Source organism: Collinsella sp. AM17-1 (genome assembly GCF_003470665.1).
GTDB lineage: Bacteria > Actinomycetota > Coriobacteriia > Coriobacteriales > Coriobacteriaceae > Collinsella.
Genome location: NZ_QRJZ01000001.1, coordinates 128,744 through 185,913, shown reverse-complemented (window position 1 = coordinate 185,913; position 57,170 = coordinate 128,744). Strand labels below are relative to the sequence as shown.

Sequence of the window (57,170 nt, the reverse complement as noted above, 5' to 3'; positions counted from 1 at the left end):
ATTTGTATTTAGTAAAATGCAGACAACACCACGGATCGGCTTTTGGTTGGACAATTCCAACCAAACACCACAGCAGACAGCAGAAAACATTCTGAACGCTAGGAAGCCGGTATGATTGTTACATATAAGGGGAAGAAAAATTTCTTTTAGGTACTTGCTTTCCTAAAACTGATGTGATACAATGATTTAATCCAGAAAAGGAGTAAAAAATATGCGGCAAGGTATTCTTAAATAAAACTATAATCAAATAGTGGGAACAAAGGATTATGATAGGTCCTTTTGTAGGGGCTTAGTTTTTTGTACCCAATTTAAGAATACTTTTGCCTTATCAATTTTGACATATCCCCAAAAACAGCACTCACAAACAGGTGTACGCTGTATATGTGTATGTCCGCAAATTATCATCCCCAGTGGTAAAAGTATTTTACTGCTGGGGATTTTTATGCCCTTCGGGGCAGTAAAGGGAGGACAATCACATGAAAATAATCAATATTGGAATTCTTGCCCATGTAGACGCTGGAAAGACGACCTTGACGGAGAGCCTGCTATATGCCAGCGGAGCCATTTCAGAACCGGGGAGCGTCGAAAAAGGGACAACGAGGACGGACACCATGTTTTTGGAGCGGCAGCGTGGGATTACCATTCAAGCGGCAGTCACTTCCTTCCAGTGGCACAGATGTAAAGTCAACATTGTGGATACGCCCGGCCACATGGATTTTTTGGCGGAGGTGTACCGCTCTTTGGCTGTTTTAGATGGGGCCATCTTGGTGATCTCCGCTAAAGATGGCGTGCAGGCCCAGACCCGTATTCTGTTCCATGCCCTGCGGAAAATGAACATTCCCACCGTTATCTTTATCAACAAGATCGACCAGGCTGGCGTTGATTTGCAGAGCGTGGTTCAGTCTGTTCGGGATAAGCTCTCCGCCGATATTATCATCAAGCAGACGGTGTCGCTGTCCCCGGAAATAGTCCTGGAGGAAAATACCGACATAGAAGCATGGGATGCGGTCATCGAAAATAACGATGAATTATTGGAAAAGTATATCGCAGGAGAACCAATCAGCCGGGAAAAACTTGCGCGGGAGGAACAGCAGCGGGTTCAAGACGCCTCCCTGTTCCCAGTCTATCATGGCAGCGCCAAAAATGGCCTTGGCATTCAACCGTTGATGGATGCGGTGACAGGGCTGTTCCAACCGATTGGGGAACAGGGGGGCGCCGCCCTATGCGGCAGCGTTTTCAAGGTTGAGTACACCGATTGCGGCCAGCGGCGTGTCTATCTACGGCTATACAGCGGAACGCTGCGCCTGCGGGATACGGTGGCCCTGGCCGGGAGAGAAAAGCTGAAAATCACAGAGATGCGTATTCCATCCAAAGGGGAAATTGTTCGGACAGACACCGCTTATCCGGGTGAAATTGTTATCCTTCCCAGCGACAGCGTGAGGTTAAACGATGTATTAGGGGACCAAACCCGGCTCCCTCGTAAAAGGTGGCGCGAGGACCCCCTCCCCATGCTGCGGACGGCGATTGCGCCGAAAACGGCAGCGCAAAGAGAACGGCTGCTGGACGCTCTTACGCAACTTGCGGATACTGACCCGCTTTTGCGCTGCGAGGTGGATTCCATCACCCATGAGATCATTCTTTCTTTTTTGGGCCGGGTGCAGTTGGAGGTTGTTTCCGCTTTGCTGTCGGAAAAATACAAGCTTGAAACAGTGGTAAAGGAACCCTCCGTCATTTATATGGAGCGGCCGCTCAAAGCAGCCAGCCACACCATCCATATCGAGGTGCCGCCCAACCCGTTTTGGGCATCCATAGGACTGTCTGTTACACCACTCTCGCTTGGCTCCGGTGTACAATACGAGAGCCGGGTTTCGCTGGGATACTTGAACCAGAGTTTTCAAAACGCTGTCAGGGATGGTATCCGTTACGGGCTGGAGCAGGGCTTGTTCGGCTGGAACGTAACGGACTGTAAGATTTGCTTTGAATACGGGCTTTATTACAGTCCGGTCAGCACGCCGGCGGACTTCCGCTCATTGGCCCCGATTGTATTGGAACAGGCATTGAAGGAATCGGGGACGCAGCTGCTGGAACCTTATCTCTCCTTCATCCTCTATGCGCCCCAGGAATACCTTTCCAGGGCTTATCATGATGCACCGAAATACTGTGCCACCATCGAAACGGCCCAGGTAAAAAAGGATGAAGTTGTCTTTACTGGCGAGATTCCCGCCCGCTGTATACAGGCATACCGTACTGATCTGGCCTTTTACACCAACGGGCGGAGCGTATGCCTTACAGAGCTGAAAGGATATCAGGCCGCTGTCGGTCAGCCGGTCATCCAGCCCCGCCGTCCAAACAGCCGCCTGGACAAGGTGCGCCATATGTTTCAGAAGGTAATGTAAAGATACATAATCGTCAAGACGGCAACAATCAGAAGTTATGGAGGGTAACAATGGAATATAGTAAGGAAGATTTAATGGAAGCAAAAAAGCAAATCCATCATCAGGAGAGATGGAGGTTGCAATGGAAGACGTGCTCACCCAGCTGACGAGGCAGCTCCTCCCGCAGATGACGGCTGCCGAGAAGAGCAGGGCCCTGAGATCGCTCAAGGCGCTGATAGACGCGGAGCTTTTCGAACTCGCGGCAAGCGAGGGGGCGGAAGACGATCCCGACAGAGCCTGCCCCTGGTGCGGCTCCCCGCATTACGTGAAGAGGGGGCGAGACGGGCGCGGCCGTCAGCGGTTCCTCTGCCGAGGGTGCGCCAGGACCTTCACCGACGCCACCATGCGCATCTTCTCCACCACCAAGCTCGACAGGTCGGCCTGGATGAGGTTCGCGGAGTGCCACGTGGACATGCTCCCGCTGCGCGAGTCGGCGGAAAAGTGCGGCGTGTGCCTCAAGACGGCGTTCTTCATGCGCCACAGGCTGCTCGAGGCCATGGCCAAGCGCATGCCCGCCTTCCGCGTGGAGGCCGGCGGCGGGGCCGAGCTCGACGAGTGCTTCTTCAGGGAAAGCTTCAAGGGAAACCGCTCCAGGTCGGAGTCCGGCGTGCCCAGGAAGCCCCGCGCAAGGTCGCAGGGAACCGACGGGCACGAGAAGATATGCGTGCTCACCGGCATCAACGACGCCGGCGACATCTTCTACGAGATCGCGGGGAGGGGCGGCCTCGACGAGGCGGCGGCCAGGGAGCTGCTCGCCGACAAGCTCGCGGTCGGCGCGATAATCTCGACGGACCGTGCGCACGTGTACCGCCGCGTCCTGCCCGCCCTCGGCGTCGGCGCGCACATCGCCAGCAAGAGGGAGGAGCACGCCATCAACAGGGTGAACAGCCTCCACTCCCAGATGAGGCACTTCATCGGCAGGTTCCGGGGCGTCTCCACGAGACGCCTCGAGAACTACCTCGCCTGGTTCAAGTGGACATGGTGCTTCAAGGTCCGCAGGAGCGCGGACGAGCTCGCCGAGCTCATAGTGAGGCAGGCGGCCCGCGGCACGTACGAGAAGACCTGGCGCCAGTACAAGGCGACCCCCTATCCGTTCTACGAGTACTGGATCAAGCAGGCGAAATGGGACTCGCGTGCGCGGAGGGCCATATACGGCGTGGCGTGATGTCCAGGGCGGTCTGGCGCAGCGCATCTGCGGCAAGCGCTGAAGTCGTGCCCCGATGCAAATAGCAACAGCTAGCGATATTCTTCGGGAACGTCGAAGCCGTACTCACGGCATAGGAGCATGACATCGTGGACGTCGTGCTCGTCATGCTGATAGCCCAAGTGAAACAACAGCTGGCTTTCGGGGTCGATGCACGACACCTCCACCTCGCCGATGCGCCCCCTCCCCGAAAAGACCTCCCCGGGAAAACGATCTCCCTGATACAGAATATCGCCATTCTCGGCGAAATCGAAGCAATGCAGGTCGACGATGCGCCCCGCCTCGTCTTGCCACACCGTGTGATCTTCGGTGGTGAAAGATGCAGCCACCTCGGAAAACCCCTCATCAGCAATTAGATCCACGAACCTTTGGTAATCCCCGCGCTGAACGAACAGGTCGATGTCGTTATGGGCCCTGGTCTCACGCCCGACAAGCGCATCGACGCCCCAGCCGCCATCAAGGTATACGTCGATGCCCGCACCTGCGGAAAGGCCGATTATCCAACACGCATCATCCTTGGTGACCATAGGAGCTCCTTCGCTTTCGCCTGCTATCTAAGCAAGAAAGATTATAGGAAAAGTCCCAGTATCCAAAGCGGTCTAACACAACGCCGATAATACTCTCAAGATTCTGCCGGCACTCGAGTAATACCTGTAATGTTGATGGCTCCTACCTTTTTCTGAAAGATACTGGCATACATCCTGATGGCAGCTGAGATTTTCTAGCGACATTGAGTGCGTCAATTCATCGCTTTCATAAACCTGCTTTTCAAGATCTTTCAATAAATCGTAAAGCTTCTTTTTATTTTTTGAGCCTCTGTCTGCCATGCTCTTTCCTTTGGCTTGTCTTTATCGAACCAATTATTTACACGATTGAATAAACATTACTATTGAAGTTTACTAGCTGTATATGAATTCATGTTGATTAACGTCGGCAATGTGGTTGGACGAAGGCTTTCGGAACCTGTCCTCGAACCGGATTGCGATTTTATGCATTCGTGGATTGCGCGATCGCCCATTAGGCTCATTGCGTTGAAGAAAGTACCGTCTTGCCATTTTCCATTATCCACTCGACCTCCTGCATGTAAGCGCGAAACGCGCAAGGAACGTTCGGATCGGCTTTCTTCTCGGCGAGAATAGCGACGAATTGGGACTTCGGCTGCGCGTTCGTCGTGGGCGTGATGAGAAGCGAGTCGTCAAAGCGGTAAATGGATTTCGCCGGGAATCCGAGGTACTTGCACAAGGAGAACCTTGCGGTTTCGCCGAGTTCCGCTGCCTCTTTGAGCATGCGCTCCCAAATCGAGACGACTTCCACGTACTTGGATTCGAGGACTTCCGGGTCGATTCCGATAAACTCGGCATATGGGGCGAAGAACGGGGACTCGGGATCGAGGAGCGCCACCCTGATGCGAAGATCGGGGTTTTCCAGCTGCTTGACGAGGAATTCGCGATTGGTGTTCGTCCAGGAGAGCCCATGGAAGTGGATGATGTCGATCCGCTTCTTGGCATCGGAGATCTTCTTCCAGTACTGCGCCTCGGTAGGATTCCAATAGGCGTCAACGAATCCGATCCTCGAAGCATCGCCCTGGCTGTTCTCTGCATCCGCTGCGCTACGAGCCCGCTCGAGCGCAGACCTTCCGCCGACAGACATCTCGACTATGTAGTCGAGGATCGCATGGAGTTCAGGTGGCAGCTCGTCTTCTCCCGGCAAGTCTTCCACTCCTTCGGCGTTGCCGACGAGCTCCTTGAACCGCTCGGTAGCCGCGTCGGCAAGCCTGCCGTCTTCTATCCCGCTCTCGATCGCGGCAACCGTCGAGGCGCAGCCTCTGGTTCTGGCATATTTCTCGAAGCACTCCCGGTAGCGCGCGACCCAGTCATAGGGCTCGCCTTTGACGATATCCGGCCAGTAGCCGTTTCGCTTGCTTATGTTCTTAACGGCGCTGCTGTCGGGCGGAAACCCCAAGTCGGCAGTGAGCTCGGGCCAATTGAGATCATGGCTGCGGAACTTGTCGGTGGAAATCTCCTTGAGAATCCTGACTGCAGCGGAATTCGTCATTTGCGTCATGCCTGTTCCTCTCCAATAGTTTCTACTTGTAAGTATGAACCAAAAGTGAACCATTGGAGGACAAAGGCGGAATCTGGTGTGGATTAATCCGGGAACGTAAGATTTAAATACAGGGTTTGGCAAGAAAAACGCCAGGTAAAACACTGTATTTTGTTCTTGCGCGATTGTAGGCGGCTCATGCCCCGTCGGTTCCGCTCCGGTTCATCGACGATGGGCGCGACATCTGCTTGCAAGAGGGAAGACGATTCTTCCACCCCGACCCGACCAAGGATTCCAACGATGTTGAGGAGGTGCCATATGCCGCCATAAAGCGAATTCGACAGAAGCTGTGGATTGCGCGAGTCCGCATGCCTCCCTTTTTAAAAAAAGGCGAGCATGCGGGGGTTCGCGCTGCCCTGATGATCGCCGGAAGGGAACACCATGGGCAGCGTTTTGAAGGGCACGATCGAGACGGCAGGCGGCGGCAACGCGAAGGGATCCTCGCCGCAGGCGTATTTTCTGATGAAGCTCGTGCGGGAGCCCGTCATTCCGGAGGACGTCTACTCGGTGGAGGAAGTCGCCAGGCTGCTGCACATCAGCCCCGACCGAGTCAGAAGCTTCGCGGCGCGCGACAACAACCCGCTTCCCATCCGCCATTTCAAGGGCGGAGCGCGCGGCTCGCTCGTGCTCAGGGACGAGCTCATCGACTGGCTGAAGACGAACACGGTGAGCGCGGTCGAAGAGGCGCGGAACCGCCGTCGCGAGAAATACGACAGCGAATAGCCACATCCGCTTCATCTGGCAGCGATTCGCTCGATGGCATTGAAAGGAGCGCCGAATCCGGCGCTCCTTTCTCGTATTCCTCTGCTGCAGGGCTTTAGCGGGCTTCGGGGCACGGCTCGCAGGCGGCGCATGTTCTTCCAGATGCTACAAAAGGCGTCGACACCGACGATTGCACAACGGTGACAAACGATATTCACGAAAAGGAAACGATGCGGAAGGAGACGAAGATGCAGCGCTCGGGCAAAGGGGACGGCGGGGCGAACGGGCTCGAGGAGCTCACACCCCTCTACACGGTCAGCCAGGTGGCGGACTATCTCGGGGTCCATCCTCACACCATCTACCGCTACCTGCAGGAAGGGCGCATAAAGGCGGTGCGCATCGGGTCGACGTACCGCTTCACGGCGCATGACATCAACGAGTACGTCGCGGAGTGCTCAATCGACAATTCGTAGGAGACACCGATGGGGCAAGAGGACAGAGGGGCAGGCGGCGACTCGCGCCCTGGACACGCATCGCGCGGCTACGTGAAGGTCTACTCCTTCATGGGATCGGCACTTCGCCTTTCCGGCCTCGAGCTGCTCGTCTTCGCCCGCATCTTCGGGTTCACCGTCAACGGGCTTCCTTTCTTCGAGAGCCGCGCCAAGACCGCCGAGTTCTTCGGTAGCTCCCGTCGCGCGGTCATAACGGCGGTGGGCAAGCTGGCGGACAAGGGCCTCATCAAGGAGATCCGCCATGAAGACGGGGCCTTCTCCGGGAAGAGCAAGGCATACGCGGCAGACCTCAAGAGGGTGTCCGAGGCAGCCGGGATCGACATCGACGCCTTCCTTCCTACCGCGGATGAGGCGCATGGTGAAGAACGTTCACCATGCGACATGCCAGATGGTGAAGCTCCTTCACCATCGACTGGTGAAGGAGCTTCACGCGACTGGGTGAAGAAGCTGCACCCGATACCAAAGGGAAAAGACTACTGGCGATAGGAAACGCGCAATGGGAAGAGAAGTTCACTTCTACACGCTGGAGGAGGCCATCGAGGAGGGCGTCCCGTACCGGGAGCAGGGCGAACTCACCTGCGAGTACTGCGGAAAGTCGCTCGAACAGCTCGGCATCGTCGGGTATGACGGCGTGATCAGATGGGTGATCCGCAAGGAGTGCGACTGCGAGGAGGCTCGGGCGAGCCGCGAGAACCAGGAAAGACAGCAGGAGAACATCAAGCGCAAGGAACAGGAATCGAAGCTCCTTCGAGCCGGCATCCCGAAGCGCTACCTGCGGGCATCGGTCACCAACGCCAAATCCATCCGCTACATCGAGTCATACCGGCCCGGCATCGGGACGGGACTCTACTTTCTCGGGGGCGTCGGCGCCGGCAAGACCTACGAGGCAAGCGCGCTCGCGAAGTCCTTCGTGTGGGCCGGCTACTCGGTCGTCTTCACGACGACCCTCTCGATGCTCGATTCCATCAGGAGAAGCTACGACGGCAAGTCGGGAGCGGGCATAGCGAGATTCTCCAGGGCAGACCTGCTCGTCCTCGACGACCTCGGCAAGGAAAACGCGAACAGCTGGGCTCTCACGACGCTCTTCCAGATCCTGAACGAGCGCTACGAGAGGCTGCTGCCGACGGTTTTCACCTCCCAGTACGCGATCTGCGACCTGGAGCGAAGGATGTCGCGCAACGGCGAGCGCGAAAGCGCACAGGCGATAGCGTCGCGGATAGGCCAGGTGAGCACGGTCGTCGACCTCGGAAGGGCGGACCGTCGGCGCCGCGGGTGACAGAATCCTCTCCAGCAAGGGCTTAGCGGGTTCGAACGGGCCCGCCTCGGCTCCTCCGAGCGCGATCGCGGAGAAAATCGAAGAAAGGATTTTCGACGGACGCGAGCGCGAAGGCGCAGGACGCATGGGAGGAACCAGCCGTGATGCAGAGCCCAAGATTCATGAGAGCCGACGACGAGACCGCGGCAGAGCTCGTCGCCAAGTGCCAGGAGAACGGCTGGCTCATGCGCGGCGGGTATCCCTGGCAAGACGACCCCTATCTCGAGGAATACCCCTACGAGTTCGCGAAGGCGGGCAGCGTGGAAGAGCTGCGCGTCTTCTTCGCGCATGGAAACTGGGCCATCCGCCAGGGCATCGTGTACGAGGACCTGGCGTTCGTACAGCAGGTCGACGGCGGCGACGAGTGGTGGACGCTGAAGCGCACCGACGAAGGTTGGATCGCGTTCGAGAGCTGGTCGTTCGGCGGCATCGTGCGGGAACCGGCGAGATTCGAGCATGCCATCGACTGCATGCACTACGCGACTCCCGAGCAATGCTCGTCCCTCGACTACATGAAGGCCCAGCTCCCACTGGACGGTGCGGCGAGGCGCGCACGGGAGTCCATCCAACAACTGAACAAGACGGCGGACCCGCCTGCGCGAAGCGCGCGGACGGAGGTTCGCTGACCATCCGAGAAGGCGGGACTATCCCGCCTTCTTCGTTTACCGGGAGGCGCTGGGACAGTTTGTCCCAGCCGAGGAAAGGACAAGGAAATGACAGACGACTTCGGCGACGACTCCGGCGAGAAGCTCGTCGACTGGATGATCCGCATCGGGCAGGACGCCGGCGAGTCCGCGATGACGGCGAGCGGCGAGAGGCTCGCCTCGGCGTTCAGGCGCGCCCGCGGCGATGACGCGATCGAAGGAGGCGCAGAGGCCGATCTTGGCGTGGCTGAATGGGCGAAGCTCGACCTCTCCGAGTTCACGAGCCTGCCCGAGTACGAGACCATCCGCCAGGTCATCGACGAGAAGCTCTACCGCGAGGGAATCCGCCACGAGTTCGCGTCCATGCCGGAAGGCGAGCACCTCATCTTCATGGTCGAGGACGCGCCCGAGGTGAACGAGGCGTTCAGGGAGCTCGAGGATGCCACGCACGCGTCTGCGCAGCGCGCCGAAAAGGAGCTCTCCAGGATGCGGGCGCAAGCCAAGGACGAGCCCATCGCGGAGAAGGCGGCACGGGCCAAGGAGGCGTCCTCGCGGCTCGAGGCGGCGAAGGGCAAATCGCGCGATGTGTCGCGCGGCGTGGAGACGAGGGCGAAATGAGGCCGGCTCTCCAGGCGCTCGCCACATGCGCCGCCAGCATCGCCTGCTTTCTTGCGGGAGACGCAGCCGCCTCGGCGGCTGCCGCATCGGGGTTTCCCTCGCGCGGCGCTGCCACCCTTTTGTCGGCAGTTCCCGCGACGGGCGTCACGGCAGATCCCATGGCGCTCGCGGTGGGCCTCATGGCGGCGTGCATCCCCTGGGCCGTCTGGGCGCGCAGCCTCGTGCGGGCCGGCACGCACCGCCAGGGCGAGGAGCACGGCTCCGCCCGCTGGGGGACCCTCAAGGAAGGGCGCGCGTTCATGGATTCCAAAGACCCCTCGAACAACATCCTGCTCTCGAGGGACTTCGCGCTGGCGCTCAAACCGAGGCGCTTCGACCTCAAGCACGACCGCAACCGCAACGTATGCGTGCTCGGCGGCCCGGGGTCGGGCAAGACACGATACTACGTCAAGCCCAACCTCATGCAGAAGAACGCCGACTTCCTCGTGACCGACCCCAAGGGCACGCTCCTGGGCGAGGTCGGCTGGATGCTAGAGGGCGCCGGCTACGACATACGCACCTTCGACACGACCGACTTCTCCCGCTCGATGCACTACAACCCGCTCGCATACGTGGAAGACCAGGCGGACATCCTCGTCTTCGTCGAGTGCCTCATCAAGAACACGACGCCGGACGACCGCAAGGGCTCGGACCCGTTCTGGGAGAATTCGGAGAGGCTCCTCTACACCGCGCTGGTGGCCTATCTCGTCTACCACGCGCGCCCCGAGGAGCGGAACCTCAACTCGCTCATGCTCCTCTTGAGCCTCGCCGAGGCGCGCGAGGAGGACGAGTCGTACATGAGCCCGCTCGACCTCATCTTCGAGGAGCTCGAGACCGGCATGCGGTATATGGAGCGCATGCGTCCCTGCGCCGCCACGGGCGAGCGCCCCTTCGACGACGGGGGCGACTGGGGATGGGTGCGCGTGGGCGAGCCCCACGACGCCGGCGAGGACTTCGCCCTGTCGAACTACCGCGCCTTCAAGGTGGCGGCGGGAAAGACCCTGAAATCGATCATCATCAGCTGCAACGTGCGCCTGAAGCCATTGTCCGTGGATGCGGTGTCCCAGCTGGTCTCGCGCGACGAGATGGCGCTCGACGAGCTGGGGTCGGGAGAGGGCAGGCACGCGATCTTCGCGAGCATGTCGGATTCCGACTCGACCTTCGACTTCCTGTTCGCGCTGCTCATGTGGCAGGCGACGAGCGTGCTCTACAAGACGGCGCTCGGGCGCTTCGGCGGAGCCCTCAGGCGTCCCGTGCACTTCCTGCTCGACGAGTTCGGCAACATCGGCACGGTGCCCGACTTCGAGCGCGTCATCGCCACCGCACGCTCCCGCAACGTGAGTTTCAGCATCATCCTGCAGTCGGCCAGCCAGCTCGAGCGCTCCTACGAGAAGGAGGGCGCCAAGACCATCCTCGACTGCTGCGACACCGTGGTCTTCCTGGGCGGCAAGTCGACCGAGACCAACGAGATGGTCTCGAAGATGATCGGCAAGCAGACCGTGAAGGTGCTCACGGAAAGCGACTCGAGGGGCGCCAACCGCTCCACCACCCAGAACTACAACGTCATCGAGCGCGACCTCATGACTCCCGACGAGGTGGGCAGGCTCCCGCGCGACGAATCGATCGTGCTCATCAGCGGGACCTACCCCCTGAAGGGGGCGAAGTACCGCATCGAGGAGCATCCCTCCTACCCCGAGGTAGACCCCGGGCATGCGGGCGCGAGGCACGAGGAGCGCTTCGATTTTCTCGAGTACCTGGAGAGGAAAGGCGGTGGTGGTCCCATGAGATGAGAGTTGGGACGGCGGGAGCCGAAGCTCCCTGGAAATGCACGGCGAGGCCAGCTTCCACACGAGCCCGCCGCGCGCCGTCCCGGATGCAAAGGGGCGCGAGATGCGCTCCGAGACCAATTGTACCAACCGGGGCGGCCGTCTCGGGCCACACGGAGGCGGCCGTCCCCAGGACCGAAGAAAGGAGACACGAAGTGCTCTCGAACATAATCGGGCTCGTATCGGGCTGCGTGACCTTCCTCGGAGGGTTCTTGATCGTCTGGGGCGCCGTCTCGCTCGGATTGGCGATCCGAGAACAGCAAGGCGGCGCGCAGATCGCGAGCGCGATCTCGACCATCGCCGGCGGGGCGATCATCATCGCCGCCGCCATCTACTTCGGGCAGCTCGACACCTCGTGGCTCCCCGCCTAGGAAAGGAGCCGAGGAGATGCTGTCCGTAAGAGTCCAGAAGGACATCGGCGAATACACCGAGAAGATAGTCGGTAAGCTGTCCGCGCGCACGCTCCTGTGCCTGGCGGGAGGCCTCGCCGCGGCTGTCGGGGCCGCGGCGCTGTGCCGGCTCGCGTTCGGGATAGAGGTGCGCGACGCGGCCCTTCCCGTCATGTGCGCGTCCCTGCCGTTCTGGCTCGCGGGGTTCTGGCGACCCCACCACATGAAATTCGAGAAATTCATCCCGCTCTGGCTCGACTTCCAGCTCGAGGACCAGAGGATCCTCTACCGCTCGACCCCCGCGCTCGAAGGCGCCGAAGCCTCGCCTGCGCCGGGGCACCCGACGCGCAGGGCGAGGAGGAAGGCGAAAAGGAAGGGGGCGGAGGCGAATGCTTCGCCGCGATAGGAACAAGAAGAAGGCCGGCGCCCGCAGTAGCGCCTGGCACGTCCGCGGGGCCCATGCCCGCGCATCCGAGCTCGAGGAGGAGGAGAAGCGCCTCGAGCAGGCGGCGCGCCGCAAGAGGCGCGCCCGCGCCGAGGCGAAAGACGTTCTCTCGGCGATCGGCTACGACGCGATGTACGAGGATGGGACGGCGCAGGTCGAGGAGGGCCTGTTCAGCCAGACCATCGAGTTCGGGGACATCAGCTACCAGTCCGCCCGGGAGGAGAGCCAGCAGTCGGTGTTCGCGGCGATGAGCGAGCTCTACGACTACTTCGGGTCGGAGACCTCGGTGCAGCTCACCATCACGAACACGCCCATCCCCAAAAGCGAGATCGGGCGCAAGCGCTTCTTCGAGAAGAGCGACCCGCGCGTGGACGAGTACGTCGAGGAATATAACCGCATCCTCAACGACAAGATGCGCGAGGGGGTCTCGAACCTCGTCCGCCACCGCTACCTCACCTTCCTCGTGGGGGCAGACGACGTGGACGCCGCCGCTCCCAAGCTCGCCCGAGCACGGGGCGACTGCGTGCAGACGCTCGCGCGCATCCGCTGCGAGGCGCGCATGCTCGACGGAGCCGAGAGGCTCTCGCTCGTGCAGTCCCAACTGCGCCCGGGGTCCGAGTCCACGTTCTCGTGGGACAAACTGTCCCAGTCGAGCGGGCTGCGCACGAAGGACCTCATCGCGCCGCAGGTCCTCGACTTCAAGCCCGGGGGCAGCCCCGACTGCTACCGCGCGGACGGCACGTGGTGCCGCGTGCTGGTCTTCCGCGGCTTCGGCAGCGACCTCGAGGACGACTGCATCGCCAACATCGTCGACCTTCCCATGCCCCTGAACGTCACGCTGCACGTCCATCCCATGGGAAAGGCGCAGGCCGTCTCATACGTGAAGAAGCGCATCGCCTGGATGGACAAGGAGGTCATCGACGAGCAGATGAGCGCGGTGAAGAAGGGCTACGACTTCTCGATCCTCCCGCCTGAGCTCTCCCACTCCAAGGAGGAGGCGGAAGAGCTCCTCGACCAGCTCCAGAACAAGAACCAGCGCCTGTTCACCTACACGGGGCTCGTGTTCACCTACGCGGACACGGCAGAGGCCCTCGACCACCAGACCCGCCAGATCATGGCGGCGGCCCGCCAGCGCTCCATAGAGGTGGAGCCGCTTTCGTACCGCCAGCGCCAGGGCATGAACTCCATCCTGCCCCTGGGGCTCAACCACGTCGAGGTGTCGCGGTACATGACCACCGCACAGATCGCCATACAGATGCCCTTCGCCTCCCAGGAGCTCAACCAGCCCGGCGGCGGATACTACGGGCAGTCGAAGCAGTCCGGCAACCTCGTCATCGTGAACCGCAAGCGGCTCGCGAGCCCCATGGGGTTCGTCTGCGGCAAACCCGGGTCGGGCAAGAGCTTCAGCGTCAAACGCGAGATCATGAACACGATACTCGCGTACCCCGACGACGAGGTGATAGTCTTCGACCCCGCAGGCGAGTACGCGCCGGTGGTGGAGCCCGCGGGCGGCACCTGTATACGCTTCTCGCCGGACACCGACACGTTCATGAACCCCTTCGACCTCTCGGACGTCGCCGACAAGGCGAACCAGGCGCAGCTTGCCTTCAAGATCGACGCGATACTGGCGCTCTCGAGCGCGACCATGGCAGAGGGGCGCGAGGGACTGCCCGAAGCGGACAAGTCCATCATCAGCCGCTGCGTGGAGCTGGCGTACCTGCGCTGCGAGGAGAAGGGCAGGCTTCCCGTGCTCGGCGACTTCTACGAGCTGCTCCTCGAGCAGGAGGAGCCCGAGGCTCGCGACATCGCGCTGCGCTACGAGCGCTACGTGAAGGGCGCCCTGTCGTTCTTCAACCACCAGAGCAACGTGGGCTTCGAGAACCGCATCACCAACGTCGACTTCAAGGACCTCTCGCAGAACATGAGGGTCTTCGGCATGCTCACCGCGCTCGAGGCGGTGCGCAACCGCATGTACGCGAACTTCGAGCGCGGCGTGACCACATGGCTCTACATAGACGAAGTGCAGAGCCTCTTCGGGCACCCTGCGATCATCAGCTACTTCTCGAAGTTCTGGGCGGAGGGCCGCAAGTTCAACCTCATCTGCACGGGCATCACGCAGAACTCCACCTACATGCTCGAGCACGAGGACGCCCGCAACATGGTGCTCAACTCGGACTTCGTGCTCCTGCACAAGCAAAGCCACCTCGACCGCAAGAGCTGGGTCGACCTGCTCGCCCTCTCGGCCCAGGAAGAGGGCTACATCGACGACTCGATCAAGGCCGGCGAGGGACTGCTCGTCGCGGGAGGCGCGCGCGTCCCGATCAAGGACGATTTCCCGAAGGGAGCGCTCTACGACCTGTTCAACACAAAGCCCGAGGAGATCGCGCAGATAAAGCGCGCCCAGGCCTTCGCGCGCGCCCGGGAGGACGGCGATGCCTGAGAGCACGGCGACATACAGCGACGGCTCGGCACGCGTCGAGGCGACGGGGCACGCCCGCATGCAGGCGCTCGGCGAAAAGGACAGGCAGGACGCCGTCTCGGCGGGAATCGTCAAGGGCGCAGGCGACCGCGCGGCCGAGGCGCTCGCCCCCAGGCAAGACGCCCCCAAGCGGGGCAGGGCGGGGCGCTCTAAACCCTCCCCCGCCGACGAGGGGAAGCGCATGCCGCAGGCAGGGCGCCCTTCCCAGGCGAAGGCGTACCTCAAGCGCGCCGTATTCGACGTCGCGGTGTCGGAAGCCGACGACTCCGAGGAGCTCTCCGGGGTGGAGCGCGTGAGCGGCGCCGCAAGGACGGCACGCTCCGTGCTCGCGCGGCGGACGGCGTCCAAGAAGGCATCCGCAGCCTCGGGAAAGAAGACCGTCCCGAAGGGCGTCGCGAAGCGCCTCAAGACGGCACTCGCGAACCGCGCGGCAGCGGCGGGGGCGCAGCGCGCCGCCGCGGGACAGGTATCTGCGGCTGCCGCCAAGACCGCGGCGTCCGCGGGCGGCAAGGGAGCGGTCGTCGGCGCGGCGTCGTCGGTCGCCGTGCCGGTCGCGGGGGTGCTCGCCGCCATCATGGCGTTCCTGCTCGCCGTGCTCGCCGTCTCCCAGATCGTGAGCGCGCTGTTCGGCTTCTGGACCAATGAGGCCTCGAAGGCTTCCCTCGAAGGGCTGCCGCCCTACATCACCTACGAGATGGTCGAGGAGGCGCTCGAGTGCCAGGAGGAGTACGGGCATCCCGCGGGATGCACGATAGCCCAGATCATCGTCGAGTCCGGGCAGGGCGACCACCTGTCCGGGCTCGCCACGAAAGACCACAACTTGTTCGGCATGAAATGGTCGAGCTCGTACGCCCTGTGCGAGGAGGTCGCCGGGAAGAGCTCGTGGAGGACCGGCGAGGAGTACGGAGGGCAGCACGTCACCGTGACCGCCGACTTCATCAGCTTCGTCGGCGATGCCGAGTGCATCCGCTTTCGCAGCCGCGTCTTCCTGCAGGCGAGCCGCTACGCGGACAACCCGCTCATACGCGAGGCCGTGGCGAACCACGACTCGAACAAGATGGCCGAGGGGCTCAAGGACGCGGGGTGGGCCACGAGCTCGGACTACGTGGAGAGCCTCAAATCCGCCATGAGGACCTACGGGCTCTACCGCTTCGATGGCATGAGCGTGGAGGACCTCCGCGCCGGGGCGCTCTCGGCGGATGTGGTCGTCTCGGCCGCCTACAGCCAACTCGGCGTCCCCTACGTGTGGGGAGGGACCACGCCGGGAGTCGGCCTGGACTGCAGCGGGCTCACCCAGTACTGCTACAAGCAGGCCGGCATCTCGATACCGCGCAACACCGAGGAGCAGTACGCGCAGGGCGAGAAGGTCCCGCTGTCCGAGGCGCAGCCCGGCGACATCCTCTACCGCCCCGGTCACGTCGGCATCTACATAGGGGGCGACCGCTACATACACGCGCCCCACCGGGGCGAGGTGGTGAAGGTCGCGAGCGGGATCTCGGGCTTCACCTGCGCCCTCTCGTATCGATAGCTTAGGAGGACAACGATGGACAAGAAGACGAAACTGATGGCCATATGCGCCGCCGGCGCCGCGGCGATCCTGATAGGCGCGGGGCTCGCGCGCTGCGCGATCGCGCCGGCGGAACCCGAGCCCGAGCCGGTGGTCGCGGTTGAAGAGGAGAGCGGGCAGGGCGCCCAGGCGGACGATCCGCTCTCCGGATACCTCGGCACCGTCTGGACGAGCGAGGACGGCTCCGCGACGCTCTCACTTTCCGACTCGACGATCGTCGAGCAGGGAGACGCGGGCACGCAGGTGATGTACTACGAGGTCCTCTCCGAAGAGGCCGACGGCGACGGGCTGTCCGCGCAGATCTCCTTCACCCGCGCGGCGGGAGAGGCGAGCTCCCAGACGCTGCTCACGGTAGCCTCCTCCGGCGGCAAGAAGAGGCTGTCCTGCGACGCGTTCGCGCTGTCCAAGACCTACCTGCTCGCAGACGGCGCCGAAGCCGCCCTCGAGCTTTCCGCCCACGCGCCCGAGCTCAACGAGCTCCTGGAAGCCGAGGACGCCGAGATCGCCTCCGCCATCTCGCAGAGGGCTCAGACGGCGTGCCCGACGGCGACGCTCGCCACGTGGGACGGCGAGGTCTACCTGGACTGCAACGAGGGCGTCCTCACCACGTCCTTCCACCTGAACGACGCGGCGTCCACCATCGTCCAGGTCTCGCTCGACCGCGCCTCCGGGGAGCTGAGCGCGCTATGAGCCGGGTCGCCTCGATCGCGGCGAACCGGAGGTTCCGCCTCGCGTTCGCGCTCACGTTCCTGCTCGCGTCCCTCTTGTTCGTCCCCGCCGCCCCCGCCTACGCCGACATCGCCGACGACGTGAACTCGTGGCTCGCCGGGCTTCTGAGGGACGCCTGCAACTGGATGTTCACCAACCAGGTGGCGGTGCTCTCGAGCATCGGCTACGACGGCATCATCGGGGCGGACTTCTCGCAGATGCTCACCACGGCGGGCGACGTGTCCATGTACGACATCGCCCGCGGGGTCTGGGACGCCGCCGTCCTTCCCATCGGCTGCGGGCTGCTCGGCCTCGTGTTCACGGTGAAGCTCATCCAGATAAGCCAGCGCATGGACGGCAACGCCTCCTTCCCCGGCGTGAAGGAGGTCGTGTTCCTGCTGGTGTTCTTCGCGGTGTTCCTGTTCCTCATCCAGAACAGCTTCGACCTCATGGAGGCCGTCTACGAGGTGGTCGGGCTCGCCATCGGCCGCACGATGGCGCTCTTCGGCTCGGGAGGCGCGCTGGACCTCACCGCGGTGAGCGTGGTCACCTCCGACGACGACGTGCCGGCGCTCATAGCGCTCCTCCTGGTCTCGGTCATCAGCTGGGTCGTCGTGCTCGGCGCCTACATAGTGGCGCTCGTGGTCTGCTGGGCCCGCGCGATCCAGCTCTACATCATGGCGGCCTTCAGCCCTATACCGCTGTCCCTCATGGCGCTCGACGACACGCGCCAGATCGGCATCGGGTACCTGAAGAACTTCACGGCGGTGTGCCTGGCGGGGCTGATCATCCTGATCCTGCTCATCGCCTTCCCCCTGATATTGGGAGGGCTCACCGGGGCGAGCACCTCGACGGGGACCCCCATCGACGGGATCGCGACGGGGCTCACCTACGCGCTGCAGTACCTGGCGATGTGCGTGCTGCTCATACTCTCGCTCGTCAAGAGCGGCGCCTGGGCGCGCGACATCGTCTCGGGAATCTGACCTTGAAGGATCCGAACTTGAAAAGGGGTGGTCGCCTTGGATGGCTAGAGGTTTCAAGGCAAAGGCAATCAGGCGGGACTTCCACAGCACAGCCCGCCTCAAAGGATGCAGAGAAAGGGGCATGAAATGCCTGAGAAGAAGAACACATATCTCACGCTCCACAAGAACTTCGTGCGCACCGACATCGAGTACACGGACCGCGTGACGGGAGAGAAGCGCACCTTCAACTCGGTGACGCTGCCCAAGGGCACCGTGATCGACGGGGTGGACGTGAGCTACTACCAGTTCAGCCCGATGTTCGTGAACGACTCCCGCTACCGCGGCGAGGACTACCGCGACATCCCGCTCCTGTCGGATCGCGAGGTGTGGCTGAAGAAGAGCGTCCTCGACGAGAACGGCCAGCCCGTGCTCGACGAGCATGGAAAACCCGCAAAGGATGTCGTGCGCGTCATGCCGGCGCAGATCAAGGAGGCGCTCGACCGCAGCCGCAGCGAGTACCTGCAAAGTCTCGCCGAGAAGGCCCATGGCGCACGCGAGAGCTCCGAGCGCCTGGGAAACGGCGAGCCGCGCTCTGCCAAGGGCCGCGAGAACATCGCGATGTAGAGGAGGCGGAGAAGATGAAAGAGAAGACGATGGCGAGGATAACCTCCTCGAAGATCGTGCGCGTGGCGATGGCGATGGCGCTCGCGCTTTCCGTCGCGATCGTGCCGGCGACGGCGCACGCCGCGGGAAACGCCGACGTCTCGATCGGACGCGACATCCCCTATGCGGGATACGTCACCACCGACATGAGCTCGAACGGCCAGATCGCCTACTGCATCGAGCCGATGCGCGGAACTCCCGCTCCGGGATTGTATCCCACGAGCGCCGCCGACGACCTGGCGGCTGCGATGTGGTTCTCATACGGCGCCCCGGGCTTCGACGCGTCCATGTGGCCGTCGTCCTGGTACGACGGGAGCGGCATGGACGGAGACAAGTACCAGGTCGCGAGCCACATCCTGCTCTCGTACGCCAACCTCGGCTCCGCCTCGCAGGCCACCTACGGCACGAGCCGCGGCTTCGCCTCCTGGGCGGAGCGCGAGATCTGCGGCGGGGTCTGGGGAGAGGTCCAGTCTAAGGCGTCCGAGGTGTCGACCGGCTTCCACGCCTACCGCATCGACACCGGGTCGGCCTCCCAGTCGCTCGCCAGCTTCACCTGGGAGCGCGGCGGCGTGAAGGTCTCCAAGGCCGACTCCGAGGCAGGCGCGTCCGAGCAGGGCGACGCCTCGCTCGAAGGGGCGCAGTTCTCCATCGTCAACGCCTCGGGGATGAGCTCGTTCGTCGACGGGCGCAGCTACGCCGACGGGGAGACGGTAATGACCATATCTACCTCCTGGGATGGATCCGCCTACACCGCGCAGACCGCCCCCGACGCACTGCCGTGCGGCACGTACCGCGTCGTCGAGGCGTCCGCGCCCGAGGGGTACCTCCCCTGGGACGGCTCGGTCGAGTTCACGGTCGAGAGCGGCGGGCAGGTGGTCGACCTCTCCGGCGACCCCGTCGAGGACGACGCGATCCGCGGCGGCGTGCAGGTGGTGAAGTCCGACGCCGAGCTCGGCCAGTCCGAGGCGATCGGCGGGAACGGGCATACGGCAGAGGGCTCGGGCACCACGCTCGCCGGCATCGAGTTCACCATAGCGAACGCCTCGGAGGAGAAGGTCCTGGTGGACGGCGCCTGGCACGAGCCGGGCGATGCCGTCATGACCATCGAGACAGCCTGGAACGAGGAGGCTGGCGCCTACACCGCGCAGACCGCCCCCGACGCGCTGCCGTACGGCACCTACACCATCCAGGAGACAGCGACCAACGAGACGTACCTGCTCACCGACGGCGAGCCCAAGACCTTCGAGGTCCGCGAGGACGGGATCATCGTCATGGCGGACGCCGAGGGCGCTGGGCTCGAGTTCCGCGACCAGGTCGTGCGCAACGACCTCAAGCTCTCCAAGAAGGCAGACGACACCAACGAGAGCCTGCAGGTCCCCTTCGCCATCACCAACGCTGCGACCGGCGAGACCCACGTGCTCGTGACCGACCGCAACGGTCAGGCCTCGACCGAGGCGGACTGGAACAAGCACACCGAGAACACCAACGGCAACGACCACCTGCTCGAGGCGGAGTCCATCACGTCCGACATGATGGACCCCGAAGCGGGAATCTGGTTCGGGCTCGGCGAGGACGGATCGGCCGCCCCCGCCGACGACGCGCTCGGCGCGCTGCCCTTCGGCGAGTACACGCTCGAGGAGCTCCCCTGCGAGGCGAACGAGGGATACGAGCTCGTCGCCAAGACCTTCTGGGTTGAGCGCGACTCAGGCGTCGCCGAGGCGGTCTGGATGACGCTCGACGACCAGGAGGGCCCGAAGATCGGCACCACGGCCACCGACGCCTCCGACGGCGACCAGGTCGCCCAGGCGAACGAGCAGGCGACGATCGTCGACACCGTCCACTACGAGAACCTCAAGTTCGGCGGCGCCTACACCCTCACGGGCACCCTCATGGTGAAGTCCACCGGCGAGCCGCTGCTCGACGCCGAGGGCAACCCCGTGACCGCCACCAAGGAGTTCACGGCCGAGAACACCAACGGCTCGGTGGATGTCGAGTTCACCTTCGACGCGAGCCTGCTCGCGGGCGAGGACGTCGTGGCGTTCGAGAGCCTTTCCAAGGACGGCGTCGAGGTGGCCGTCCATGCGGACATCGAGGACTCCGGCCAGACCGTGCGCTTCGTCGACATCGGCACCACCGCGAGCGACGCGGCCGACGGCGACAAGCTCGTGACGGGCTCCGAGGTGGTCATCGCCGACGAGGTCTCCTTCGAGGGGCTGACGCCCGGCGAGAGCTACGCGCTCGAGGCGACCCTCATGGACGCCGAGACCGGCGAGCCGCTGCTTGACGCCGAGGGCAAACCCGTGACCGCAACGGCCGAGTTCGCACCCGAGGCCTCCGAGGGCACCCAGACGGTCGAGCTCTCCTTCGACTCCGCCGGCCTCGGCGGACACCGCCTCGTCGTGTTCGAGAGGCTTCTCGACGCTCAAGGCGCAGTCCTCGCCGTGCACGAGGACATCGAAGACGAGGGACAGTCCGTCACCGTCGTCGAGATAGGGACCACGCTCATTGATTCCGCCGACGGCGACCACATGGTCGAAAACGGGACGGTGAAGCTCGTCGACACGGTCGAGTACAAGGGGCTCGTCGCGGGCGAGGCATACACCGCGCACGGAACAATCATGGACAAGGCGACCGGCATGCCTCTCGAGGACGCGGAGGGCAACCCCGTGACGGCGACGGCGGAGTTCACGCCCGAGGCATCGGAGGGCACCGTCGAGGTGGCCTTCGAGTTCGACGCCTCCAAGATCGAGGAGGGCGCCGCGCTCGTGGCTTTCGAGGAGGTGCTCGACGTGAACGGCAACGTGATCGCCGTGCATCAGGACATCGATGACGAGGGCCAGACGGTCGTCGTGGATAACCCCGAGACTCCCGGCACCCCCTATGACAAGACGGGTGGCAACCTGCTTCCTGTATGGGTGCTGATCGGCGCATTGGTCCTCTGCGGCGTCGGAGCCGGCGCATATGCGATTCACGGCCGCTGCCGCGAGGGTGCGGACGAGGCCGGGACCGACCAGGAGAAGGGATCTGACGCTTAGTCGGGATCTCTCTCGGCTGAACAGGGCGGGGCGGAGCAGAGCCGTCCCGCCCGCATTTTGAGGAGGTGACGGAAGATGAACGTCAAACAGAGGCTCGCCGTCATGGCAGCGGCGGCTGCGCTCGTCGCCGCCGCGGTCCTGGGTCTGTGGTTGTCTGGCATCCACGAAAGGGCGGCGGACGTGGAACCCTCCCCTTTCTCGGGGAATGAGGCGGAAAGCGAATCTCCGGACGGGTTTCCCACGGTCGACTGGGAATACTGGCTGTCCGTGAACCCCGACATCGTGGCGTGGGTGAGCGTTGCCGGCACGGAAATCGACTATCCGGTGGTGCAGGCGAGATCTGACGGCCCGACCTTCTACCTCGACCACGACGTCTACCGCGAGTGGAACCCCTACGGATGCCCCTATCTCGACGCCGCCTGCGCGGGGCAGGGGATCGACAGCCCGCTCGCGCTCATGTTCGCCCACCACATGAACGACGGCAGCATGTTCTCCGCATTTGCAAGCTATTCAGATGCCGGATTCGCTGTCGAGCACGACGAGATCCTCCTGCAGACGCCCGAAGGAAACGAGCGCCTGCGCGTCGTCGCGGCAGACGTCGTCGACTCAAACGCCGAGTACAAGCGGCTCGACTTCGCCACAGGCGAAGAGCTCTCGTCTTGGCTCGACGAGCTGCTCGGCGGGGCGGACGTAGCCCTCGTCGACGATGCCCGGACAGACAGCATCAAGGCGTTCTGCACCTGCAGCTACGGCAGGTGGAACGGGCACGAGAGGACGATAGTGTACGCGCAAGAGGAGGTGGGATGATGCAGTCAATCGCATGCTTCTTCATCGGCTTCATAATGGCGGCTTGCTCGATCGCGGGATACGCCTGCATCCGGGTTGGAGCCATGAGCGAACAAGAAGAGATGCAAGCCAACGACAACAGAAATGCTATCGATGGCCAACGTGCTCGACGAAAGTGACCAGAGTACCTTTCGTACGTGCGACTTCAGCTTCTCGACTAGACCGACATCGCAGCTTATGCCGCCGGCTAATGAATCCTCTGCTGTTGCAGACTAGAATCGTCTCCAGGCGGGGCAGGGTGTGCGACCAGCTGGACTACCTGCCCCGTTTTTCGTCTACCGCCCCGTCTTCATTCCCGTGCGTATCGACGAAGGTGATCTTCCCGTCTTCGAGAAGCATCGCGTTTGCGCGGTTGTACATGAAATCCATGTCCTCGAGGGATTCGATCTGCCTTTCGGAGACGGCTTTGACGGGGTCTTCGGCGGTGATCCCGTCGATCAGACCGTTGCGCTTCTCCTCGAGGACGCCCTTTGCTGCCCTTCTCATTCGGACGGGGTTGATCCTCTGGATGTTCGCGCCCGCCTCGAAGGCGGCGTTCACGAGGGGGTTGCTTCCCAGGTAGCTGTTCTCCGCGGCGTCGGCGGGCATCAGGGGAGCGCCCTTGACCTTCGACGCCTTCTTCACGAGGGCCCTGTATGCAGATCCTCTCGCGTCCCTGTAATCGCCGAGCATCCTCTCGAGGTCGGATCTCTCTCGGCCGATGCGCACCTCTGAGAAGTCGTCGTCGTAGCGCATACTCAGCTGGGCGACCGCCGAGCAGAGCTGGAACGCGGCGGCGGAGCGTCCCTCCGCCTCGTGCATCTTGTCCGACCAGCCCAGAATCTCTTCGGGCTTCGCCTTCTTCGAAGAGGAGACCTCGCTTTCGAGGCTTCTCATCGCGTCGATCTGGAAATGCCACATGGTCTTCGCGTCCCGCAGGGACTGCTCTATGCCGATGAGCGCCGCCTGTCGCTTGTCCGAGTCGGCGTTGTACTCCTCGAAGCGCACGGAGTAGCGCTGGAGCATGTCGAAGCTGCTCAGGATCTTCGCGTCCCGTTCGGCTTGGAGCTCCCTCCTTATCGCCTCGATCCCGCTTTCTATGCCCTTCAGCTGGTTGGATATCTGGGCCATGTAGGCGGCTCCCACGGCTACCGCGGCGCCTTGGAGGGCGAGGTTCGCTACCGCCGGGGAGCTGAGCCCGGCTTGCTTGATCGCCGCCATCTTGTTGAAGTCGCCGTTCTTCTTGAAGCTCGAAAGCAGCTTCCATCCGTCGCTGCGGCGCGTGCAGAGGTCGTTCCATCCAACGCCCTTCGGGAATTTCACTACCGCCATCCCGTACTGGTTCGCCGCATCGCCGCCGGCGAGGGCGAGCGGGATGAGCGCGTCTACGAAGCCCGACAGCTGCCCGGTCATCCGGACGCTGCGCTTCTCGATCGCCCCGGACTCCAGCTTCGCCAGAGACGCCTCATCCGCAGGGACGATCTCGGCCTTCTTTACCGCGTCGTCTTCTTTCCTGCCTTCGTCTCCCTTCCGAGGATCATCGGCGTTCTTTCTGAAGAAATCCAGCAGCCCCATGCTCTTCTCCTGTTTCGGCATTTCGGACAAAAAAATAGGGCAGAAACGCTTTCGCGATCCCGCCCCGCAAACCCGAAGGTTTTTGTCTGATCTCATTATCGAGGAATCAGAGGATTTGTCAAATATGCACTCTGGACGATTGCCCGTCACGCCCGACTTCCCGTAGACAGACACTTCCTACCTGAGCCATCCGTCGAAGACTTTTGTCAGGAATCCGAAGGAGGATCCGAGGAGAGGGATACCCGAATACCACTCGCTGTTTCGGCTTGCTCTTGTCTCGAGAGCATTGAGGCGCGCGGAGGTTCCGTTTCTCTTCTCTTGCGATACAAACTTGTCGAAGGCGTAGGCAAGGGTTGTGATTTGCAGGATTCGAGGATTACGAAGCTTCGAACGCCTGGCTCTTTTGTTGAATCCGAGGGCGCCAAGGGAAAGAGCGACGTCTCGAGGCGTCCTGATGGGAGGAATCTGTCCGCTCGGCGCAAACCCGTTGATGATGGCGCTCGAATGAGCGGCGGCGTTTCGGATGGAATTCGCGCACCTCAGAAGGTAGTGCTCGCTTCTCATGGATGAATCATTCCATCTGTCTGCGCAGAAAAGGTAGAAGTTGGTGAATGCGCCGAATGACGACAGCTCCAGGAACACCCATGCGGGCATCTCGTCTATCGGGTAGCGTGCGACGAGGGGCCCGAGGTAGGCGTCGTTCTCGAGTCGGGATATCTCGCCTTTGCGCCTGTTGCGGTCGGCGTGGTTGAGGTGCGCGAGGTAGTCGGCGAAGATTGAGTAGCCGTCCTCGCCGGGGTCCTCGGTTATCCTCTCGACGAGCTTTGTCTTGGCAGCGCTCTCCACGTCGAGCGTGAGCGGCAGCAGGAACCCGCGCAGCTCCTGGTCTATACCGGCGAGATCCACCAGATGCCCGAAGTCGAGCCCGGCGTACTCGCCGTCGTGAGCGCCTCCGATGCGCTTGGGAAAGAGCACGCGGTATGCGGCGAGTCTGAAGTAGTGGTCCTGCTCGGAGAGGATGCGCGTGGCTTCTTCCTCGTCGCACAGCTCGAAGGTCACGCCCTTGGATTTCAGGTGCTCTATCTGCTCCTCGATGGTGAGCTTGGGCTTCCTGCTGTCTATTTCTTTTGCTTCTTCCATGACATCGGTCTTTCGTGTTTGATGGGGAAACCGCCCCAAGGGGCGGAGTGGGCATCGCTTCTCGACATCTCTTATTCTACTTGAGGAACTGCGTCTGAAATGCGAGGCTTGCCTGCGCCGCCTTCTTACATGAAGCGGAACACGGCTTTGAACAGCCAGCGCACGAACGACCCGATTCCCCTGAATATTGCTCTAATCATCTCCGTATCCTTCCATCCAATCGCTCTCTTCGTCGTCCGCGGGCTCCATCTGGGCGGCCTCGGCTGCTATGGCGCGCTCGAGCACGTCGGGCGCGACGCCTATCGACTCCGCCATGAGGGCGGAGCTCGCCGCGAGCCTCTCGTCCGCGTTCGAGAGGTAATCGTTCAGCCGCGCCATACGGCTTGCGACTGAGCCGCCGGGCCCGGCGAAGAGGGCAGAGGCGCGGTCGAGCTTCATCACGTCTACTAATTCGCCGAACATTCTCGCGAGCACCGTCTCGCCGTCCATCGCGACGCTCTCGAGCTCGCTGGCCTCTTTGGGGCTTGCCAGCTGGAACCTCCAGCCCTTCTCGCGCCGTGCCTCGGGAACTTCCTCGCCATCGGTTCGGTAGCCTTCGTTCGCGGCGTAGCAGTGGGCCGTGAGCCAGAGGCCGTTTTTCTCGGCGTCCTCGTATTCGAGCGTGAAGTCGGCGAGCATGCTCCTTCCCGAGAACGGCTGCGCCTCGGTGAAGCGGTCGGTGTCGAACACCTCGATGCGCCCCTCGTAGGCGACCTCCACCCTCATCGTTCCTCCTTCCTGTCTCGCTGCCGGGTCCGCCGCGCCGGAGTTTCCCGGTTCCGACGCTCCTGGTCTTTGCGCTTCACGGGCGTCTCGTCAGACGTCGCCTCCTTCGGGCGCTTCGTTTGGGTCGTTTTGGGCAGGAGCCTGTTCTGCGCCACGTACTCGCGCACCTCGCGCAAGGAGCTCGCGCGCTCGCGGGAATCGCCCTCGCCATGGCTCTCGAGCCTCGCGATCCTCCTGTCCAAATCCGCGATGCTGCGGGCGTTCACCGCCATGCACGTCTCGATGGCATCGGACAGCCGCTCTAGCTCCGCGAGGTCGTTGAGGCCGATCGCCTCGGCTGCATGGGAGAGGACCTCGCGCGAGGCGGCCGGGGTGGGGTGCCATGCGGCGATCCTCCCGAAACGCCGCCTGAGTGCCTCCTGCCCGAACGAGAGGCCGAGCTTCTCGCCGCCTATGCGCCAGGTGGGGTGGTCGGCGAGCGAGTAGATCCAGTCTCGCCTCCATGACTTCTCGGAGTTCTGCGAGACGTCCACCTCGAGCGTCGCGAGCACAGCCATGAGCTCGTCCTCGTTGCGGGCGAGAGCCTTGGCCACCGTCACGCGGTTGCGTATATCGGCGACCCAGGAGTACCCTCCCTCTTTCGCGATCTCCCTCTCGGCGCGGCGCACGTACACGCGCTGCATCGTCGACGGGGTCGCTTTCCGCGCCGGTCCTTCGTCGGATTCCCTCACGACCTCGTCGCGCATGAAGCGGTACCCGCGCTCCTCGGCCAGCTCCTGGAGGCTCCGGTTGAGCTCCAGCGGGTCGGGGGTCTGCAGGCGCCGCTCGGTGACGAGGTCGGTGTTGTTGACCACGATGTGGGCGTGGGGAATCCTGCCCTCGTTGTCGTCATGCAGGACTATCGCCACCTCGAAGTCCGCGAAGTGCCTCTTCGCCCACGCCTGCGCGAGCTCGGCCACCTGCTCCGTCGAGAGGCCGTCCTGCGGGTCGGGAGACATGACGAAGTGCTTGAAGGTGCGGGCTGGCTTGCCGCGGTACGGCGTGTCGTTCCCGCATGCGTGCCGCGTCGCGTCCATGGCGGCGGCCCAGTCGAAGCCCTCGGGGGCCTCCGAGGCCGCCTCGAAGGCGTGCTCCTCCTGCCAGGCGAAGTTCATCACGTGCACGCCCAGCGCGCGGCCTCCCTTCTCGAGGTACCGCTTTATCCCGGCGCACCCGGTGTGCCCGGCGATGGGCTTCAGCAGCGGCATCGTCAGTCGCCCCCGACTATCGCGTGCTGCGCGAGCCCCGAGATCTTCCGGGAGAGCTCGTTGCGCCCGTCCTCGACCTGCGCGAGCAGCAGGGCGCATTCGTCGAGCTTGTCGGACACCCATTCCAGGTCGCCTCGTCCGTGGTCGAGCGCGAACTTGATGGAGTTCAGCGCGTGGACGCCCTGGTTGTAGTGGTGCCCCCATTTGACGAGCTCGCGCGATAGCTTGCGCATGGAGAGGCCGTCGAGTAGCACCCCGCCGCGCTTCGCGTTCTCGGGGTCGTCGGCGACCATGCGCACGACGTAGCGCAGGTACTCCGAGCGCGTGATCCCTTCGTCGTCTGCGCGCTCGCATACCGCGCGGAAGTCCGCGTCGCTCACGCGGGCGGTGAGGACGTTGTCGTATTTCAAGACCTTCGTCATCGTCTCTTCCTTCGCATCCTTCGCCGCCTCGGTGTGTGGAAGCTTCGGCGGCGATTCTGTGTTGGAGGGGCGCGGGGCATCCCCCGCATGGCGGCGCCCAGCGCGGTCTCGTGCCGAGTTGCGCCCGGCGGCACCACCCCTCCCCTTGCGCTGTCGGCGGTGGGGCGGGGCAGCGGGACGCCGGAAGGCGCCCCGGCCGCCATCTATCTCGTGTATACGAGATAGGCTACTTGCTGGAAACGGCGCAGGCGGCCCTCCAGGCGCCTGCGCCGGGTTCTATCTGCTCCGAAGGAGCCTTCGGGCCGTCTCGGCGATCTCCCCGAGCGCTTCCGCATCCAACGCGTTCGGCGGGTTCTTCGCTTTCGACTCGTAGCGCCTGAGCGCTCGCAGGGCGCTCGCGAGCGGGACGGCGGGCTTCGGCGCAGTGCGCTCCCTCTCGCCGTCCGGCTCGGGCTTCGAGGTCGACCTCCTCAGGAAGTCGGTGGTCTCCTTCTTTCCCAGGGATTTCGCATGCCACTCCCCGTGCAGCCGCTCTTGCTCTTCGGCGCTAAGCTTCGCGAGGATTCCCACGGCGTCGGCCGACAGCTCGTCGGAGAGCGCCGCCTCCCGCCAGGCAGGGACGAGCATCTCCTCGATCTTTCGCGCCAGCGACTCCTGGCGCTGGATGGTCTTGCCGGATACCTTGCGCCCGGTCTGCTCGGAGATGATCGCAGCCTTGATGTCCTCGGTACGCACGCCGGCAAGCTCGGGGTTCTCGGCGCGCATCCGCTCCACCTCGACGCCGAGCGCGCGGCTCGCTGCGGCGCGCTCCGTGACGGTGAGGCTGCGCACGAAGTAGTTGGCCGCGTGCAGCAGCATGACCGACTGCTCGTCGGTGATGCCCCGGATTATCCGGCAGGGAATCCTGGAGTACTTCGCATCCTTCTTCGCGAGGAGGGCGTAGGCGGCCTTCCTGCGGTGCCCGCTCACCATCTGCCAGCTCCCGTCGTCGAGCTTGCGCACGAGTGGCAGGTCGGTGAGCCCCTCCTCCTCGATGCTCCTCGCGAGCTGCTCGATCCCCGCCTCGTCCATCGAGTAGACGGCGTTGGCGGGGTGGTCCGCTATCTCCTCTACGGGGATCTCCTCCACGGGATAGCCGCTGCGCGTGGCGGCGTTCCTGTCGAGGAGCCCCGAGATCGTGAACCCGGATGCTGTCTGCCTAGCCATGGAGCACCTCCTCCGCGAGCGCCTCGTAGTCTTTGGCAGGGCGGCTGTCTGGCTTGAAAGTCGTCACCGGCTGCCATTGCCAGCTTCCCTCGCAGACCTTCGAGCTCGCGTGTATTACGGTGGAGAACTGCCTGTCGGGGAAGTACTCGTCGAGCACCGCGGCGCCCGTCGCCTCTGCGTTGGTCATGAGCCCGGGAACGCAGGTCCGAAGTATCCTCCACTCGGGCGTGGGGACGCGCAGCGCGTCCGAGATGGACTCGATGGCGCTCACCGTGAGGGCGGTGCCGCGCATGACGGTGGAGTCGAGCTTCACTGGGACGATCACCATTCCTTCGCCAGCCGCGGCGAGGTACGCGTTGAAGGCGAGGCGCTTCATGGTCGGGCTGCAGTCGACGATGCAGACGTCGTAGTCCTCCGCGCAGTCGTCTAGCGCGAAGCGCAGGCGCTGCTCGCGCAGAAGCAGCTCGTTCTGGTCGACGAGCTCTATCGTGGAAGGCACGACGGAGAGGTTCTCCGTCCCCGTCTCGAAAGCCGAGCGCTCGACGGGCTCGTTTCCGTAGAGAAGCCCCACGGCTCCGCGGCCCTCCTGTGCCGTGCGCTCGTAGAGCCCGAAGAAGTCGGTCGCCGACGCCTGCGGATCCAGGTCGACCAGCAGGGTCCTCAGCCCCCGCCCGGCGTAGATTGTCGCGAGGTTGACCGCCGTGGTGGTCTTGCCGACCCCGCCCTTGTAGTTCGATACCGCGATGGTGCGCATGCCCATCAGCCTCCTTCGCATCCGCAGGGTCCGCCGCCAGAGGTGGAAGGCGCGGCGCCCCCGTCCGTCGTTGTATACCGAGTATACACCAAAACCGTTCGATAACGAACGGTTTTGGTGTGGGCGAGCCGCCTCGGGGACGAACCCGGGACGGCCCGCCGGCCGGGCGGGAGGCCTAGTCGCCCGGCTCCGCCTGCATCGGGGAGAGGCAGTTGACGTGGTGGCGCAGCAGCGCCCTGTTCTCGCCGACGACCATCATCGCGATGTCGTCGAAGCGGACGGTGATATCCAGGAGCTCCGGGTCGTCGCCGTGCTCGGACAGCCAGGCGGCCGCCGCGATCTCCCTGCGCTCGCGGGAGGCGCCCGCGTTCTCGCCCGGCATGCCCTTGTCGAAGCCCCTCCTCGCGGAGACGTCGGTGAACACGACCGTGCCCTCGTCGTCGCGGGAGACGATGTCGATCCCGATGCCGTCGGCTGCGCGCCACCCGGTCTCGACGATCTCGTGGCCCTGGTGGGTGAGGAACTTAGCCGCAGCCTCGATGGCCCTCTCGTTGAACTCGCTCATGGTTGACCTCCTAGATTCTCGGCGGTTCGCCCCTTTGGCCTTCCGCCTTGTGGTACGTGAGGCGCGCGGGTTCCGCCGCGAGCGCAAGGGAGGAAAGCGAAGGAGGACGTGGAATATCCCTCTCCCTCCGGTGTTTCCCGCAAAAGTTTTGCCCGTCTCGGAAGGTCCCTATCCGGGGAAAAGTTTTCGGGAAACATCGCGTGCCCTTGCGTGCTGCGCGGGTCCTGCGCGTCAATGCGCATGCAAGGCAGGAGGCGGAGGGGCATCGCGGATAGAGGGAGGCATCCATGCGCGCGACCTCGAGGAGGCTTTTCGACGAAGGAAGGGTTTGTCTCCATCACGGGAGACTCCGAGATCGGGGCGTGTCCTAGCTGACAGCTGAGACTGAGGCTGCCACGAGATGGTAGAATACGCTGTATTGCAATTGGCAATCTGACGCGAGGAGCCGACATGGGCTATACCGATATGTTGAGAGACGGTGCCTCCCCGACCGAGATGCGGGAATATCTGGTAGGCGGCGAGAACACCGCTGTGACCATACGGATACCGCGCAACCTGCGCGATTCTGCGAAGAAGGCCGCCGAGCTGCGCGGCACGAGCTTCAGCGCGCTCATTCGCGAATGCCTCATCGAAGAGCTTACGAAGGGGAGGTAGGCCTTGGAATACCTGAACAACACGGGAAGGCAGCGCCTCGGCGACGCGCTCAAGGAGGCCATCGGCGAGGACGCCAAGCTCTCCATCATCGCGTCCTACTTCACGGTATTCGCCTACGGCGAGCTGAAAGAGGAGCTCTCCAAGGTCGCGGAGCTGAGGTTCGTGTTCAGCGAGCCCACCTTCGCCAAGCGGATGGAGCGCGAGAAGGAGCCGCGCGAGTTCGAGCTCAGGCGGCGCGACCGCGAGCGCGGCATCGGCGGCACCGGCCTCGAGCTCACGCTGCGCAACAACATCAACCAGCGCGCGCTCGCGCGCGAGTGCGCTGAATGGGTTCGCCAGCGCGCGACCTTCAAGACCGCCCGACAGGCGGGGCTGATCGGCACGACCGGCACCTACCACGTAGACAACCCCCGAGGGGAGTCGGAGGCGTTCATGGGGTCCGCCTCGAACTCCTTCACTCTCGAGGGGCTCGGCTACGAGCGCAAGCCCGACGTCATCACCGGGGTGAGCCATTTCCAGACGACCCAGGAGGCGATGGGGCTCAAGGCGATGTTCGACGGGATATGGGACAACCCCGCCCTCGTCGAGGACGTGACGGAGAGGGTGGCGGCGCAGATCGAGACGCTCTACCGCGAGAACCCGCCGGAGTTCGTCTACTTCCTCACGCTCTACCACCTGTTCAGGGACTACCTCGACGACGCCGAGGAGGACCCGGTCACCTTTGTGGAGGACTTCGCGGACTCCGTCGTGTGGAACAAGCTCTACGACTTCCAGAAGGACGCCGTGGTGGGCGCCATCCGCAAGCTCGAGAAGTACAAGGGCTGCATCATCGCCGACAGCGTCGGCCTGGGCAAGACCTACGAGGCGCTGGCCGTGATCAAGTACTACCAGGAGCGAAACGCCCGCGTGCTGGTGCTGGCACCTAAGCGCCTGCGGGACAACTGGACGTTGTGGACCAACGACAACGACGACCGCAACCCGCTCGCCGACGACCGCTTCAGCTACACGGTGCTCAACCACACCGACCTCTCGCGCTACTACGGCAAGAGCGGCGAGGTGGACCTGGAGCACCTGAGATGGGGCAACTTCGACCTCTTGGTCATAGACGAGTCCCACAACTTCCGCAACAAGTCCACCGACTCCGAGAAGAAGGACCGCTACACGCGCCTGATCGAGGACGTCATCAAGAGCGGCCGCCGCACGAAGGTCCTCATGCTGTCTGCGACCCCCGTGAACAACCGCCTGCTCGACCTGCGCAACCAAATAGAGCTCATCACCGAGGGCGACGACGCCTACCTTGCGGAAAGCGACGGCATCCCCTCCATCACGCAGGTGACGCGCGTGGCGCAGCAGCGCTTCAACGAGTGGAGCAAGCTCGAGGACGGCGAGCGCACCACGGAGAGCTTCGCCGCCATGGTGAACGCCGACTACTTCAAGCTGCTCGACGTGCTCACCATCGCGCGCAGCCGCAAGCACATCATGAAGTACTACGGGGCGGCCACCGGCACCTTCCCGAAGCGCCGCAAGCCCCTGTCGTTCAAGACCCCCATCGACCTCGCGGGGGAGCTCCCTCCCATAGGCGAGCTCAACAACATGATCGCCCAGCTCACCTTCGCGCAGTACCAGCTGCTCTCATACGTGAGGTTCGACAAGGTGGCGGACTACGAGGATCGCTACGGGGACACCTGGGGCAAGGACTTCCAGAGCCAGGTGCACCGCACCGCCGCCGTGGCCAACCTCATGCGGGTGAACTTGCTAAAGCGCATGGAGTCCTCCGTGAACAGCTTTCGCATCACGCTGCGCCGCATACTCGAGGGCGCCGAAACGCTTCGGCGCGAGCTCGACGCGAAGTCGTCCGGCGCCTCCTACGACGCCTCGGGCTGGGACGCCGAGTTCGACGACGAGGACGACGCCGAGGAGTTCGAGCAGGGCGGCAAGGTGAAGGTCGACCTGCGCGACGTGGACGCCATCAGGCTGGGGCAGGACCTCGACTACGACATATTCCAGCTGGGGAAGCTCCTCGAGTACGCCGACGCGGTGACGCCCGAGCGCGACGCCAAGCTCGTCAAGCTGAAAAGCTTCATCGAGGAAAAGGTCCGCAACCCGTACAACCCGGGCAACCGCAAGGTGCTCGTGTTCAGCGCGTTCGCCGACACGGTCGACTACCTGTTCGACGAGCTGTCGGAAAGCCTCTCCGAGGAGCTGGGGCTCGAGTGCGCCGAGATTGCCGGGACCAGGTGCCGCACCTGGTCGCTCAAGCTGCCGCGAACCACGTTCGAGAACGTGCTCTCGCGCTTCTCCCCAATCTCCAAGGAGCTTCCCGAGCGCGAGCGGGAGAAGGGCGAGATAGACGTGGTGTTCGCCACCGACTGCATCTCCGAGGGCCAGAACCTCCAGGACTGCGACTGCCTGGTGAACTACGACATCCACTGGAACCCCGTGCGCATCATCCAGCGCTTCGGGCGCATCGACCGCCTGGGCTCGACCAACGCCCAGATCCAGCTCGTCGACTTCTGGCCGGATGTGGAGCTCGACGAGTACATCCAGCTCGAGGGCCGCGTGAAGGGCCGCATGGCGCTCATGGACGCCAGCGCCACCGGCGAGGAGAACGTGCTGGAGGGCAAGGCGGCCGACGAGATGAACGACCTCATGTACCGCCGCAAGCAGCTCGAGCAGCTGCAGGAGGAGGTGCTGGACCTCGAGGACATCTCGGGCGGCATCTCCATCACCGACTTCCAGTTCGACGACTTCCGCGTGGAGCTGCAGCGCTACGACGCGGTGCACCCGGGGCTTCTGGAGACCTCGCCTGCCGGCCTGCACGCCGTCGCGGCGATACCCGACGAGTTGCGCGGCGAGGTCGCGCCGGGCGTGGTCTTCTGCCTGAGGCAGAACGACGCCTCCCGCGACCCGAAGGATTCCAATCCCACCTTCCCGTACTGCCTGGTCTACGTGTCGCAGGACGGCTCGAGGGTGTCTGCCCACACGCAGCCGAAGACCGCCCTCGACCTCATGCGCGCCGCCTGCGCGGGATGCGCGGAGCCGGTGGCGGAGCTATGCCGGGCGTTCAACAGGGAGACCAGGGACGGATCGCGCATGGAGCGCTACACGGAGCTCCTGAACGCCGCTGTGGCGTCCATCACCGGCATGCAGGAGGAGAAGGGCATCGAGTCCCTCTTCAGCCTGGGCGAGGTGGGAAGCGGCGGCGTCCTCGGCTTCGACGACTACTCGCTCGTGAGCTTCGTGGTGCTGCGATGAGCATCGACTGGAACGAGATATTCGAGCTTCCGGCTGCGGCGCTCGCCGGGGACAGGCGCATCCCCAAGACGGAGGTCGCGCGGCAGGCGGAGCTGACCAAGCGCGAGCAGAAGACGCTCGACAAGGTGAAGCGGCTTTCTTATTTCGCGACGGTGCAGAAGTCGACGACGCGCATCCTCCCCTTCAAGGACGACGAGCACGACGTCGAGAGCATCGTGTTCCTCCTCTGCGAGATGTCCGGGAAGAGCGCAGCCTTCTCGGAGGCGGCGGGATTACTGCACCGGTGCTTCCCGAACCCGACCGTCCTTCTCATGGAGGGCTCTGGGGCGATATGCTTTTCCGCGGCGCTCACAAGGAAGAGCCTCTCCGAGAAGGGCGCTATGGTCGTCGAGGAGCAGCGCTCGACGGGCTCCCTCGACCCCGACGACCCGCAGACGCGGGCCATGCTCGAGGGCCTTTCCTTCGGAGCTCTGCCGCAGGAGGACCTGCTGGCCTACCTCCGGGAGATGATGTGGCGCACCCGCCTCGTCAGGGCTTCCCAGACGCTCGGCTTCTACCCTGGATGCGACGAGAAGGACAAGGAGGGCCTCCTCCGGCTGCTCGCCGAGGTGGAGCGGCTCGGCAAGGAGACATCGGAGCTCGCGCAGGCGAGACGGGACAGGGAGCTGTCGCTCAACGAGCAAATGAGACTCAGGGTAAGATTGAAGGAAGCGGAGAGCAGACGTGACCATGCGGTCGCCGAGATAAAGGAGCTGTGCGGTGGAAGAGATTAGACATATGGATCTGGAATCGGAAGACCTGGTGGCGTACCGCGTCGAGCAGCTTAAGGAGCTGTTCCCCGAAATCGCCACGGAAGGCGACGGCTCCATCGACTTCGAGAAGCTTCGCCTCATCCTGGGCGACGAGGTGGACGAGGGCGACGAGCGCTACGCGTTCACCTGGCCGGGCAAGGCCGACGCCATCCGCCAGGCCCAGACGGTCTCCACCGCCACGTTGCGCCCCTGCCCGGAGAAGAGCGTGAACTGGGACACGACCCAGAACCTCTACATCGAGGGCGACAACCTCGAGGTGCTCAAGCTCCTGCAGCGCGGCTATCACGGCAAGGTCAAGCTCATCTACATCGACCCACCATATAACACGGGTCACGACTTCGTATACCGCGACAGCTTCGGCGACAGCATCGAGAACTATAGGGAGCAGGCTGGGCTTTCCGGTCAATCCAACGCCGACACGAGCGGGCGTTACCACTCCAACTGGTGCTCGATGATGTATCCGCGTCTCAAGCTGGCTCGCGAGCTACTCAGTGATGATGGAGCGATATTCATTAGTATCGATGACAACGAAATGAAGAATCTGATGGAGCTGTGCGATGAGGTGTTTGGAGATAGTAACTTCAAATCCTGTATTGCTTGGCAGAAACGCTATACACGAAGCAACAACACGGTTGATTTTACGACCATGGTTGAACATGTTCTCGTCTACGCAAAATCTAGTTCATTTGTCGTAAATCTTTTGCCGAGAACTGCAGATTCGGATGAAGGATATACCAATCCAGATAACGACCCGCGTGGTCCTTGGATTACTTCCTCTTACGTGAATCCCGCTAGAAGAGAAGACAGGCCGAACCTAGTGTATAAAATTCCCGCACCAGATGGCAGGATTGTTGGACATCCGACAAATGCATGGAAATATTCACAAGAAGAATGCGAGAAGCATATTGCTGAAGGGCGGCTCTGGTGGGGCTTGGATGGAAAGGCTCTGTATCCACGTAAGAAGAATTATCTTTCGGAGGCTCGCGGGATTACTCCAGTTAACCTTTGGAAGCAGGAATATGCCGGCAATACGGACATGGGAGGAAAAGAAGCAAAGGACCTTCTCGGAGGTAAATATTTTGATTTTCCGAAACCAACCCTTTTGATGAGAAGGGTATTAGAGCATGCCTCCGATTGCGGCAGCATCGTCATGGATTTCTTTTCTGGCTCCGCTTCGATGGCAGATGCAGTCATGCAGGAAAATGCTCTAGATGGCGGTAATCGACATTTCATAATGATTCAACTACCTGAAAAAACGCTGGATGGCAGCGAAGCTTTTAAAGCGGGATATTCCAACCTGTGTGACATTGGTGAAGAGCGCATTCGCCGAGCGGGAAAGAAGATCGCCGAGGAAATCGAGGAATCGAACCGACAGCTCAAAATCGGCGAAGAGCCGAAGAAGGTTCCCGACATCGGGTTTCGCGTCCTTAAGCTTGACGACTCCGGCATTGCAAAGCCCGAGCCCGGTCAGCTCATGCTCGACCGTGTGAAGCCCGAACGCACCGACGAGGACATCGTCTTCGAGATGATGCTCAAGTGGGGCATCGAGCTCACCTACCCGATAGAGAAGACCGAGATAGGCGGCTACCCCTGCTACTCCGTGGCAGGCGACGCCCTCATCTGCTGCATGCAGAAGGGACTCACCGTCGGGGCGATCCAGGCGATAGCGGACAGGCTCCCCAGCCGCGTGCTCATGCTCGACTCCATCCTCGACGACACGCTTAAGCTCAACGCCGTGCAGATCTTCAAACACGCCGAGGAGAAGCACCAGGTGACCATCGACCTGAGGACGGTGTAGGCGCATGGCCTCTCTGGAGTTCAAGTACACCGCCGACCAGGAGCACCAGACCGCCGCGGTCGAGGCAGTGTGTAACCTGTTCCGCGGCCAGGAGTTCATGGCCTCTGATTTCACCGCGGGCACATTCGGAGGCATGTACGACACACAGGCAATCGTGGGCCATGCCAACGGATTGCGCGCGTCCGCCCGTCAGCTCGAGGAGAACCTGCACGCCGTGCAGGAGGAGAACAGCCTGCCGCGCACCTCGGTGACCACCGACGGGCGACTTCGCGACTTCAGCGTCGAGATGGAGACGGGCACGGGCAAGACCTACGTCTACATCCGAACCATCTACGAGCTGAACAAGCGTTACGGCCTCACCAAGTTCGTCATCGTGGTACCCTCCGTCGCCATCCGCGAGGGCGTGAAGAAGTCCTTCGAGAGCACGCGCAGGCACTTCGAGGGGCTCTACGACCGCACGCCGCTCGAGTTCTTCGTCTACGACTCCAAGGACATGGGGCCCGTGGGCAACTTCGCCACGTCCGCCGCCATCCAGGTGATGATCATCAACATCGGCGCCTTCAACAAGGAGCTCGCCAGCGACGAGAAGAAGGGCATGGTGAACATCTTCCATCGCCCCAGCGAGAGGCTCATAGGCGGCCGCAGTCCGCAGGAGCTGGTGAGTGCCTGCAATCCCATAGTCATCATTGACGAGCCGCAGAGCGTCGACAACACCGCCAAGGCGAAGGCGGCCATCAGGAGCCTGAATCCGCTGTTCGTGCTGCGCTACTCTGCCACGCATAAGGAGCCCTACAACAAGGTCTATCAGCTGGGGCCGGTCGATGCGTTCCAGCGCAACCTCGTCAAGGGCATCGTGGTCGACTCGGTCCTCTCGCAGGAGGACATGAACGGCGCTTTCGTGCGCCTGGAGTCCGCCGACATGAAGAACGGCTACAAGGCCAAGGTCACCATTGACTGCCGCCAGAAGGACGGCAGCCAGAAGCGCAAGAAAGTCACCGTCAAGACCGGCGACGACCTGTACATGAAGTCAGGCGAGAACGCCGACTACGAGGATGGCTGGGTGGTGAGCAACATCGGCACCGTGCCCGGCGAGGAGTTCGTCGAGTTTGTGAACGGCGAGTACCTCGAGATCGGAGACGCCCTAGGCGACGTGGCGGCGCTCGCCGTCAAGGAGGCGCAGATCGCCCGCACCATCGAGGACCACCTGGAGTGCCAGCTGAGGCTCTGGAAGCTGGGCATCAAAGTCCTGAGCCTGTTCTTCATCGACAAGGTGGAGAAGTACCGCGTCTACGAGCCCGAGGTCCACAACGGCGAGTACGCCGAGATATTCGAGCGCAAGTACCGCGAGATAGCAACCAGCAAGAAGTGGCAACGCCGCTACGAGCGCGCAGGCGTGCCCCTGCCGACCGATCCGGCTGGCTTGCACCAAGGCTACTTCGCGCGCGACGGCAAGGGGAAGTTCAAGGACTCGCGCGAGGGCGCGTCCACTGCGGCGGACACCTCTGCCTTCGAGCTCATCATGAAGAAGAAGGAGACGCTCGTGTCCTTCCCCGACGGCAAGGATCCTGACAAAAACGTCGCCTTCATCTTCAGCCACTCGGCGCTGAAGGAGGGCTGGGACAACCCCAACGTGTTCCAGATCTGCACGCTGGTGGAGACCAATGACACGCTCACCAAGCGCCAGAAGATTGGCCGCGGCTTACGCCTCCCCGTCAACCAGGACGGCGAGCGCAGCTACGACCCCGATGTGAACGTGCTCACCGTCATCGCCAACGAGTCATACGAGCGCTTCGCCTCCGACCTGCAGACCGAGTTCGAGCGGGACGGCTACCGCTTTGGCGTCATCGCGCCGGAGTCCTTCACCAAGTTGGTGCTCAAAAACCCCGACGGCAGCGAGGAGGACCTGGGCTTCGAGCGCTCCGAGGAAGTGTACGAGGCGCTGAAGGCCGAAGGGCTCGTCACCGAGACGGGAGAGGTGACACCCGAGCTCAAGGAGCTCGCGGAGGCGGGGAGCATCGAGCTTCCCGAGGAGCTGCAGCAGGTGGCCGACCAGGTTGCCTCCGTCATCCTGCGCAAGTCCCAGAAGCTGCAGATCAAGGACAAGAGCAAGCAGGTGGAGGTCGAGCTCGAGAAGGACGTCACGCTGGACCCGGCGTTCCAGGAGCTGTGGGAGCGCATACGCCAGACCACGCGCTTCGAGATGGACATCGATTCCGACGCGCTCGTCGAGAAGGCGATCGCCGAGATCGCGCTCATGCCCAAGGTCAAGCCGCTCGAGGTGATAAGCAGCAAGGCCTCCCTCGACGTCGGCGACGCCGGCGTCGCCGCGGCGGGAGACGTGCGCACCTCGGTGGTCACCACGGACGTGAGCCGCGTCTACGACCTGCCCGACCCCATATCCGAGCTGCAGGACGCCGTCGGGCTCACGCGCAGGACCATCTTCCGCATCCTGGAGGGGTGCGGGCGCATGGACGAGTTCGGGGTCGACCCCATGACGTTCCTCTCGCAGGTGGCTGCCAAGATCGAGGCGGCGAAGGTCGAGGTCATGGCGCGGGGCATCAAGTACACGCGACTGCCCGAGAGCGACTGGTACACCATGGACGTGCTGGCGGTCGAGGACCTCACTGCCTTCTTGGATCAGAACGCTTGGGAGCCGCTGCACCACAAGTCGCTCTACAACTACGTGGTCTACGACTCCTCCAGCGTCGAGAAGCCCTACGCGATGGCGCTCGACCAGTCGGAAGCCGTGAAGGTGTTCGCAAAGCTTCCATCGAAGTTCAAAATCGACACGCCGCTGGGCAGCTACAACCCCGACTGGGCGTACGTCGAGGACGTGGACGGCAAGCAGCGCGTCTACTTCGTCACCGAGACCAAGGGCGGCGGCAACGGCACGCCCGTCTTGCGCCCGAGCGAGCGCGCAAAGATCGAGTGCGCCCAGAAGCACTTCGAGGCGCTGGACCTGGGCGACGACTTCACATACAACGTCGAGACCACGTACCACTATATGCAAATTTAATCTGATGGGACTCCATATTGAAACGTATTGATTTACATATTCATACGGTCGCATCACCTTTAGACGAGGATTTTGAATTCGATCTCGATGTTCTTCTAAATCGTATAAAGGATAATTGCCTAGACGCAATTGCGTTGACCAATCACAATCTCTTTGATTCTGATAACTATCATCAAGTTTGCAATGCTGTACCAGCTAATGTTTGTGTGTTTCCTGGAATAGAAGTTAGTGTTGAAAACTTTCATGTATTGGTGATAGCCGACCCTGCTCGAATCGATGAGTTCTCTTCTGCTTGCTTGAATGTTCCTGAGATCCAACAGGGTGATAACGGGATTACCGTAAACGATTTCTTGCAGCTTTTTGGTGATGGGACATATATTGTTATTCCTCATTTCAAAAAGAAGCCAGCTATATCCTCTGCTGGACTTACCGCCCTGGGCGGTATCGTGACCGCTCTGGAAGTGTCGAGCGACAAAAAATGGTATTGCGAAAACAAATCAGCTGAAAAACCTGTCGTAATTTTCAGTGATTGCCGCTGTGGGAAAGGCGCTATCGCTCCATGGGGACGTTACACCTATGTTGGTATTGGCGAGATGAATTTTGATTCTTTGCGTCTCGCTTTCAGAGACAAGGATAAATTTTCCATTACCGAGCGAGAAGACCATATTGAGCTTTCGCCCGGACTCTACGTTGCATCTGGCTTAAATGTTGTCGTTGGTAGCCGCTCGTCAGGAAAAAGCTATCTGCTCGATAGAGTCTATGAGTCAAGTGACCCTGATGACGTGGTGTATGTTCGGCAGTTCGATATAGTCAAAAATGCAGAAGAGAAGGCATTTAGAGAAAAACTCGCAGATGAAGAAGCTTCTATCAAAGCTGATTACTATAAGCCAATGAATGGCATCTCTTCAGCATTGTTGAATCTGCCTTCGAAAGAAACTATAAACAAACGCATCAAAGAGTACATCTCGAACCTTATTCTGTACGCCGATTCTGCAGCTCGCGAAGATGAGTTTTCTAAATGCCCTATCTACAGTGCTGGAAAAATCGCGCAAGATAACGCTAATAAGGAACAAGAGGTTGCGCAGGCTCTCATCACCTTGCTGAATGAGAACCCACTATCAATTGAGATTAGTGAGAGAATCGGTCGGGCAACACTAGTTTCCCTGCTTAAAATCGCTATCGATCTATACAAAGCAAAAGCACTGCGTTGCAAGTGCATCGACTATGCCAACAAGATATCCAAAAAAATCAAAGCGGAGCTATCCCTTGAATCCAGCCGTCCGGCTTGCCCCGAGTCTCCATTTGCTGAAGCTGCGAAACGCAAAGCGTACGTCATTCGTTTGGCAAAATTGCGAGGGGCTACAAAATCGGAAGTCGAAATTAGCAGGAGGAAGATTGGGAAGTTCAGCCGAATTACGAAACGTATTCCTTATGGAAATGCAAAGACTCTAAAAACTGCTATAGAAGCTAGAACTTCTCTTACTGGAATTACAAAACTTGATGATGTCGAATATGTTGAGAAGATACTTGATGCAGATGGAGTTTCTGATATCAGCAGAGCCCTGTTTGATATAAACGTTGTGCTGGAAAACGAGCGTGGCGAAAATGTCTCTGGTGGCCAGAAAGCAGAATATCTTTTCTTCCAGGCATTAGATAAAGCTGCAAGCCAGGACATCGTTCTCATAGACGAACCTGAATCGTCTTTCGACAACCCGTTTCTCAATGCCCTTATTGCAACGGAAATAAAAAGGATATCGTCTAAGGCAACCGTATTTCTTGCAACACATAACAACGTTCTCGGAGTGTCGATAAAGCCTGATGGAATTATTTATACCGGTTTCGAGAATGGTGTACATCGAATCTACACTTGTGACTCTTCGGATAGCTGTATGAGGTCTTCGGATGGGCATATGGTTGAGAGAAGCGAAGTCCTCCTTAAGCTCATGGAGGCAGGCGGGACAGCGTATGACGAAAGGAAGCCTTATTATGGACTTGTTGGTAATTGATGGGAACGAAGCGAAATTTTGTGGCAAGACAGGTCAAACCAAGCTTGTATCCCAGGTGACGCCGGAAGATATCAGCCTAGCGCTCGAATGCTTGCTTGAAAACGACCAGGTTGGTATTGCTGCAGATGAAGACGAAAATAAAATAACCAACCCGGCGCAAAAAATTATTTTCCAACAGCTGAGAACCTCATTTAAGGAGATACTCGATTCTCGGGAGACGATTCTTGGAGAAATTGATGCCACGTTTCATGATGCAGAAGAAAAATACCTTGGCTCGAAAAGCCAGGAATAAGCAAGAGGGCATTTGGCTGGTGAAACCCGCAAAGCGGATGTGGATACCGACTAAAATTTGATTCTGTTTCAGGTTTATATGGTAGGAGATTGCATTCTAAAATCAGAAGAATGCGGTAAGGTAGATTGCAATGGATGCTGGAAAAGCAACGATTAGCGGCGTGTTCAACGGATCGCGTTTGCTAGAAATACCTTTTTACCAACGTGCCTATGTTTGGGGCGAGGAGCAATGGGAGCGATTTCTGAGCGACATGGAGTTTGTCACTGCCTCGAAACGTCCCTATTTTCTGGGATCCATCATCCTGAAGCAATCTTCCGCTGGCAACACTTGGTCCCAGGTTTCTGAAGAGAGAGTCGTCATCGATGGTCAACAGCGGTTGACGACGATGATTCTCTTTTTCAAGGCGCTTTGCATGAAGCTCGGTGCTCAAAATCTGTTTGAACGTGATTTCGTCCTTGAGACCGGTGACATCGCATTGAGGCATGGGCGCTACGACCAGGAGGCATTCAATGCGGTGACTAGTTCTAAGGTCGCAAGTCCTATCGACGGTTCTTCCAATATTGTGCGTGCATACAACTACTTTCTTACCAACATTGACGTTGATCGAGTCGATCGCAACACGATTAAGTCAAACGTGCAATTCGTCTGCATCGACCTAACTGAAGGGGAAGATGAGCAGCAAATATTCGATACCATCAATTCACTTGGTGTTAGGCTGACCACGGCAGAGTTATTGAAAAACTATTTCTTCAACCGGGAGAACGAAGATGCCTTTGCGGAAGGTTGGGAGAACGTATTTGAACCGTCGTCGGAGAAGAAAGCGTACTGGGAGCAGGAAATTGTAACTGGGCGCATCAAGCGAACCCTTATAGATCTTTTCTTTGACGCTTTTCTTCAGATTCTGGTTCAGGACAAATCGCACGGTGTCACAACGGAAGACAAACTCTATTATTCGAGGACGTCCAATCTTTTCCAATCATATAAGGATTTCATCAGCAGATATTGCAACGGCGACAAAGGTGTTGTTCTAGAGAAGATGAGGCCTTACGCCAAGGTTTTTGAGTCTACTTTCGACCCTGGCTATTGTGACGAGGCGATCCCCCCGACTCCCTGCTTGGAGCGAATGAACGTTTTGATTTTTGGCCTCAAGAACTCGACGCTTATTCCGTACATGCTGTACATCCGGAAAAACGTTTGCTCCGCTATCGAGGAGTCGAAAATCTTTGCGGTTCTGGAGAGCTACATCGTTCGAAGAATGCTCGTTCAGGCGACGACGAAAAATTACAATAGGCTCTTCACCTCATTGATTCTCAACGAAGTGCTTGAAGCGGATAATTTAAGGACGTTTCTTGAAGCAGATGGCGAGGCAACTACATACATGCCAAGCGATTCTGAAGTTCACAGAGCCTTCTTCGAGTCTCGTTTATATAATCTGCAGTCTAAAGGGGTCTTATACCTGCTCGAAAGCGCTATAAGACCAAGCATGAGCAGCACGGCTTTGCTGGGCTTCAATCAGTACAGCCTCGAGCACATGATGCCGAAGAAATGGCGCAACAACTGGGGAATGCTTGATGCGGAGAAGGCTTCTGTCCGGGACAAAGCCCTACTGACCCTCGGCAATCTTGCCATCATCACCCATTCGCTCAATGCTTCTATCCGTGACGCAAGCTGGGATGTTAAGAAGTCGGGGAAGAACGGCAAGGATGGTTTGGCGCTTTGCACTGCCGGATTGGTAACCATGCACAATGTTCTCGAAAAAGAATCATGGGCGGAATCCGACATCGCCGAACGCGCTGAGTGGCTCTACGAGAAAGCGTTGAAAGTGTGGGGGTAGGAGCTTTTACCTTCTCCTCATCCCCTCAATCATTGCCGCTTCCGCATCAATCTGGGATTCGGGTATTTCCTCGCCGAGTTCATGGAAGATGTCCATCAGGAGCTCGACGCGCTGCACGAGTGACTCATCCATGTCTCCAGCCCGTCTGATGCGCGAGAGCTCTGCATAGACTTTCGCCATCGCGTCTTTCAGCGCCCTGTATGTGCGGCTGTTGGGGCGCACTACGATGGCGGTGTCGGTGAGCTTGGACATGATGTAGTCCTGCTTGGTCATGTGCGCCGTCGCTGCGAGCAGGTTCACCAGCTCATTTTCCTCGGGCGAGACCCTGAAGGCGATGGTCATGCTCCTCTTGCGTCTCTCGTTCGGGCAGGGCATCAGAATGCATCTCCTTTCGAAGATTCGAGGGCTGCCGCCATCTCCTCCTGCACGTTCGGGAAGAGGTGGGCGTAGCGGAACGTGATGTCCGTCGCCTCGTGGCCCATTCTCTCGGCGATTGCGAGGGCAGAGAAGCCCATGTCGATGAGCAGGCTCACGTGGCTGTGCCTCAGATCATGGATCCTGATCCGTTTCACGCCGGTCTGGGCGCAGCCGCGCTTCATCTCGTGGGCGAGGTAGTACTTCGTTGTCTTGAACATGCGCTCGTCTTGGCCGATGCCCGGGTTGTCTTCCAGATACTCCTCGACCTCGTCCCCGAGGAACCCGGGGATCTTAATCGTGCGTACGGATTTCGGGGTCTTGGGGTCGGTGATGAGGTCTCTTCCGCCCAGCCTGTGATACGAGGCAGTGATGTACATCTCCAGCCGTTTGAGGTCGAACGAGCCCGGGGTGAGCGCCAGAAGCTCGCCTTCTCTCACGCCTGTCCAATAGAGGATCTCGAACATGAGGTACGACATGGGTTTCTCGAGCATCGCCTCGGAGAACCTGAGGTACTCGTCTTTCGTCCAGAACGACATCTCGCCGGCTTCCTTCGCCCCCATCTTCATGGTCTTCACCGCCGGGTTGGGATAGAGGCCGTAGTATCGCGTCGCATGGTTGAATATGGCAGTGACCTGGTTGTTGATGGTACGCAGGTAGGTGGGCGAGTATGCCTCCCCGTTCGGGCGCTTCGCCTCCATGAGCTTGTTCTGCCAGCGTACGATGTCGATGCTGCGGATGTCCTCCATTCTCATGCGCCCGAAGAACGGCTCTATCTTCGTCCGGATGATGTGCCTCTTAGTCGCCCATGTGGTCTCGCGGATGCGCGGGCGCATGTCGTCCTCGTATATCTTCAGGAAATCCGAGAACTTCATCGCCATCGACTGCCCGCGCGTCGCCTTGTAGTCGCTCTCCCACGCTTCCGCCTCGGCTCTGCTTGCGAAGCCGCGCTTGAACTTATGGACGTCGTTTCCCTCCTTGTCCTTGCAGCGGAACTGCACGGTGAACGTCCCGTTTGGCATCTCCTTAACGGACATCCTCGTAATCGCCTCCTCCGCTCCTTTCGCCGAAGAAGGCGATCTCGAAGTACTCGTTGCTCACGCGGCCGGGGATCACCTTGCAGCCGCGGCGCGCCATCTCCTCGTTGAGCTCGCGGATGACGGCGTAGGCGGTCGTCCTGGAGACGCCCAGGCGCGCTGCCACTTCTTTGGCGGTGAGCATCCTCCTCGCTGTTTCCATTTCGTCCTCCTAGACAGTTCAATTTCGAACGGTATATGGAAATACTATACGTTCAATAACGAACGGTCAATACGTACCGTTCGAATACGTGCTATTCTTTTCAGCGAAGACGATTCAATCAATGTCGCAGGAGAGGCCCCATGAAGACAGGCGAACTGATTCGCAGATATCGCAAGATGCGCAAGATGACCCAGGCGGATCTCGCCGATGCATGCGGGCTCTCCGATTCCGCCATCAGGAACTACGAGCTCGGGAACAGAAAGCCAAGCGCTGCGCATTTGGAAGCCATAGCCAAGGCTCTGGAGATTGCCCAGGAGGCACTTTTGGAGGTAGATGTGAGCTCTGGCCGAAAGGCTCTCGAATACCTCCTTAGAATCGACGAGGAGCTCGGATTGAAGCCCTCCAGGGACGCCAAGGGCGATATCGTTCTGACGATCGACCACGGCTCCCCGAAAGCGCCTAAGCTGTCCGCCGCGTTGGAGGCATGGCTGCGACAACGCGAACGTTTGGATGCTGAGGAGATTTCTCAAGGAGATTACGACGCTTGGAAGGCAAGTGCTGGAGCGTCTGATTTGTAATCACCTCCGCGTTTTTCGCCCTTTTCCGAAACGGCTTGTAATCACCCCTCGAAAGCGGCTTTTTGCAAGCCACTCCAGGAATAATTTCAGGCTGTTTTCGGCGTTTCGCAGCGCTCGAATCGGCTCAGAAAGTCCTCGAATCGCCCGTTTTCCGCGATTTTTTATCCCCCTATTCTGACCTGGGGTATTCGATTTTCGACCCCTCGGAAAGGCGGGGTGATTACAAAGTGATTACAAATCGCCTTTTCTGACAGATTTCAGCTCCAGGAATAATTTCAGGTGGCTTGCAACCGTGCCCATGGGTACTCATTGTTGAACATGGTTGCCGACCAGTGCCAAACGGCGTCCACCTTTTTGGGATAATCTGAATCATTTCCGCAGGTGAAAGGGCAAAAAACAACCCCCGGAAAAGGTCTTTTCTCGGGGGTTGTGCAGTCTCATTATTCTTGAAAGTTGCCGGTGGCTATGATGATTTATGAATACCGTTGTTCACCATTGTTCACTGGAATAATTTCAGGTGGATTGCAAATCTCACGCCTCAGGCCTATTCCCACTCAATCGTCGCAGGCGGCTTGCTCGTGATGTCGTAGCACACGCGGTTGGCACCCGGAACCTCGGCCACAATGCGACCAGAGATCTTCGCCAGCACCTCGTAGGGAAGCTTGGCCCAGTCGGCGGTCATGGCGTCACTGGACTCCACGGCACGCAGGATGATCGGGCGCTGGTAGGTGCGCTCGTCGCCCATAACGCCCACAGACTTGATGTCGGGCAGCACCGCAAAGTATTGCCAGCAGCTGTGCTCGGAGTTGCGGTCGCCAGTCTCCTCAAAAAGCTTCTGGTTATACGCATCGAGCTCCTCGCGCACGATGGCGTCGGCGTTCTTCAAGATCTCGAGCTTCTCCTTGTCCACCGCACCGATAATGCGAATGGCAAGACCCGGGCCCGGGAACGGCTGGCGGTACACAATATGCGCCGGCAGGCCAAGCGCCAAGCCAAGCGCGCGGACCTCGTCTTTAAAGAAGTGGTCGAGCGGCTCGATAAGATCGAAGCTCACGCCCTCGGGGAACGGAATCAGATTGTGGTGGCTCTTGATGGTCGAGGCCTTGCCGCCCGTCTTGCGTGCGCCGGACTCGATGATGTCGGGGTAGATGGTGCCCTGGGCCAGGTACTTCACGGGTTTACCATCGGTCTCAAGCTGCTGAGCAACCGCGAAGAACTCTTTCCAGAACTGCGTACCGATGATGCGGCGCTTCTCCTCGGGCTCGGTCACGCCGGCCAGAAGCTCGGCATAGCGGTCCTCGGCGTGAACGTGAATAAAGTCGACGTCAAACTGCTTGGTGAAGACCTCCTCCACCTGCTCGGGTTCGCCCTTGCGCAGCAGGCCGTGGTTGATGAACACGCAGGTCATCTGCTTACCCACGGCGCGGGCGCCCAGCGCAGCCACGACGGAGGAGTCGACGCCACCGGACAGGGCCAGAATCACGCGGTCGTCGCCGACCTTCTCGCGGAACTCGGCCGTCATGGTCTCGACCAGGTTGTCCATGCTCCAGTTGGGCTCCAGGCCGCAAATCTCAAACAGGAAGTTGCTCAGCAGCTGCTGACCGTACTCGGAATGCTTGACCTCGGGGTGGAACTGTGTGGTGAAGATCTTGCGCTCGACGCACTCCATGGCGGCAACCAGGCATACGTCGGTGCTGGCGGTAACGGTAAAGCCCTCGGGCACCTCGGAAACGGCGTCGCGGTGGCTCATCCACACGGTCTGCTCCATGGGCGTGGAGTTAAAGAGCTTGGCGCCGGCCGTGCGCGTGATGGTGGCGCGGCCGTACTCGCCCACCTCGGAGTGGCCGACCTTGCCGCCGAGCGTCACGGCCGTGATCTGATGGCCGTAGCAGAAGCCCAGGACGGGAAGGCCCAGGTCAAAGATGGCGGGGTCGATGGACGGAGCGTCCTCGGCGTACACGGAGGCCGGGCCGCCAGAAAGGATGAGCGCAGAGGCGTTCATCTCGCGAATCTCGTCGGCCGAGATGTCGCAGGGGACAATCTCGGAATACACGTTGAGGTCGCGGACGCGACGGGCAATGAGCTGACCGTACTGCGCACCAAAGTCGAGTACGAGGACCTTTGCGGAAGCCTTTTGATCCATGGTTCCCCCTCTTGTCAGCGGGGAGCCGGTGCCCACCCGCGCGAATAAACGAAAATAACTTCCATAGTGTACACGTTATATGGGGTTTCTCGTCCCTCGCAGCCATCAGCGCACGGCAAACGCACGACCTGGGCCCCTATTTGACGGCAATTGGAGTGTTACCAAACGTTACAGATGATGTAATACGTTTGAACATTGGACGCCCTGTGCCACAATACTGCCGAACGACTCCGCCTCTGCGGCGGCAAATACGATAGGAATACCAGCATGAAGCGCATCCTTCTCATCGCCACGGGCGGCACCATCGCATCGACCGAGGACGGCAATGGCCTCTCCCCCGCCCTGACCGGTGAGGAGCTCGCCCAGAGCGTCCCCGAGATCTCGGGGCTCTGCGAGCTCGACGTCGTGCAGCCCATGAACATCGACAGCACCAATATGCGCCCGAGCGACTGGATGCGCATCCGCGATGTCATCGTCGAAGGCTATGCCGATCACGACGGCTTTGTGGTCCTGCACGGCACCGACACCATGAGCTACACCGCGGCAGCGCTTTCCTACCTGATTCAGGACAGCCCCAAGCCCATCGTGCTCACCGGCTCGCAAAAGCCCATGGGCAATCCCTTTACCGACGCCAAGCTCAATCTGTACCAGAGCCTGCTCTATGCGCTCGACGAGCATTCGCACGATGTTTCAATCGTGTTTGGCGGCGTCGCTATTGCCGGTACGCGCGCCCGCAAGCAGCGCACCATGAGCTTTAACGCGTTTATTAGCGTCAACTATCCGCCCATCGCCTACATCCGCAACGACCGCATCGTGCGCAATGGGCTCCACGGCACCCACCAGAATGAGAGCCCGGTTCGTTTCTACGACAGTATCGACCCGCGTGTATTTGTACTCAAGCTTACGCCCGGCGTGAACCCGGGTATCCTGGACGCCCTGGCCAATAGCTACGACGCCGTGATTCTGGAGACCTTTGGCATTGGCGGTATCCCCGAGTTTGGCGAGTCCGGCGAGTCATTCCAGGAGGCGATTTTCCGCTGGGTCGATTCGGGCCGTACTGTCGTTATGACCACGCAGGTCCCCGAAGAGGGCCTTGACCTGGGTGTTTATGAGGTCGGCCGAGCTTACGCCGATCATCCGGGTATTTTGCGCGGCGACGACATGACCACCGAGACGCTCGTGGCCAAAACCATGTGGGCGCTCGGCCAGTCACGTGATGCAGCAGAGATTCAGCGCCTGTTCTACAGCCAAGTCAACCACGACCGCATCCCGATGGCGTAGCTAAAACAAAATCCGCCTCTTTGGGCCTTGTAGGGCACGTGATACCCCTCGGAACGTGCAAAAAGCGGAGTTTTCAGCATCCGCCCCTTCCGGGAACGTTAAAACCGCTGGCTGTAAATTGCCTTTCGACTCGAAAGACTCGTTCCACGCGCTTGTTATTCCTCATATTATTGAATTTTGTGGATAATCCAAAACATTACGCGTCGTATTTGTGGCCCCGGCTGCCGTCAAATTATTGAGGGATGCTGAATACTCGCGTTTTTGCACGCCGCCGTCGGGGGGACCCGTTCAACAAACGGCAAATCTAGCAAAAAAAGGCTACTCGATACCCTCGAGAAGCTCTGACACCGTCATGCCGAGTGCGGGCGCGATCTTAAATAGAACCTTGAGCGTGAAATTTGCCGTCCCATCTTCGATTCGGTCGAGGTAGGGTCGGCTGATTCCTGTCGCCACACAAAAATCAACCTTGGAGATACCAAGGTCTCTGCGTGTCTCTTCGACCCGCCTGCCAAGAATCTGTTTCGCACGTTCGTCCATGCAGCCGAGTTTGAAATGGAGCCGAACATAAACGTAAACTATAGTTTACGTTTTGCCGAATACACAGGAGTTTTCTATGTCGGGTTCTTCGGTCCGCACGTACCGAGCCACGCTTCGCACAAACAGCGCACCGCCCAAGCTCGTCGTCGTTGAAGCAGAATATCTTTCGCCCGATGAGCGCACAGCATTTGCATTGCTATCAAGTCGCGTCGCCGCCGTTCTGGTCCCTTGTCCGGCGCAAGGTGCGCTTGCCATCCAATGCCAAGCGCACAGCCGCTCGCTCAATCAGGCTGCCGTAATCGTAACCAGCCAGCGTGGCCTGCCCCTTCTCCTGGAAGCCGGCGTCGCGCTCGCCCTTCGCGGTGCCGGATACGAAAACGAGGCCGCCGCCGACATGGTCTTTCAACCACGATCGAGCGGCGGCCTCGCAGCAGCCATCGAATATGCTTGCAGGCTCGTTGCCTAAAGGCGCAAGCTAAAAGCCCAGGCCAAAGCCCATACCGGTAATCGCCGAATACATAAAGTAGACGTTGATTACGTTGAGAAATACACCCGTGATGCAACCGTTGCGCAGGTAGCGCTCGCACACGATGCGTGCCATGGCGGCGGAGTCATCGTTGTTTTTTGCCTGGCGTCCCGCCGTAAAGTACGTCGCCACGCTCAGCAGCAGATTGAGCACCGGCAACGCCAGCAACTCGTAGCTCTTGCCCCAGCGCGTCGCCTCGCCGGCAGCATTAAACTTTGTTGCCACCTCGGGACCAATGTTGGGAATAACACACGCTGCGACCACCAGCGGAATCACCGCAAGTACGAGCAGCGCAATACCCATGTAGCCAGCTTTTTTGCCATATTTAAACATATACGTCGTCCTTACACGTTAAAGCGGAAGTGCACGACGTCGCCATCGGCCATGACATAGTCCTTGCCCTCAATACGCAGCTTGCCGGCAGCCTTGGCGCCCTGCTCGCCACCGAGCTCGATGTAGTCGTCGTAGCCAATGACCTCGGCCTTAATAAAGCCGCGCTCAAAGTCGGTGTGGATGACACCGGCGGCCTGCGGGGCGGTCGCGCCCTGACGCACCGTCCAGGCCTTGACCTCCATCTCGCCAGCCGTAAAGAACGACTGCAGGCCGAGCAGCTTGTAGGCAGCCTGAGCGAGCACGTCCAGACCGGGCTGCTCCAGGCCCAGGCTCTCCAGGTAGTCGGCAGCGTCCTCGGGATCGAGCTCGGAAAGCTCGGCCTCGATCTTGGCGCAGATCGGCAGCGGCTTGACGCCGTCGATGGGCGCCAGGTCCTCGTTGAGCATGTCCTCGTCTACGTTGGCCACATACAGGATGGGCTTCATGGTGAGCAGGAACAGGCCCTTGGCAGCGGCGCGCTCCTCGTCGGTCATCTCCATAGATGCGGCGCTCTTGCCCTCGTTGAGCCAGGCAAGCAGACGCTTGGCAACCTCGAACTTGGGCATGAGCTCCTTGTCGCGCTTGGCCTCTTTCTCGAGCTTGGGCAGCTGCTTCTCGAGCGTGCCCATGTCGGCCAGGATGAGCTCGGTCATGATAGTGTCGGCATCGCCGGCGGGATCGACGAACTCGCCCGTGCGGCCCACCTCGCGCATAACGTTGGGGTCCTTAAAGTAGCGCACGACCTCGCAGATGGCGTCGGTCTCGCGGATGTTTGCCAAGAACTGGTTGCCCAGACCCTCGCCCTCGTTAGCGCCCTTCACCAGACCCGCGATGTCGACGAACTCGACCGTAGCCGGCACAATGCGGCCCGGGTTGACGATGTCGGCGAGCTTTTGCAGGCGGCTATCGGGCACATCGACGATACCCACGTTAGGGTCAATCGTGGCAAACGGGTAGTTGGCGGCAAGGCCGGTCTTTTTGGTAAGCGCGGTGAACAGCGTCGACTTGCCCACGTTGGGCAGGCCCACGATACCGATGGAAAGGGACACGACAGCTCCTTTTGGTACAGGTACTTCAAACTTCATAAGTATAGCGCCGCCGCAGCATCCGGGCGAATCCGGACACCACGACGGCGCAAATGAAGCAGAGATGCGTGAGGGTTCGAGACGGTAGTCCTTACTTAAGCTCGGGCCAGAAATCCTTGTTGGCCTCGATGAGCTCGTCCAGGATCTGCTTAGCAACGCTCGCCGAAGGAATGGTCTTGGAGAGCGTGAGTGCCTGCCAGAGCTTCTGGTAGCTGCCCTCGACCCAAGCCTGGACAACGAGCTTCTCGACGGAAACCTGCTGCTCCATCAGGCCCTTCTGGAACTGCGGGATCGGGCCCTGGCAGATCTTCTCAAAGCCGTTGGAACCAACGATGCAAGGCACCTCGACCATAGCCGTCGGGTCGAAGTTGGGCACAGCGCCATCGTTGGGGACGATCAGCAAGAAGCGCTCGAGCGTGTTCTCGGCCAGTGCGCAGGCAAGGTCGACGATGTAGTTGGCATGTACATCTGGCTCAAAGCCGCCGTCCTTGGCAGTACCCTTGGCGATGATGTCGCGGCAAGCGCCAAAGACCTTCTTCTCACGGCCATCCATAACCTCATTGGCGCGAGTGTAGTTGGGGTCAGACGTCTCGACGACATAGTCCGGGTACAGGTAATACTTGAGGTAGGTATTGGGAATCGTCTCGGGATCGACAGCATAGACATCCTTGGCCTTGCCGAAGGTGTGAATCCAGCTCTCCTCGACATGCTGCTCCTTGCCGGCCTCGTGCTCGATGCCGTCCAGGTAGCCGTTCTTAGCCATGTGCTCCTTAATCTGCGGCATGAGGTCGTTGCCGTCCTTGTCGTAGATCTTGCTCCACCAACCAAAGTGGTTGAGGCCGTAGTAGCTATACTGCAGCTCGCGACGATCCTTGATGCCGCACATACGGCTCATCTTATCCATGAGGTCGATCGGCATGTCGCAGATGTTGATGATGCGGCTGTTGGGGCGCAGCACGCGGCAAGCCTCGGCGACGATGGCCGCGGGGTTGGAGTAGTTGAGCATCCAGGCGTTGGGGCTGTACTTCTCCATGTAGTCGAGAATCTCGATGACACCACCGATGGAGCGCATGCCGTAGGCGATACCGCCGGCACCGCAGGTCTCTTGGCCAACGCAGCCGTACTTGAGAGGAATCTTCTCGTCGAGCTCACGCATGGCGTACAGGCCGACGCGGATGTGAGCAAGGACGAAGTCGGTCCCGGTGAATGCGGTTTCGGGGTCGGTGGTGTAGTTGAACTCAACCTCGGGGGCGTTCTCGTGGAAGTAGATCTCGCAGGCCTTGGCCACGGTCTCCTGGCGCTCGGCGTTGTTGTCGTAGAAGGTCACCTTGTTGACCGGGAAGCGGTCGCGCTCCTCAAGCAGCATCAGGGCAATGCCCGGAGTGAAGGTAGAGCCACCGCCGGCAATGGTCACGGCATAGTTTTTCTTGGACATGATGTCCTCCTCATTCTGGCCGCTTGCTCAATCCATCCCCGCACGCGGCCTGTACGGTTTGGAATTGTTACCTAGAAGTGGAGTTTTTTATCTCTAGAATCGGCCTTGCGGTGCATACCGGCTCTGCAAGGCCGATTGTTTCGATGGACGATGGTTTACAGAAGACTCTCGAACTTCAGAAGACTCTCGAACTTCTCGCGAACCTGCGGGACGGTAAGGCCGATGATGACCTGGATTGACTGACCTTGGACCACCAAGCCATGCGTACCGATCGCCTTGAAGGAAGCCTCGGGCGCAACGACGCTCTTGTCCTTGACGTTAACGCGCAGACGGGTAGCGCAGTTAGTTACATCGATGATGTTATCCGTGCCACCGAGCAGATCGAGGATTTTCTCGGCAAGCACCAAGCGCTCATCATCTTTACTCTGGGCGACCGATTTGCCAGCAGCAGCACCGCCCTGCTTTTGCTTGTAGTCGGCCTTGGACTTGAGCTCGACCTCAACATCATCATCCTCGCGACCGGGGGTCTTAAAGTCGAACTTGACGATCAGGAAACGGAAGACCACGACCCAAAGGGCGGTAAAGCACAGACCGACAAGGATGGAGATGGCGTACTGCAGACCGTGTGCGGCCCAAAGGGGCAGCCAGTCCCACGAGAGCATCGAGATGATGCCGCCGTCAAAGATACCCACGACGCCAAGGAGGTTTTGAGCCATGCAGCCGAGCGCTCCGAGCACGCAGTGGACGACGAACAGGCCGGGCGCAATGAACAGGAAGGTGAAGTCAAGCGGCTCGGTAATACCGCAAAGCATAGCGGTAAGGGTGACCGGGATTAGCAGAGCCTTGACGCGCTGCTTGCGCTCGGGTTTGGCGGTCATATAAAACGCAATGGCGACGCCAAGCGAGCCGAAGACTTTAGTCCAACCAGGGCAGGTATAGGCAGCCCAGGGTGCGGCATCCTTAAGAGCAATGCTCGGATCGGCAGCCAATTGGGGCAGGATGTTGGCCCAAGCAGCAAAGATGCCGCCGTTGACCGCCGCGTTGTCGTAATAGAACGGCGTATAGATAAAGTGGTGCAGGCCCGTAGGAATCAGCACGCGCTCGAAGAACGCAAAGACGCCCACGCCAAACGTACCGGCGGAAAGGATGAATCCCTGGAAGGCGGCGATAGCAGCCTGAACATGCGGCCACACCAGGCAGGCGATAATAGCGACCGGAACCATAACGAAGAAACCGATCATATAGATGAACACGGAGCCCGAGAACACGCCCAGCCACTCAGGAAGTTCGGTGTCGAAGTACTTGTTGTGAAGCATCGTGGCGATACCAGAAATGATCAGCGCGCCCATGATGCCCATATCAAGCGTTTTGATGCTTGCGATAGTGGCAAGACCAGTACCGCTGCCCGCCTCGACAGAGTAGTCGACCCCAAAGACAGGGCCCCACTGCCCCAAGATTGTGCTTACAAAGTAGTTGAAGGTAAGGTAGATGGCCAAAGCCTCCATGCAGCAGCGAGCGTTCTGCTTGTTCGCGAGCGAGATTGGCAACGCTACGCAAAACAGCAACGGCATCTGGTTAAAGAGCGTCCAACCACCCTGGAGCAGCACATTCCAGCAATCAAACCAAAGATGGCCCGCAGTGGCCATCTCGCCAAAGATCGCCTCGGTGGTAAACAACGTACCCAGGCCGACGACGATTCCGGAAAATGCGAAAAGAATTGCAGGCGTGTACATTGCACCGCCGAAACGTTGTATCTTTTGCATCATGACGGGGAATCCCCCTCTCTTCATTCGGAGCGGCTGCGGTTTTGGCTTCACTCGAGACCGCAGACGCGCCGTTTGCGTGTACCTCGTGCAATAGGACGGGTGGGCCCGTGTCCCCGACTTCTTGCGCTTCTTTTTTTATCATATCACTTATCTAGACAAGTTAATACGGTTTCTATGTTCGGTCAGCGGTCGATAATTGACGGTGAACGGTTTATTTCAAATAATTTACCTGTTATTGCCTGTTTGTCGTAATTCTTTAAAACCAAAAAATTTATCAACTTGTCTAGATATGCTTGTATAAGGATGTTTACATACCTATACTTCGATACAACATTCACCGCCACGTTAAGGAGTCACCATGAAAAGTGCGGTCTTCTATGGAAAGCACGACCTCAGAGTCGAGGAATCGGCAAAGCCGGCCGTGGGCAGGCGCGACGTTCTGATCAACGTCAAAGCTTGCGGCGTCTGCGGTACCGACGTTCATATCTATGAAGGCGACAAGGGTGCAGCCGACGTTACCCCGCCCACGATCCTTGGTCATGAGTTTGCGGGCGTTGTCGAGGCCGTGGGCAGCGACGTCGCTGGCTTTAAACCGGGCGATCGCGTGTGCATCGACCCAAACCATCCCTGCGGCTGCTGCGAACCCTGCCGCGACGGAATCAACCACTACTGCGAGCATATGACCGGTTACGGCACCACCGTTAACGGCGGCTTTGCCGAGTACTGCTCCGTCGATATGCAGCAAGTCTACAAGTTGGGCGATCACACCAGCTTTGAGCAGGGTGCTATGACCGAGCCCGTCTCCTGCTGCCTGCACGGCATTGATATGTGCAACATCAAGCCCGGCAGCACAGTTGTCGTTATCGGCGGTGGCATGATCGGTCTGCTCATGATGCAGCTTGCCAAAAACGCCGGCGCCACCAAGGTCGTCTTGCTCGAGCCCGTCGAGGGCAAGCGCGAGGTTGCGCTCAAACTCGGCGCCGACCTGGCAATTGATTCCATCCACGAGGATGTCCCGGCCCGCCTGAAGCAGGAGGGCGTCGGCAACGTCGATGTCGTTATCGAGTGTGTTGGCAAGCCCGTCACCATCGAGCAGGCCATCCAGATCGCCGGCCACAAGGCTACGGTCATGATGTTCGGCCTCACCAAGCCCGATGAGACAATCACCGTCAAGCCCTTCGAGGTCTTCCAGAAGGAGCTTGTGCTTACCTCGTCCTACATCAACCCTTATACGCAGCGTCGCGCGCTCGAGCTCATCGACTCTGGCAGGCTCGACGTATCCTCGATGGTCGCCAAGGTGGCTTCCCTCGACGAACTCGGCGCCATCCTGTCAGACCCAGCTCTGCGTGCCATGGGTAAATATATAATCGACCCCAGCAAGTAAATCGATTGACACCTGCGCGGACGGCCCTCATCCGTCGTTCACGCACCCAGCTCTAGGAGACCGTCATGGCGCGAGCCATCTTCCAAACTATTTATGACAACGTGAAGCAGTCGATTGACGACGGCACATACGCCTATCAGAGCTATCTGCCTTCGGAGACTGAGCTCACGCAGCTGTTTGACTGTTCGCGCATGACGGTCCGTCGCGCCATCTCGATGCTTGCGGCAGATGGTTACGTGCTCCCCCAGCAAGGCAAAGGCATGCGCGTCATTCGCAACATCAGTGACGAGAAGAGTCGTGGTGGCGGCGGACTCGAGACCTTTAAGGAAATCGCGGTCAACCGAGGCTTTGAGCTCAAGACTGTCACCACCGTCTTTGAGCTCCTCATCTGCAGCAAGGCGCTCTCCAAGATTACCGGGTTTCCCGAAGGCTGTGAGCTCACACGCGCCAAACGCATCCGTTATGCAGACGGACAAGCCGTGTGCTCCGACGACTCCTATTACCTAAGCTCACAGGTACCGGGGCTGACACCCGAGATTGTCAACGACTCGATCTATCGTTACCTCGAAGAAGACCTTGGCATTAAGATTGCCACGGG

At 60.5% G+C, this 57,170-nt stretch carries 51 protein-coding genes (1 of these 51 cut by a window edge); 31 read left to right on the top strand and 20 right to left on the bottom strand.

Annotated features, from left to right (window positions below):
- Positions 1-476 precede the first annotated feature (476 nt).
- The gene (gene tet(W) / locus DW195_RS00765) at positions 477-2,396 is read left to right on the top strand and encodes a tetracycline resistance ribosomal protection protein Tet(W) (RefSeq protein ID WP_118205357.1); all 1,920 of its coding nucleotides are present in this window, start codon (positions 477-479) and stop codon (positions 2,394-2,396) included.
- A gap of 121 nt (positions 2,397-2,517) precedes the next feature.
- A complete protein-coding gene (locus DW195_RS00760; RefSeq protein ID WP_158567863.1) occupies positions 2,518-3,600 on the top strand; it encodes an IS1595 family transposase in 1,083 nt (360 codons plus the stop codon).
- A gap of 71 nt (positions 3,601-3,671) precedes the next feature.
- Here the strand turns inward: DW195_RS00760 and DW195_RS00755 are convergent, their stop codons facing one another.
- From DW195_RS00755 to DW195_RS00750, 3 genes are all read right to left on the bottom strand, one after another.
- The gene (locus DW195_RS00755) at positions 3,672-4,166 is read right to left on the bottom strand and encodes a nucleotidyltransferase domain-containing protein (protein ID WP_117843039.1); all 495 of its coding nucleotides are present in this window, start codon (positions 4,164-4,166) and stop codon (positions 3,672-3,674) included.
- Positions 4,167-4,238: 72 nt separating this feature from the next.
- Positions 4,239-4,466 (bottom strand): hypothetical protein, encoded by a 228-nt coding sequence (locus tag DW195_RS10295; protein WP_147356464.1) that lies wholly within the window; start codon positions 4,464-4,466, stop codon positions 4,239-4,241.
- 196 nt (positions 4,467-4,662) lie between these two features.
- The gene (locus tag DW195_RS00750) at positions 4,663-5,703 is read right to left on the bottom strand and encodes a hypothetical protein (protein ID WP_092199317.1); all 1,041 of its coding nucleotides are present in this window, start codon (positions 5,701-5,703) and stop codon (positions 4,663-4,665) included.
- A gap of 420 nt (positions 5,704-6,123) precedes the next feature.
- Here DW195_RS00750 and DW195_RS00745 point away from each other — a divergent pair, with 420 nt between their 5' ends.
- The 16 genes from DW195_RS00745 to DW195_RS00670 all read left to right on the top strand — a co-directional run bounded on the left by DW195_RS00745 (position 6,124) and on the right by DW195_RS00670 (position 22,453).
- Positions 6,124-6,465 carry a helix-turn-helix domain-containing protein gene (locus tag DW195_RS00745; protein WP_092199314.1) on the top strand — a complete coding sequence of 114 codons (342 nt, stop codon included), beginning with the start codon at positions 6,124-6,126 and terminating at the stop codon, positions 6,463-6,465.
- A 227-nt stretch (positions 6,466-6,692) separates the two neighbouring features.
- Positions 6,693-6,917, top strand: a complete 225-nt coding sequence (locus DW195_RS00740; RefSeq protein ID WP_092199334.1) for a helix-turn-helix domain-containing protein — start codon at positions 6,693-6,695, stop codon at positions 6,915-6,917.
- Between the two features lie 9 nt (positions 6,918-6,926).
- Positions 6,927-7,442, top strand: coding sequence for a hypothetical protein (locus DW195_RS00735; RefSeq protein ID WP_092199311.1), 516 nt, complete (start codon positions 6,927-6,929; stop codon positions 7,440-7,442).
- A 10-nt stretch (positions 7,443-7,452) separates the two neighbouring features.
- A complete protein-coding gene (locus tag DW195_RS00730; RefSeq protein WP_118205353.1) occupies positions 7,453-8,232 on the top strand; it encodes an ATP-binding protein in 780 nt (259 codons plus the stop codon).
- Between the two features lie 161 nt (positions 8,233-8,393).
- On the top strand, positions 8,394-8,897 hold the full coding sequence (locus tag DW195_RS00725; protein ID WP_092199305.1) for a peptide ABC transporter substrate-binding protein: 504 nt from the start codon (positions 8,394-8,396) through the stop codon (positions 8,895-8,897).
- Between the two features lie 87 nt (positions 8,898-8,984).
- On the top strand, positions 8,985-9,533 hold the full coding sequence (locus tag DW195_RS00720; protein ID WP_118205351.1) for a hypothetical protein: 549 nt from the start codon (positions 8,985-8,987) through the stop codon (positions 9,531-9,533).
- Positions 9,530-11,362: a VirD4-like conjugal transfer protein, CD1115 family gene (locus tag DW195_RS00715; RefSeq protein WP_118205349.1), complete on the top strand. Its 1,833-nt coding sequence runs from the start codon at positions 9,530-9,532 to the stop codon at positions 11,360-11,362. Before DW195_RS00720 ends, DW195_RS00715 begins: the two co-directional genes overlap by 4 nt.
- A gap of 191 nt (positions 11,363-11,553) precedes the next feature.
- Positions 11,554-11,769: a hypothetical protein gene (locus DW195_RS00710; RefSeq protein WP_015760600.1), complete on the top strand. Its 216-nt coding sequence runs from the start codon at positions 11,554-11,556 to the stop codon at positions 11,767-11,769.
- Between the two features lie 16 nt (positions 11,770-11,785).
- Positions 11,786-12,193, top strand: a complete 408-nt coding sequence (locus DW195_RS00705) for a PrgI family protein (RefSeq protein WP_118205347.1) — start codon at positions 11,786-11,788, stop codon at positions 12,191-12,193.
- Positions 12,177-14,672, top strand: a complete 2,496-nt coding sequence (locus DW195_RS00700; protein WP_118205345.1) for a VirB4-like conjugal transfer ATPase, CD1110 family — start codon at positions 12,177-12,179, stop codon at positions 14,670-14,672. Before DW195_RS00705 ends, DW195_RS00700 begins: the two co-directional genes overlap by 17 nt.
- Positions 14,665-16,239 (top strand): NlpC/P60 family protein, encoded by a 1,575-nt coding sequence (locus DW195_RS00695; RefSeq protein ID WP_118205343.1) that lies wholly within the window; start codon positions 14,665-14,667, stop codon positions 16,237-16,239. The genes DW195_RS00700 and DW195_RS00695 overlap by 8 nt, the downstream gene beginning before the upstream one ends.
- A 15-nt stretch (positions 16,240-16,254) precedes the next feature.
- The gene (locus DW195_RS00690) at positions 16,255-16,968 is read left to right on the top strand and encodes a hypothetical protein (protein WP_118205341.1); all 714 of its coding nucleotides are present in this window, start codon (positions 16,255-16,257) and stop codon (positions 16,966-16,968) included.
- Positions 16,965-17,969 (top strand): conjugal transfer protein TrbL, encoded by a 1,005-nt coding sequence (locus DW195_RS00685; RefSeq protein ID WP_233540774.1) that lies wholly within the window; start codon positions 16,965-16,967, stop codon positions 17,967-17,969. Before DW195_RS00690 ends, DW195_RS00685 begins: the two co-directional genes overlap by 4 nt.
- Before the next feature lie 126 nt (positions 17,970-18,095).
- Positions 18,096-18,572 (top strand): DNA gyrase, encoded by a 477-nt coding sequence (locus DW195_RS00680; protein ID WP_092199288.1) that lies wholly within the window; start codon positions 18,096-18,098, stop codon positions 18,570-18,572.
- Between the two features lie 14 nt (positions 18,573-18,586).
- Positions 18,587-21,646 carry a VaFE repeat-containing surface-anchored protein gene (locus DW195_RS00675; RefSeq protein ID WP_118205339.1) on the top strand — a complete coding sequence of 1,020 codons (3,060 nt, stop codon included), beginning with the start codon at positions 18,587-18,589 and terminating at the stop codon, positions 21,644-21,646.
- Positions 21,647-21,721: 75 nt separating this feature from the next.
- A complete protein-coding gene (locus tag DW195_RS00670; protein WP_118205337.1) occupies positions 21,722-22,453 on the top strand; it encodes a class B sortase in 732 nt (243 codons plus the stop codon).
- Positions 22,454-22,747: 294 nt separating this feature from the next.
- Here DW195_RS00670 and DW195_RS00660 read toward each other — a convergent pair whose 3' ends face one another.
- From DW195_RS00660 to DW195_RS00625, 8 genes are all read right to left on the bottom strand, one after another.
- Positions 22,748-24,046 (bottom strand): hypothetical protein, encoded by a 1,299-nt coding sequence (locus DW195_RS00660; RefSeq protein ID WP_118205335.1) that lies wholly within the window; start codon positions 24,044-24,046, stop codon positions 22,748-22,750.
- Between the two features lie 177 nt (positions 24,047-24,223).
- Positions 24,224-25,186 (bottom strand): Abi family protein, encoded by a 963-nt coding sequence (locus tag DW195_RS00655; protein WP_092199277.1) that lies wholly within the window; start codon positions 25,184-25,186, stop codon positions 24,224-24,226.
- Positions 25,187-25,378: 192 nt separating this feature from the next.
- Positions 25,379-25,951 (bottom strand): hypothetical protein, encoded by a 573-nt coding sequence (locus DW195_RS00650; RefSeq protein ID WP_118205333.1) that lies wholly within the window; start codon positions 25,949-25,951, stop codon positions 25,379-25,381.
- The gene (locus tag DW195_RS00645; RefSeq protein WP_118205331.1) at positions 25,948-27,198 is read right to left on the bottom strand and encodes a relaxase/mobilization nuclease domain-containing protein; all 1,251 of its coding nucleotides are present in this window, start codon (positions 27,196-27,198) and stop codon (positions 25,948-25,950) included. Before DW195_RS00645 ends, DW195_RS00650 begins: the two co-directional genes overlap by 4 nt.
- A gap of 2 nt (positions 27,199-27,200) precedes the next feature.
- Positions 27,201-27,620 carry a DNA-binding protein gene (locus DW195_RS00640; RefSeq protein WP_118205329.1) on the bottom strand — a complete coding sequence of 140 codons (420 nt, stop codon included), beginning with the start codon at positions 27,618-27,620 and terminating at the stop codon, positions 27,201-27,203.
- A 276-nt stretch (positions 27,621-27,896) separates the two neighbouring features.
- Complete coding sequence (locus DW195_RS00635; RefSeq protein ID WP_118205327.1) at positions 27,897-28,826, bottom strand: ParB/RepB/Spo0J family partition protein; 930 nt, start codon at positions 28,824-28,826, stop codon at positions 27,897-27,899.
- On the bottom strand, positions 28,819-29,580 hold the full coding sequence (locus DW195_RS00630; protein ID WP_118205529.1) for a ParA family protein: 762 nt from the start codon (positions 29,578-29,580) through the stop codon (positions 28,819-28,821). Before DW195_RS00630 ends, DW195_RS00635 begins: the two co-directional genes overlap by 8 nt.
- 175 nt (positions 29,581-29,755) lie before the next feature.
- A complete protein-coding gene (locus tag DW195_RS00625) occupies positions 29,756-30,145 on the bottom strand; it encodes a YraN family protein (protein WP_118205325.1) in 390 nt (129 codons plus the stop codon).
- Between the two features lie 450 nt (positions 30,146-30,595).
- On the opposite strand from DW195_RS00625, the gene DW195_RS00620 reads away from it, so the two are divergent.
- The 8 genes from DW195_RS00620 (at position 30,596) to DW195_RS00580 (ending at position 43,812) form a co-directional block, all read left to right on the top strand.
- Complete coding sequence (locus DW195_RS00620; protein ID WP_118205323.1) at positions 30,596-30,799, top strand: YlcI/YnfO family protein; 204 nt, start codon at positions 30,596-30,598, stop codon at positions 30,797-30,799.
- Positions 30,800-30,802: 3 nt separating this feature from the next.
- On the top strand, positions 30,803-34,054 hold the full coding sequence (locus DW195_RS00615; protein ID WP_118205321.1) for a helicase-related protein: 3,252 nt from the start codon (positions 30,803-30,805) through the stop codon (positions 34,052-34,054).
- Complete coding sequence (locus tag DW195_RS00610; RefSeq protein WP_118205319.1) at positions 34,051-34,827, top strand: DUF4391 domain-containing protein; 777 nt, start codon at positions 34,051-34,053, stop codon at positions 34,825-34,827. Before DW195_RS00615 ends, DW195_RS00610 begins: the two co-directional genes overlap by 4 nt.
- Positions 34,814-36,664 (top strand): site-specific DNA-methyltransferase, encoded by a 1,851-nt coding sequence (locus DW195_RS00605; protein WP_118205317.1) that lies wholly within the window; start codon positions 34,814-34,816, stop codon positions 36,662-36,664. Before DW195_RS00610 ends, DW195_RS00605 begins: the two co-directional genes overlap by 14 nt.
- 4 nt (positions 36,665-36,668) lie before the next feature.
- A complete protein-coding gene (locus DW195_RS00600) occupies positions 36,669-39,680 on the top strand; it encodes a DEAD/DEAH box helicase family protein (RefSeq protein ID WP_118205315.1) in 3,012 nt (1,003 codons plus the stop codon).
- A 17-nt stretch (positions 39,681-39,697) separates the two neighbouring features.
- Positions 39,698-41,686 carry a hypothetical protein gene (locus DW195_RS00590; protein WP_147356463.1) on the top strand — a complete coding sequence of 663 codons (1,989 nt, stop codon included), beginning with the start codon at positions 39,698-39,700 and terminating at the stop codon, positions 41,684-41,686.
- Positions 41,667-41,978 carry a hypothetical protein gene (locus DW195_RS00585; RefSeq protein ID WP_118205309.1) on the top strand — a complete coding sequence of 104 codons (312 nt, stop codon included), beginning with the start codon at positions 41,667-41,669 and terminating at the stop codon, positions 41,976-41,978. The genes DW195_RS00590 and DW195_RS00585 overlap by 20 nt, the downstream gene beginning before the upstream one ends.
- Before the next feature lie 130 nt (positions 41,979-42,108).
- The gene (locus DW195_RS00580) at positions 42,109-43,812 is read left to right on the top strand and encodes a DUF262 domain-containing protein (RefSeq protein WP_118205307.1); all 1,704 of its coding nucleotides are present in this window, start codon (positions 42,109-42,111) and stop codon (positions 43,810-43,812) included.
- Positions 43,813-43,818: 6 nt separating this feature from the next.
- Here DW195_RS00580 and DW195_RS00575 read toward each other — a convergent pair whose 3' ends face one another.
- Genes DW195_RS00575 through DW195_RS00565 form a run of 3 tightly spaced genes read right to left on the bottom strand, consistent with a single transcriptional unit; the run spans position 43,819 to position 45,465 of the window.
- Positions 43,819-44,187: a mobilization protein gene (locus DW195_RS00575; RefSeq protein WP_118205305.1), complete on the bottom strand. Its 369-nt coding sequence runs from the start codon at positions 44,185-44,187 to the stop codon at positions 43,819-43,821.
- Positions 44,187-45,263, bottom strand: coding sequence for a site-specific integrase (locus tag DW195_RS00570; RefSeq protein ID WP_118205303.1), 1,077 nt, complete (start codon positions 45,261-45,263; stop codon positions 44,187-44,189). The genes DW195_RS00575 and DW195_RS00570 overlap by 1 nt, the downstream gene beginning before the upstream one ends.
- Positions 45,253-45,465, bottom strand: a complete 213-nt coding sequence (locus DW195_RS00565; RefSeq protein WP_118205301.1) for an HTH domain-containing protein — start codon at positions 45,463-45,465, stop codon at positions 45,253-45,255. Before DW195_RS00565 ends, DW195_RS00570 begins: the two co-directional genes overlap by 11 nt.
- A 140-nt stretch (positions 45,466-45,605) precedes the next feature.
- On the opposite strand from DW195_RS00565, the gene DW195_RS00560 reads away from it, so the two are divergent.
- A complete protein-coding gene (locus DW195_RS00560; RefSeq protein WP_118205299.1) occupies positions 45,606-46,043 on the top strand; it encodes a helix-turn-helix domain-containing protein in 438 nt (145 codons plus the stop codon).
- A gap of 544 nt (positions 46,044-46,587) precedes the next feature.
- On the opposite strand, the gene guaA is transcribed toward DW195_RS00560, so the two are convergent.
- Positions 46,588-48,186, bottom strand: a complete 1,599-nt coding sequence (guaA, locus tag DW195_RS00555) for a glutamine-hydrolyzing GMP synthase (protein WP_118205297.1) — start codon at positions 48,184-48,186, stop codon at positions 46,588-46,590.
- A 267-nt stretch (positions 48,187-48,453) separates the two neighbouring features.
- Here guaA and DW195_RS00550 point away from each other — a divergent pair, with 267 nt between their 5' ends.
- On the top strand, positions 48,454-49,467 hold the full coding sequence (locus DW195_RS00550) for an asparaginase (RefSeq protein WP_118205295.1): 1,014 nt from the start codon (positions 48,454-48,456) through the stop codon (positions 49,465-49,467).
- Between the two features lie 318 nt (positions 49,468-49,785).
- Here the strand turns inward: DW195_RS00550 and DW195_RS10700 are convergent, their stop codons facing one another.
- Entirely contained in the window at positions 49,786-50,004 is a 219-nt protein-coding gene (locus DW195_RS10700; protein ID WP_035136926.1) for a helix-turn-helix domain-containing protein, read from the bottom strand.
- 76 nt (positions 50,005-50,080) lie between these two features.
- Here DW195_RS10700 and DW195_RS00540 point away from each other — a divergent pair, with 76 nt between their 5' ends.
- Complete coding sequence (locus DW195_RS00540) at positions 50,081-50,470, top strand: hypothetical protein (protein WP_117765271.1); 390 nt, start codon at positions 50,081-50,083, stop codon at positions 50,468-50,470.
- A gap of 9 nt (positions 50,471-50,479) precedes the next feature.
- Here DW195_RS00540 and DW195_RS00535 read toward each other — a convergent pair whose 3' ends face one another.
- From DW195_RS00535 to DW195_RS00520, 4 genes are all read right to left on the bottom strand, one after another.
- Positions 50,480-50,863, bottom strand: a complete 384-nt coding sequence (locus DW195_RS00535) for a DUF1648 domain-containing protein (RefSeq protein ID WP_117765273.1) — start codon at positions 50,861-50,863, stop codon at positions 50,480-50,482.
- Between the two features lie 11 nt (positions 50,864-50,874).
- Positions 50,875-51,951 carry a redox-regulated ATPase YchF gene (gene ychF, locus DW195_RS00530; protein WP_118205293.1) on the bottom strand — a complete coding sequence of 359 codons (1,077 nt, stop codon included), beginning with the start codon at positions 51,949-51,951 and terminating at the stop codon, positions 50,875-50,877.
- Between the two features lie 127 nt (positions 51,952-52,078).
- On the bottom strand, positions 52,079-53,422 hold the full coding sequence (locus DW195_RS00525; RefSeq protein ID WP_117798057.1) for a 6-phospho-alpha-glucosidase: 1,344 nt from the start codon (positions 53,420-53,422) through the stop codon (positions 52,079-52,081).
- A 155-nt stretch (positions 53,423-53,577) separates the two neighbouring features.
- Positions 53,578-55,185, bottom strand: coding sequence for an alpha-glucoside-specific PTS transporter subunit IIBC (locus tag DW195_RS00520; protein ID WP_255413534.1), 1,608 nt, complete (start codon positions 55,183-55,185; stop codon positions 53,578-53,580).
- A 361-nt stretch (positions 55,186-55,546) separates the two neighbouring features.
- Between DW195_RS00520 and DW195_RS00515 the strand changes: the two genes are divergently transcribed.
- Both DW195_RS00515 and DW195_RS00510 read left to right on the top strand, forming a co-directional pair.
- A complete protein-coding gene (locus tag DW195_RS00515; RefSeq protein ID WP_117716787.1) occupies positions 55,547-56,572 on the top strand; it encodes a zinc-dependent alcohol dehydrogenase family protein in 1,026 nt (341 codons plus the stop codon).
- A gap of 65 nt (positions 56,573-56,637) precedes the next feature.
- Positions 56,638-57,170: the 5' portion of a GntR family transcriptional regulator gene (locus DW195_RS00510; protein ID WP_117876759.1), read on the top strand. It continues 223 nt past the right edge of the window; 533 of the gene's 756 nt are visible here — the first part of the coding sequence; it begins with the start codon at positions 56,638-56,640; its stop codon lies off the right edge, out of view.

What these genes read in the sequence shown, in the direction of transcription:
- DW195_RS00725 (WP_092199305.1), top strand. Translation starts at nt 8,394, where the DNA reads ATGAGAGCCGACGACGAGACCGCGGCAGAGCTCGTCGCCAAGTGCCAG.
- DW195_RS00535 (WP_117765273.1), bottom strand. Translation starts at nt 50,863, where the DNA reads ATGTTTAAATATGGCAAAAAAGCTGGCTACATGGGTATTGCGCTGCTC.
- DW195_RS00630 (WP_118205529.1), bottom strand. Translation starts at nt 29,580, where the DNA reads ATGCGCACCATCGCGGTATCGAACTACAAGGGCGGGGTCGGCAAGACC.
- DW195_RS00670 (WP_118205337.1), top strand. Translation starts at nt 21,722, where the DNA reads ATGAACGTCAAACAGAGGCTCGCCGTCATGGCAGCGGCGGCTGCGCTC.
- DW195_RS00730 (WP_118205353.1), top strand. Translation starts at nt 7,453, where the DNA reads ATGGGAAGAGAAGTTCACTTCTACACGCTGGAGGAGGCCATCGAGGAG.
- DW195_RS00520 (WP_255413534.1), bottom strand. Translation starts at nt 55,185, where the DNA reads ATGCAAAAGATACAACGTTTCGGCGGTGCAATGTACACGCCTGCAATT.
- DW195_RS00610 (WP_118205319.1), top strand. Translation starts at nt 34,051, where the DNA reads ATGAGCATCGACTGGAACGAGATATTCGAGCTTCCGGCTGCGGCGCTC.
- DW195_RS00625 (WP_118205325.1), bottom strand. Translation starts at nt 30,145, where the DNA reads ATGAGCGAGTTCAACGAGAGGGCCATCGAGGCTGCGGCTAAGTTCCTC.
- DW195_RS00600 (WP_118205315.1), top strand. Translation starts at nt 36,669, where the DNA reads ATGGCCTCTCTGGAGTTCAAGTACACCGCCGACCAGGAGCACCAGACC.
- DW195_RS00515 (WP_117716787.1), top strand. Translation starts at nt 55,547, where the DNA reads ATGAAAAGTGCGGTCTTCTATGGAAAGCACGACCTCAGAGTCGAGGAA.
- DW195_RS00760 (WP_158567863.1), top strand. Translation starts at nt 2,518, where the DNA reads ATGGAAGACGTGCTCACCCAGCTGACGAGGCAGCTCCTCCCGCAGATG.
- DW195_RS00585 (WP_118205309.1), top strand. Translation starts at nt 41,667, where the DNA reads ATGGACTTGTTGGTAATTGATGGGAACGAAGCGAAATTTTGTGGCAAG.
- DW195_RS00680 (WP_092199288.1), top strand. Translation starts at nt 18,096, where the DNA reads ATGCCTGAGAAGAAGAACACATATCTCACGCTCCACAAGAACTTCGTG.
- DW195_RS00735 (WP_092199311.1), top strand. Translation starts at nt 6,927, where the DNA reads ATGGGGCAAGAGGACAGAGGGGCAGGCGGCGACTCGCGCCCTGGACAC.
- DW195_RS00695 (WP_118205343.1), top strand. Translation starts at nt 14,665, where the DNA reads ATGCCTGAGAGCACGGCGACATACAGCGACGGCTCGGCACGCGTCGAG.
- DW195_RS00720 (WP_118205351.1), top strand. Translation starts at nt 8,985, where the DNA reads ATGACAGACGACTTCGGCGACGACTCCGGCGAGAAGCTCGTCGACTGG.
- DW195_RS10700 (WP_035136926.1), bottom strand. Translation starts at nt 50,004, where the DNA reads ATGGACGAACGTGCGAAACAGATTCTTGGCAGGCGGGTCGAAGAGACA.
- DW195_RS00550 (WP_118205295.1), top strand. Translation starts at nt 48,454, where the DNA reads ATGAAGCGCATCCTTCTCATCGCCACGGGCGGCACCATCGCATCGACC.
- DW195_RS00650 (WP_118205333.1), bottom strand. Translation starts at nt 25,951, where the DNA reads ATGAGGGTGGAGGTCGCCTACGAGGGGCGCATCGAGGTGTTCGACACC.
- DW195_RS00570 (WP_118205303.1), bottom strand. Translation starts at nt 45,263, where the DNA reads ATGTCCGTTAAGGAGATGCCAAACGGGACGTTCACCGTGCAGTTCCGC.
- DW195_RS00690 (WP_118205341.1), top strand. Translation starts at nt 16,255, where the DNA reads ATGGACAAGAAGACGAAACTGATGGCCATATGCGCCGCCGGCGCCGCG.
- DW195_RS00745 (WP_092199314.1), top strand. Translation starts at nt 6,124, where the DNA reads ATGGGCAGCGTTTTGAAGGGCACGATCGAGACGGCAGGCGGCGGCAAC.
- DW195_RS00705 (WP_118205347.1), top strand. Translation starts at nt 11,786, where the DNA reads ATGCTGTCCGTAAGAGTCCAGAAGGACATCGGCGAATACACCGAGAAG.
- DW195_RS00645 (WP_118205331.1), bottom strand. Translation starts at nt 27,198, where the DNA reads ATGCCGCTGCTGAAGCCCATCGCCGGGCACACCGGGTGCGCCGGGATA.
- DW195_RS00755 (WP_117843039.1), bottom strand. Translation starts at nt 4,166, where the DNA reads ATGGTCACCAAGGATGATGCGTGTTGGATAATCGGCCTTTCCGCAGGT.
- DW195_RS00700 (WP_118205345.1), top strand. Translation starts at nt 12,177, where the DNA reads ATGCTTCGCCGCGATAGGAACAAGAAGAAGGCCGGCGCCCGCAGTAGC.
- DW195_RS00655 (WP_092199277.1), bottom strand. Translation starts at nt 25,186, where the DNA reads ATGGAAGAAGCAAAAGAAATAGACAGCAGGAAGCCCAAGCTCACCATC.
- DW195_RS00560 (WP_118205299.1), top strand. Translation starts at nt 45,606, where the DNA reads ATGAAGACAGGCGAACTGATTCGCAGATATCGCAAGATGCGCAAGATG.
- DW195_RS00580 (WP_118205307.1), top strand. Translation starts at nt 42,109, where the DNA reads ATGGATGCTGGAAAAGCAACGATTAGCGGCGTGTTCAACGGATCGCGT.
- DW195_RS00540 (WP_117765271.1), top strand. Translation starts at nt 50,081, where the DNA reads ATGTCGGGTTCTTCGGTCCGCACGTACCGAGCCACGCTTCGCACAAAC.
- DW195_RS00640 (WP_118205329.1), bottom strand. Translation starts at nt 27,620, where the DNA reads ATGACGAAGGTCTTGAAATACGACAACGTCCTCACCGCCCGCGTGAGC.
- DW195_RS00685 (WP_233540774.1), top strand. Translation starts at nt 16,965, where the DNA reads ATGAGCCGGGTCGCCTCGATCGCGGCGAACCGGAGGTTCCGCCTCGCG.
- DW195_RS00675 (WP_118205339.1), top strand. Translation starts at nt 18,587, where the DNA reads ATGAAAGAGAAGACGATGGCGAGGATAACCTCCTCGAAGATCGTGCGC.
- guaA (WP_118205297.1), bottom strand. Translation starts at nt 48,186, where the DNA reads ATGGATCAAAAGGCTTCCGCAAAGGTCCTCGTACTCGACTTTGGTGCG.
- DW195_RS00660 (WP_118205335.1), bottom strand. Translation starts at nt 24,046, where the DNA reads ATGGGGCTGCTGGATTTCTTCAGAAAGAACGCCGATGATCCTCGGAAG.
- DW195_RS00620 (WP_118205323.1), top strand. Translation starts at nt 30,596, where the DNA reads ATGGGCTATACCGATATGTTGAGAGACGGTGCCTCCCCGACCGAGATG.
- DW195_RS00715 (WP_118205349.1), top strand. Translation starts at nt 9,530, where the DNA reads ATGAGGCCGGCTCTCCAGGCGCTCGCCACATGCGCCGCCAGCATCGCC.
- DW195_RS10295 (WP_147356464.1), bottom strand. Translation starts at nt 4,466, where the DNA reads ATGGCAGACAGAGGCTCAAAAAATAAAAAGAAGCTTTACGATTTATTG.
- DW195_RS00575 (WP_118205305.1), bottom strand. Translation starts at nt 44,187, where the DNA reads ATGCCCTGCCCGAACGAGAGACGCAAGAGGAGCATGACCATCGCCTTC.
- DW195_RS00740 (WP_092199334.1), top strand. Translation starts at nt 6,693, where the DNA reads ATGCAGCGCTCGGGCAAAGGGGACGGCGGGGCGAACGGGCTCGAGGAG.
- DW195_RS00750 (WP_092199317.1), bottom strand. Translation starts at nt 5,703, where the DNA reads ATGACGCAAATGACGAATTCCGCTGCAGTCAGGATTCTCAAGGAGATT.
- DW195_RS00525 (WP_117798057.1), bottom strand. Translation starts at nt 53,422, where the DNA reads ATGTCCAAGAAAAACTATGCCGTGACCATTGCCGGCGGTGGCTCTACC.
- DW195_RS00565 (WP_118205301.1), bottom strand. Translation starts at nt 45,465, where the DNA reads ATGGAAACAGCGAGGAGGATGCTCACCGCCAAAGAAGTGGCAGCGCGC.
- DW195_RS00635 (WP_118205327.1), bottom strand. Translation starts at nt 28,826, where the DNA reads ATGGCTAGGCAGACAGCATCCGGGTTCACGATCTCGGGGCTCCTCGAC.